The sequence below is a fragment of the Bacillus capparidis genome (assembly GCF_017832095.1).
In the GTDB taxonomy this organism is placed as follows: domain Bacteria; phylum Bacillota; class Bacilli; order Bacillales; family Bacillaceae; genus Bacillus; species Bacillus gobiensis.
The window spans coordinates 57453-115123 of the sequence record NZ_JAFDST010000002.1 but is presented as its reverse complement, the minus strand read 5'-3'; the positions used below and the strand labels follow the sequence as shown (position 1 = coordinate 115123).

At 39.3% G+C, this 57671-nt stretch carries 57 protein-coding genes and 1 pseudogene (2 of these 58 cut by a window edge); 36 read left to right on the top strand and 22 right to left on the bottom strand.

Features of this window, described 5'->3' with window-relative positions:
- Nucleotides 1–614, bottom strand: partial view of an alanine dehydrogenase gene (gene ald / locus JOC74_RS07635; RefSeq protein WP_053604015.1) — the 5' portion only. It extends 511 nt beyond the left edge of the window; only the first 614 of its 1125 coding nucleotides appear in the window; its start codon is at nucleotides 612–614; its stop codon lies beyond the left edge, outside the window.
- 129 nt (nucleotides 615–743) lie between these two features.
- Nucleotides 744–1973, bottom strand: coding sequence for a sporulation transcriptional activator AdeR (gene adeR / locus JOC74_RS07630; RefSeq protein WP_053604014.1), 1230 nt, complete (start codon nucleotides 1971–1973; stop codon nucleotides 744–746).
- Nucleotides 1974–2347: 374 nt separating this feature from the next.
- Here adeR and JOC74_RS07625 point away from each other — a divergent pair, with 374 nt between their 5' ends.
- The 23 genes and pseudogenes from JOC74_RS07625 (at nucleotide 2348) to JOC74_RS07520 (ending at nucleotide 27616) form a co-directional block, all read left to right on the top strand.
- The gene (locus tag JOC74_RS07625) at nucleotides 2348–2641 is read left to right on the top strand and encodes a WXG100 family type VII secretion target (RefSeq protein WP_053604013.1); all 294 of its coding nucleotides are present in this window, start codon (nucleotides 2348–2350) and stop codon (nucleotides 2639–2641) included.
- 85 nt (nucleotides 2642–2726) lie between these two features.
- Complete coding sequence (yukD, locus tag JOC74_RS07620) at nucleotides 2727–2966, top strand: ESX secretion system protein YukD (protein WP_053606097.1); 240 nt, start codon at nucleotides 2727–2729, stop codon at nucleotides 2964–2966.
- A 15-nt stretch (nucleotides 2967–2981) separates the two neighbouring features.
- Nucleotides 2982–4211: a type VII secretion protein EssB gene (gene essB / locus JOC74_RS07615; RefSeq protein ID WP_053604012.1), complete on the top strand. Its 1230-nt coding sequence runs from the start codon at nucleotides 2982–2984 to the stop codon at nucleotides 4209–4211.
- An 84-nt stretch (nucleotides 4212–4295) separates the two neighbouring features.
- The gene (gene essC / locus JOC74_RS07610) at nucleotides 4296–8786 is read left to right on the top strand and encodes a type VII secretion protein EssC (protein ID WP_053604011.1); all 4491 of its coding nucleotides are present in this window, start codon (nucleotides 4296–4298) and stop codon (nucleotides 8784–8786) included.
- Nucleotides 8783–11890, top strand: a complete 3108-nt coding sequence (gene esaA / locus JOC74_RS07605) for a type VII secretion protein EsaA (protein ID WP_053604010.1) — start codon at nucleotides 8783–8785, stop codon at nucleotides 11888–11890. Before essC ends, esaA begins: the two co-directional genes overlap by 4 nt.
- Nucleotides 11880–12350, top strand: a complete 471-nt coding sequence (gene essA, locus JOC74_RS07600) for a type VII secretion protein EssA (RefSeq protein ID WP_053604009.1) — start codon at nucleotides 11880–11882, stop codon at nucleotides 12348–12350. The genes esaA and essA overlap by 11 nt, the downstream gene beginning before the upstream one ends.
- A 23-nt stretch (nucleotides 12351–12373) precedes the next feature.
- A complete protein-coding gene (locus JOC74_RS07595; protein WP_053604008.1) occupies nucleotides 12374–13105 on the top strand; it encodes a (S)-benzoin forming benzil reductase in 732 nt (243 codons plus the stop codon).
- 222 nt (nucleotides 13106–13327) lie between these two features.
- Nucleotides 13328–13858 carry an HD domain-containing protein gene (locus tag JOC74_RS07590; RefSeq protein WP_053604007.1) on the top strand — a complete coding sequence of 177 codons (531 nt, stop codon included), beginning with the start codon at nucleotides 13328–13330 and terminating at the stop codon, nucleotides 13856–13858.
- A 272-nt stretch (nucleotides 13859–14130) separates the two neighbouring features.
- On the top strand, nucleotides 14131–14637 hold the full coding sequence (locus JOC74_RS07585) for a copper resistance protein CopC (RefSeq protein WP_053604006.1): 507 nt from the start codon (nucleotides 14131–14133) through the stop codon (nucleotides 14635–14637).
- A complete protein-coding gene (locus JOC74_RS07580; RefSeq protein ID WP_053604005.1) occupies nucleotides 14637–15716 on the top strand; it encodes a CopD family protein in 1080 nt (359 codons plus the stop codon). The genes JOC74_RS07585 and JOC74_RS07580 overlap by 1 nt, the downstream gene beginning before the upstream one ends.
- Nucleotides 15717–15796: 80 nt before the next feature.
- On the top strand, nucleotides 15797–16900 hold the full coding sequence (locus JOC74_RS07575; RefSeq protein WP_053604004.1) for an AI-2E family transporter: 1104 nt from the start codon (nucleotides 15797–15799) through the stop codon (nucleotides 16898–16900).
- A 68-nt stretch (nucleotides 16901–16968) separates the two neighbouring features.
- Nucleotides 16969–17190 (top strand): spore germination protein, encoded by a 222-nt coding sequence (locus JOC74_RS07570; protein WP_053606096.1) that lies wholly within the window; start codon nucleotides 16969–16971, stop codon nucleotides 17188–17190.
- An 84-nt stretch (nucleotides 17191–17274) separates the two neighbouring features.
- Nucleotides 17275–17523: a YueH family protein gene (locus JOC74_RS07565; protein ID WP_053604003.1), complete on the top strand. Its 249-nt coding sequence runs from the start codon at nucleotides 17275–17277 to the stop codon at nucleotides 17521–17523.
- Between the two features lie 113 nt (nucleotides 17524–17636).
- Complete coding sequence (locus tag JOC74_RS23900; protein ID WP_264080126.1) at nucleotides 17637–17759, top strand: hypothetical protein; 123 nt, start codon at nucleotides 17637–17639, stop codon at nucleotides 17757–17759.
- Between the two features lie 133 nt (nucleotides 17760–17892).
- Nucleotides 17893–18294 (top strand): YueI family protein, encoded by a 402-nt coding sequence (locus tag JOC74_RS07560; protein WP_053604002.1) that lies wholly within the window; start codon nucleotides 17893–17895, stop codon nucleotides 18292–18294.
- 100 nt (nucleotides 18295–18394) lie between these two features.
- Nucleotides 18395–18946, top strand: coding sequence for a cysteine hydrolase family protein (locus JOC74_RS07555; protein ID WP_053604001.1), 552 nt, complete (start codon nucleotides 18395–18397; stop codon nucleotides 18944–18946).
- A gap of 15 nt (nucleotides 18947–18961) precedes the next feature.
- Nucleotides 18962–20428, top strand: coding sequence for a nicotinate phosphoribosyltransferase (locus tag JOC74_RS07550; protein WP_053604000.1), 1467 nt, complete (start codon nucleotides 18962–18964; stop codon nucleotides 20426–20428).
- 529 nt (nucleotides 20429–20957) lie between these two features.
- Entirely contained in the window at nucleotides 20958–22556 is a 1599-nt protein-coding gene (gene nikA, locus JOC74_RS07545) for a nickel ABC transporter substrate-binding protein (RefSeq protein WP_082363980.1), read from the top strand.
- The gene (gene nikB, locus JOC74_RS07540; RefSeq protein WP_053603999.1) at nucleotides 22557–23501 is read left to right on the top strand and encodes a nickel ABC transporter permease; all 945 of its coding nucleotides are present in this window, start codon (nucleotides 22557–22559) and stop codon (nucleotides 23499–23501) included.
- 56 nt (nucleotides 23502–23557) lie between these two features.
- Nucleotides 23558–24349, top strand: coding sequence for a nickel transporter permease (nikC, locus tag JOC74_RS07535; protein WP_376773353.1), 792 nt, complete (start codon nucleotides 23558–23560; stop codon nucleotides 24347–24349).
- Nucleotides 24346–25140: an ABC transporter ATP-binding protein gene (locus JOC74_RS07530; RefSeq protein ID WP_053603997.1), complete on the top strand. Its 795-nt coding sequence runs from the start codon at nucleotides 24346–24348 to the stop codon at nucleotides 25138–25140. The genes nikC and JOC74_RS07530 overlap by 4 nt, the downstream gene beginning before the upstream one ends.
- A 3-nt stretch (nucleotides 25141–25143) precedes the next feature.
- Entirely contained in the window at nucleotides 25144–25905 is a 762-nt protein-coding gene (locus JOC74_RS07525) for an ABC transporter ATP-binding protein (RefSeq protein ID WP_053603996.1), read from the top strand.
- 489 nt (nucleotides 25906–26394) lie between these two features.
- Nucleotides 26395–27616, top strand: a pseudogene (locus JOC74_RS07520) (EAL and HDOD domain-containing protein).
- Between the two features lie 62 nt (nucleotides 27617–27678).
- Here JOC74_RS07520 and JOC74_RS07515 read toward each other — a convergent pair.
- Nucleotides 27679–28050 (bottom strand): YuzC family spore coat inner layer protein, encoded by a 372-nt coding sequence (locus tag JOC74_RS07515; protein ID WP_053603995.1) that lies wholly within the window; start codon nucleotides 28048–28050, stop codon nucleotides 27679–27681.
- 88 nt (nucleotides 28051–28138) lie between these two features.
- Here JOC74_RS07515 and JOC74_RS07510 point away from each other — a divergent pair, with 88 nt between their 5' ends.
- The 7 genes from JOC74_RS07510 to JOC74_RS07480 all read left to right on the top strand — a co-directional run bounded on the left by JOC74_RS07510 (nucleotide 28139) and on the right by JOC74_RS07480 (nucleotide 33590).
- Nucleotides 28139–28378 carry a hypothetical protein gene (locus tag JOC74_RS07510; protein WP_053603994.1) on the top strand — a complete coding sequence of 80 codons (240 nt, stop codon included), beginning with the start codon at nucleotides 28139–28141 and terminating at the stop codon, nucleotides 28376–28378.
- A 220-nt stretch (nucleotides 28379–28598) separates the two neighbouring features.
- Nucleotides 28599–28739, top strand: coding sequence for a degradation enzyme regulation protein DegQ (degQ, locus tag JOC74_RS07505; protein ID WP_053603993.1), 141 nt, complete (start codon nucleotides 28599–28601; stop codon nucleotides 28737–28739).
- Nucleotides 28740–28864: 125 nt separating this feature from the next.
- Entirely contained in the window at nucleotides 28865–29794 is a 930-nt protein-coding gene (locus JOC74_RS07500) for a polyprenyl synthetase family protein (RefSeq protein ID WP_225970217.1), read from the top strand.
- Nucleotides 29795–29814: 20 nt separating this feature from the next.
- Nucleotides 29815–29979 carry a competence pheromone ComX gene (gene comX, locus JOC74_RS23430; protein ID WP_082363977.1) on the top strand — a complete coding sequence of 55 codons (165 nt, stop codon included), beginning with the start codon at nucleotides 29815–29817 and terminating at the stop codon, nucleotides 29977–29979.
- Between the two features lie 145 nt (nucleotides 29980–30124).
- Nucleotides 30125–32425, top strand: a complete 2301-nt coding sequence (locus JOC74_RS07490) for a sensor histidine kinase (RefSeq protein ID WP_053603992.1) — start codon at nucleotides 30125–30127, stop codon at nucleotides 32423–32425.
- 121 nt (nucleotides 32426–32546) lie between these two features.
- The gene (comA, locus tag JOC74_RS07485) at nucleotides 32547–33191 is read left to right on the top strand and encodes a two-component system response regulator ComA (RefSeq protein ID WP_053603991.1); all 645 of its coding nucleotides are present in this window, start codon (nucleotides 32547–32549) and stop codon (nucleotides 33189–33191) included.
- Between the two features lie 15 nt (nucleotides 33192–33206).
- The gene (locus tag JOC74_RS07480; protein ID WP_053603990.1) at nucleotides 33207–33590 is read left to right on the top strand and encodes a hotdog fold thioesterase; all 384 of its coding nucleotides are present in this window, start codon (nucleotides 33207–33209) and stop codon (nucleotides 33588–33590) included.
- Nucleotides 33591–33662: 72 nt separating this feature from the next.
- On the opposite strand, the gene mnhG is transcribed toward JOC74_RS07480, so the two are convergent.
- Genes mnhG through JOC74_RS07445 form a run of 7 tightly spaced genes read right to left on the bottom strand, consistent with a single transcriptional unit; the run spans nucleotide 33663 to nucleotide 39435 of the window.
- A complete protein-coding gene (gene mnhG / locus JOC74_RS07475; RefSeq protein WP_053603989.1) occupies nucleotides 33663–34037 on the bottom strand; it encodes a monovalent cation/H(+) antiporter subunit G in 375 nt (124 codons plus the stop codon).
- Nucleotides 34021–34305, bottom strand: a complete 285-nt coding sequence (locus JOC74_RS07470) for a Na(+)/H(+) antiporter subunit F1 (protein ID WP_053603988.1) — start codon at nucleotides 34303–34305, stop codon at nucleotides 34021–34023. Before JOC74_RS07470 ends, mnhG begins: the two co-directional genes overlap by 17 nt.
- On the bottom strand, nucleotides 34305–34781 hold the full coding sequence (locus JOC74_RS07465) for a Na+/H+ antiporter subunit E (RefSeq protein WP_053603987.1): 477 nt from the start codon (nucleotides 34779–34781) through the stop codon (nucleotides 34305–34307). Before JOC74_RS07465 ends, JOC74_RS07470 begins: the two co-directional genes overlap by 1 nt.
- Nucleotides 34782–34786: 5 nt before the next feature.
- On the bottom strand, nucleotides 34787–36268 hold the full coding sequence (locus JOC74_RS07460; protein WP_053603986.1) for a Na+/H+ antiporter subunit D: 1482 nt from the start codon (nucleotides 36266–36268) through the stop codon (nucleotides 34787–34789).
- The gene (locus JOC74_RS07455; protein WP_053603985.1) at nucleotides 36261–36602 is read right to left on the bottom strand and encodes a Na(+)/H(+) antiporter subunit C; all 342 of its coding nucleotides are present in this window, start codon (nucleotides 36600–36602) and stop codon (nucleotides 36261–36263) included. The genes JOC74_RS07460 and JOC74_RS07455 overlap by 8 nt, the downstream gene beginning before the upstream one ends.
- Nucleotides 36602–37033 carry a Na(+)/H(+) antiporter subunit B gene (locus tag JOC74_RS07450; RefSeq protein WP_053603984.1) on the bottom strand — a complete coding sequence of 144 codons (432 nt, stop codon included), beginning with the start codon at nucleotides 37031–37033 and terminating at the stop codon, nucleotides 36602–36604. The genes JOC74_RS07455 and JOC74_RS07450 overlap by 1 nt, the downstream gene beginning before the upstream one ends.
- Nucleotides 37030–39435: a Na+/H+ antiporter subunit A gene (locus JOC74_RS07445; RefSeq protein WP_053603983.1), complete on the bottom strand. Its 2406-nt coding sequence runs from the start codon at nucleotides 39433–39435 to the stop codon at nucleotides 37030–37032. The genes JOC74_RS07450 and JOC74_RS07445 overlap by 4 nt, the downstream gene beginning before the upstream one ends.
- Nucleotides 39436–39601: 166 nt before the next feature.
- Between JOC74_RS07445 and JOC74_RS07440 the strand changes: the two genes are divergently transcribed.
- A complete protein-coding gene (locus tag JOC74_RS07440) occupies nucleotides 39602–39793 on the top strand; it encodes a hypothetical protein (RefSeq protein ID WP_053603982.1) in 192 nt (63 codons plus the stop codon).
- 145 nt (nucleotides 39794–39938) lie between these two features.
- Here the strand turns inward: JOC74_RS07440 and JOC74_RS07435 are convergent, their stop codons facing one another.
- The 7 genes from JOC74_RS07435 to malK form a co-directional block, all read right to left on the bottom strand.
- Nucleotides 39939–41243 (bottom strand): 2-hydroxycarboxylate transporter family protein, encoded by a 1305-nt coding sequence (locus JOC74_RS07435; RefSeq protein ID WP_376773384.1) that lies wholly within the window; start codon nucleotides 41241–41243, stop codon nucleotides 39939–39941.
- Nucleotides 41244–41450: 207 nt separating this feature from the next.
- Nucleotides 41451–42410 (bottom strand): ABC transporter permease, encoded by a 960-nt coding sequence (locus JOC74_RS07430; RefSeq protein ID WP_053603980.1) that lies wholly within the window; start codon nucleotides 42408–42410, stop codon nucleotides 41451–41453.
- Complete coding sequence (locus JOC74_RS07425) at nucleotides 42411–43457, bottom strand: ABC transporter permease (protein ID WP_053603979.1); 1047 nt, start codon at nucleotides 43455–43457, stop codon at nucleotides 42411–42413.
- Nucleotides 43450–44985: a guanosine ABC transporter ATP-binding protein NupO gene (locus tag JOC74_RS07420; RefSeq protein WP_053606093.1), complete on the bottom strand. Its 1536-nt coding sequence runs from the start codon at nucleotides 44983–44985 to the stop codon at nucleotides 43450–43452. Before JOC74_RS07420 ends, JOC74_RS07425 begins: the two co-directional genes overlap by 8 nt.
- A 155-nt stretch (nucleotides 44986–45140) precedes the next feature.
- Nucleotides 45141–46229 carry a BMP family lipoprotein gene (locus JOC74_RS07415; protein WP_053603978.1) on the bottom strand — a complete coding sequence of 363 codons (1089 nt, stop codon included), beginning with the start codon at nucleotides 46227–46229 and terminating at the stop codon, nucleotides 45141–45143.
- Between the two features lie 456 nt (nucleotides 46230–46685).
- Nucleotides 46686–47393 carry a response regulator gene (locus JOC74_RS07410; RefSeq protein WP_053603977.1) on the bottom strand — a complete coding sequence of 236 codons (708 nt, stop codon included), beginning with the start codon at nucleotides 47391–47393 and terminating at the stop codon, nucleotides 46686–46688.
- Nucleotides 47386–48984 (bottom strand): malate sensor histidine kinase MalK, encoded by a 1599-nt coding sequence (gene malK, locus JOC74_RS07405; protein ID WP_053603976.1) that lies wholly within the window; start codon nucleotides 48982–48984, stop codon nucleotides 47386–47388. Before malK ends, JOC74_RS07410 begins: the two co-directional genes overlap by 8 nt.
- Nucleotides 48985–49169: 185 nt before the next feature.
- Between malK and JOC74_RS07400 the strand changes: the two genes are divergently transcribed.
- On the top strand, nucleotides 49170–49727 hold the full coding sequence (locus tag JOC74_RS07400; RefSeq protein ID WP_053606092.1) for a DUF5366 family protein: 558 nt from the start codon (nucleotides 49170–49172) through the stop codon (nucleotides 49725–49727).
- 10 nt (nucleotides 49728–49737) lie between these two features.
- Here JOC74_RS07400 and JOC74_RS07395 read toward each other — a convergent pair whose 3' ends face one another.
- Together JOC74_RS07395 and JOC74_RS07390 are read right to left on the bottom strand one after the other, a co-directional pair.
- The gene (locus JOC74_RS07395; protein WP_098945307.1) at nucleotides 49738–50148 is read right to left on the bottom strand and encodes a thiol-disulfide oxidoreductase DCC family protein; all 411 of its coding nucleotides are present in this window, start codon (nucleotides 50146–50148) and stop codon (nucleotides 49738–49740) included.
- 13 nt (nucleotides 50149–50161) lie between these two features.
- Entirely contained in the window at nucleotides 50162–52057 is a 1896-nt protein-coding gene (locus JOC74_RS07390) for a transglycosylase domain-containing protein (RefSeq protein WP_225970216.1), read from the bottom strand.
- Between the two features lie 436 nt (nucleotides 52058–52493).
- On the opposite strand from JOC74_RS07390, the gene kapD reads away from it, so the two are divergent.
- Nucleotides 52494–53114, top strand: coding sequence for a 3'-5' exonuclease KapD (gene kapD, locus JOC74_RS07385; RefSeq protein WP_053603974.1), 621 nt, complete (start codon nucleotides 52494–52496; stop codon nucleotides 53112–53114).
- 21 nt (nucleotides 53115–53135) lie between these two features.
- Here the strand turns inward: kapD and kapB are convergent, their stop codons facing one another.
- Both kapB and JOC74_RS07375 read right to left on the bottom strand, forming a co-directional pair.
- On the bottom strand, nucleotides 53136–53522 hold the full coding sequence (kapB, locus tag JOC74_RS07380; protein WP_053603973.1) for a kinase-associated lipoprotein KapB: 387 nt from the start codon (nucleotides 53520–53522) through the stop codon (nucleotides 53136–53138).
- A 124-nt stretch (nucleotides 53523–53646) separates the two neighbouring features.
- Nucleotides 53647–54810, bottom strand: a complete 1164-nt coding sequence (locus JOC74_RS07375; RefSeq protein ID WP_053603972.1) for a MalY/PatB family protein — start codon at nucleotides 54808–54810, stop codon at nucleotides 53647–53649.
- A gap of 81 nt (nucleotides 54811–54891) precedes the next feature.
- Here JOC74_RS07375 and JOC74_RS07370 point away from each other — a divergent pair, with 81 nt between their 5' ends.
- Entirely contained in the window at nucleotides 54892–55146 is a 255-nt protein-coding gene (locus JOC74_RS07370; RefSeq protein ID WP_053603971.1) for a DUF1871 family protein, read from the top strand.
- A 71-nt stretch (nucleotides 55147–55217) separates the two neighbouring features.
- Here the strand turns inward: JOC74_RS07370 and JOC74_RS07365 are convergent, their stop codons facing one another.
- Complete coding sequence (locus tag JOC74_RS07365) at nucleotides 55218–56042, bottom strand: alpha/beta fold hydrolase (RefSeq protein ID WP_053603970.1); 825 nt, start codon at nucleotides 56040–56042, stop codon at nucleotides 55218–55220.
- A 152-nt stretch (nucleotides 56043–56194) separates the two neighbouring features.
- Here JOC74_RS07365 and JOC74_RS07360 point away from each other — a divergent pair, with 152 nt between their 5' ends.
- Together JOC74_RS07360 and JOC74_RS07355 are read left to right on the top strand one after the other, a co-directional pair.
- Nucleotides 56195–56695, top strand: coding sequence for an Lrp/AsnC family transcriptional regulator (locus tag JOC74_RS07360; protein WP_053603969.1), 501 nt, complete (start codon nucleotides 56195–56197; stop codon nucleotides 56693–56695).
- A protein-coding gene (locus JOC74_RS07355; protein WP_053603968.1) for an aminotransferase crosses the window boundary here: on the top strand, nucleotides 56695–57671 show its 5' portion. It continues 187 nt past the right edge of the window; 977 of the gene's 1164 nt are visible here — the first part of the coding sequence; it begins with the start codon at nucleotides 56695–56697; its stop codon lies beyond the right edge, outside the window. Before JOC74_RS07360 ends, JOC74_RS07355 begins: the two co-directional genes overlap by 1 nt.

Sequence of the window (57671 nt, the reverse complement as noted above, 5' to 3'; positions counted from 1 at the left end):
TGGCGGAGACGATCCGCATTAAGATCGATCATTGTAACGTCGGCACCGAGTCCAACGGCTGTTTTTGCTGCGTTTGTTCCAACGACACCACCGCCGATAATTGTCACTTTTCCTCTTGCTACCCCAGGGACTCCTCCAAGCAATATTCCGCGGCCGCCTTTTGGCTTTTCTAAAAATTGCGCACCGATTTGTGCTGCCATTCTTCCGGCCACCTCGGACATTGGCGTAAGCAGCGGCAGTGAACGGCCATCGCTGACAGTTTCATAAGCAATCGCAGTAACACCTTTTTCTTTTAACGCCTTCGCTAAGGATGGCTCTGCAGCCAGATGAAGGTAAGTAAATAAAATTAAATTCTCCCGAAAGTATACATACTCCTCTTGCAGAGGTTCTTTTACTTTCAAAATCATTTCAGAAGAATCCCAAACTGATTTTGCTTCTGTAATGATCTCAGCTCCTACAGACATGTAATCCGCATTATCAAATCCGCTTCCAAGGCCCGCGTCCTGCTCAACCAGTACACGATGACCTGATGCAATTAATTGTGAAGCACTTCCAGGTGTAAGCGCAACTCTGTTTTCGTTGTTTTTAATTTCTTTTGGAACGCCTATTATCATGCTATTGATCCTCCTTGTTATTATTTCCAGGTTAATTTTCTGAAACTTTAGTTATTTATAGTTTATCTCTTTTATATCGTAATTTCTTTGTTCGAAATAAAAAAATAAAAAACATGGATTTGTGAAATTTCACAAACCCATGTTTCGGATCTTAATCTCTAGTAAAATCGAAAATTTTTCATTTACATTTTTTAGGTCTAACCCTGTAATCTCTTGTATGCGTTTCAATCGGTAGTTCAGCGTATTGACATGAACATTAAGCTGTTTTGCTGCGGTTTTGACGTTACTGTCTGAATCAATAAAGGTTTCAAGGGTTTCAATTAGGTTTGAATGATGCTCATTATCATATTTCTCCAGCTGAGATAAGGGATAGTTCGGAGACCTGTTATGCTTTCGTTTTTCTGCAAGTACGTCAAGATATTGATAGATACCTAATTCAGAAAAGCTCATCAGGTGTTCTGCATCGGATAAATAGCGCTCCTTTACCTTTAATACAGCCAGTGCTTCCTTATAGGCGATATGAACAGATGAGATATCGCTGTAAATACCGCCAATGCTCATTGCAAAATGTTCTATATTGTACCTTTGCATCATTTGTTTTTCCATGACTCTTAAAAATTGCTTAATTTGATTCAAAGGCTGTTCTTCTTTTGGAGATACCAATAGTATTAGTTCATTATAATCGATCGTCACTAAACAAATGTGTACAAGCTGCGTCGTTTCTAGTAAATAGTTTAGCTGCTTCTCCATTTTTTCCGTAATTGGTTTTGTAAATCTGAACAAAACAACAGAATAGATCGGAGGCATCGTCTTGTTCAATTGATAAAAGCCATCTGCCATATCATCGTGCCGAAGGGTATTGCCGGTCAAGAGTTTCCAAAAAAACTCTTGCTCTCGTTCTTCCTTCTTCATCTTCCCTTTTTGTAAATAAAGCAATTTATTTTGAACGGCATTGGCTGCTTTTTTTAATAGGTCCAATTCATTGGAAGTAAGTGACTTATTAATTTCCTGTGCCCAAATAAATCCAAGCACCTCGTTGTTTTTCCAAATGGATATAGCGACCCGATTGCCCAGACCCACCTCTTTAATGTTTTTTACATGGATCGGTTCTTGGCTCTTAAGCAAGGCAGGAATGGTGCCATCCTTCCAAAGGCTGTGAATGACTTTCTCAGGAACTCTTCTTCCGATAATAGTTGAAATTCTTGCGGGATCTGTGGAGTCGCTATGGGTGCTGTATGCAAGCAATCTGTGATTGACGTCTTCGATTGTGATCGGACATTTGAGAACATCGCTGATCTGCTCAGCAACATCTTCAAGACTGTCTGAGCTGTATTTGAAGGGATCGTAGCTTTTGTCCATGACATTCACCGCTTATTAAAGATATTAAACATCAGGAAGTACCTGCAGAAGCTGATACATCTGATTTTATATATATTATGAAGAAAGTAAGAAGGTAAAACAATAAAAATAATAAATTAGACTAATAAATAGTAAGTTTATGAAAAATAGAAACAAAAAAAGTGGGAATTTCTTCGAAAATTACTTCGGTAAAACATATGCTATATTACCTATTATATGAAAATAATCACAAATATTTTCATAATTAACTAATCTAAAATACTTATTTTTAAGAAATAAAACATATTAGTTTGACTGGCTTTTCGACATGTTTTTATAATAAAGACGTATTGTTAATTATAACCATGCTACATATTAACAAAGGAGGATGAAATATGTCAGGAATCATTCGTGTCACTCCGGAACAATTAGAAGAAAAAGCGCAGAGGTATCAGGAAGAAAGCGGTAAAGTTGAGGAGCAAATCGGAGTTCTTAGAAACTTGATCGGCCAGCTCCAAGATGAATGGGAAGGTGAATCAAGCAGAGCGTTTGCTCAGCAATATGAAGAATTAGAGCCTTCTTTCAAACAAATGGCCCAGCTGCTTGCTGATGTATCCCGCCAGCTTGACAGCACTGCGAAAACACTTAGAGATACTGACCAAGGTATCGCGTCGCAAATTCGCGGCTAGTCATTTAGAATGAATTGAAGAATAAAAGGAGCGCCTAATTCATAACATGACGGCGCTCTTCTTTCGTTTCGGAGTGTGGAAAACTATGTATATTGAGATTACGATAGATTTGAAGAACTACAGCGGTGATCCATTCGATATCAGGCTGTCAAATTATCATTCGATTAAGAATGTCATTGATATTGTATGGCAGACAAAACAAATTTCGATTCCTCCGCGTGAAGGCTGCTGGGTAAGAATTATCAATAAAGAACAAGTGTTTCCGGGGGAAAGAACGATGTCTGAATGCGGTATTACGACAGGGGACCGAGTGGAAATTTTATGAGGGAGTCCGAATGGAATGGAAGATAAAAAAACATATCTCGAAGAACAAATAGATGCAGTTATGAACGAAAATGAAGGCTATACCTTCACCTTTCAACGCGAAAAAATCAAGCTTCTGGATGGTTTGGAAGCAACCATGATAAAGGAAGTAGACCCTGCTTTTGAGAAAAAAATAGAACTAACTGATGATGAGTTGCTTGTCACCATTCATCCCCCTTCTACATATCAAAATTACCGTATTCTTAAAAGGAAAGATCAAAAGAGCAAATGGCGATTTGCTTATCAGCTTGTTAAAAAAGTACAGGAGCATTCAATGGAAAGGCTCCATTTGATTATTGCACCGGAAAATATCGTGTTTGACCATAGTCTTACACCTGCTTTTTTGCATTATGGCGTGACAGAAAGCATTCCTCCCTATGAAACTGACCATGATCGCCTGATGAATGAGATGAAAGCGCTCATAGCACTTTCGGTGGATGAAAAATATCCCTTTCATGACTATTTAAAATACTATGAAACATTAAAACTTTCTGAAACAGCCAAAGAAATCCTATCCAAAAAAAACGAAACGGAACTTCTTGAGTATATTAAAGAAAAGATAGAAGAAATCGAAGCCGAAGAAAAATTGCTTTTGCACATCCCAAAAAAGAAATGGAGTATGCAAAAGTATATTGGAATTGGGCTTATTGTACTGCTTGTTCCTGCCATTATCTACTCCTTTTATTCTTTATTTTTTGCCATTCCGAGACAAGAGGCATATGTCGAAAGTAACAGGCTTTTCTTAAACAATCAGTACAGCGAAGTAATTAACGAACTATCAAAATATGATGAAAGAAGCATGCCGCAGGGCGTCCAATATCAGCTCGCCCGTTCGTATATTGTTACAGTATCTTTAACCGAAGAACAAAGGGGCAATATTGAAAACACCTTAACGCTCCAAGCTGACCCTCAATATTTTATGTACTGGATTAATATCGGCAGGGGGAAGAACAAGGAAGCAATTGATATTGCACGTATGCTGGAGGATAGAGATCTGATTGCATATGGACTTATTAACTATCAAAAGGAAATTATGGCAAGCAGCGAGCTGGATAGTCAAGAGAAGGAGCAGCAAGTGAAACAGATTGAAGGCGAACTGCAAGAGTATCGAAATGAATTGGAAGAGCAGCAAACTGAGGGAGAGCAGTCTGATGGATCCAATGATTCAGCAGCGGAAAATCAGCAGGATTCCGGCAACAACAACTAAATTACCATAAAAATATATAGAATCTATTTGATAAATAGGGAAAACCATCAACGACTAAAAGGGTTTTTTTCAGGAGGGAGACACATGGATCTGCTATGGGTTTTCAACGACCAAGGCTATCAATCTATAAAATTAACTCAGAAGCCTGCGCGAACTTACACCATAGGTCCTGATTTACAGCAGACAATCACAATCCGAAGCTTTCCGTTCGAAAAAGGAATCATTACTTTAGAACCAAATAATAGCAGTGACGGATATTATCTGTTTGAAGGAGAAGAATCTCTGGGGAGTATAACGGAGAACCAGCCTTTTTTGCTGAAAAATAAGAATAAACAAATGACCATCATTCTGACGGAAGACAAGGCTGAAACGTCTCTTTACTATTTAGGGGACAAGAAGGACATTCGTTTTTCGACAGATGATAAAGAAAAAGCCAGCTTTTATAAAGGGACGAGCCCGCTATTTTCTGCAGAAAAAGGGGGATTTTCCCTCCTGCATACGAACGGAAGATGGCACGTTCTTCCTGAGAATCAAGAGGTGTATGTAAACGGAATAAAGTGTACCGCACCTGCTCCAATTGAAAGCGGAGATGAGCTGTTCTGGGAATTTACAGTATTTAAATTAATTGAAAATGATTTGCTGGAAGTTGTCAGTTATGAACCTTATGAAACCACTTTGGAAAGATCGATGAAACCAAGCTCAGAGATGAAGAAGAAATACCCGCTTTTTCGAAGAACTCCACGTATGATATATGAACTTCCAAAGGAAAAAGTGACATTTACGTTTCCGTATCAAGAAAATGATTATGAAGGCAGAAGCTTTTGGATTATCATCATGCCTCCATTAGTCATGCTGATTGTCATTGGGATCGTTGCCCTTCTCCAGCCAAGAGGAATCTTTATAATTGTCTCGATCATGATGTTCATTACGACCTTAATTACGTCTTCAGCACAATATTTTAGAGAAAGAACGCAGAAAAAACAGCGGGAAGAAAAGCGGAAAAGAGTTTACAAGCTGTATTTGGAAAATAAGCGGAAAGAATTGCAGGAGCTGTCAGACAAACAAAAAAGTGTCCTTTCCTTCCATTTCCCCCGTTTTGAACGTATGAAATTTTTAACCAAGGAAATAGACAGCCGTATTTGGGAAAAATCATTGGAAAGTGCCGATTTTCTGCAAATTCGTCTCGGCACAGGAGATGTCGAAGCCAGCTATCAGATTTCTATGAATGGCGGAGATCTTGCTCATCGTGATACGGATGAGCTGTTAGAAAAAACACAAAAAATGGAAAAAGTCTATAAAAAAGTGAAAAACGTTCCCGTTACTGTCAATTTAGCAGAAGGGCCTATGGGAGTTGTAGGGAAAGAGTCAATTGTAAAAAATGAGCTTCACCAGCTGATCGGGCAACTTGCATTTTTTCACAGCTATCACGATCTCCGCTTGATCTTTATTTTTGATGAGAATGAATATAAAGATTGGGAGTGGATGAAGTGGCTGCCTCATTTTCAGCTGCCAAATTCCTATGCCAAGGGCTTTATTTATAATGAACAGACGAGAGACCAAATCCTGTCTTCCGTCTATGAAACGTTGAGAGAGCGTGATTTAGAGGATGATAAAGAGAAATTGCTATTTAAGCCGCATTTTGTATTTATCATTACAAATTATCAGCTGATTTCTGAGCACGTCATATTGGAATACCTTGAGGGGGAACCGAAAAATCTTGGCCTCTCCATGATTATGGCAGCTGATACGAAAGAAAGCCTGCCTGAGCATATTTATACACTCGTTCGTTATATTAATGATCGCGAAGGAGATATTTTAATCGAACAGAAAAAAGCGGTACAAATTCCGTTTGCTCTTGATCAACATAGCAAGAAAGGTAATGAAACATTTTCAAGAACGCTCAGAACGCTCAATCATTTAGTTGGAATGACAAATTCGATTCCAAACATGGTTTCTTTTTTAGAGCTCTTCCATACGAGAGACGTAAACGAAATTGGCATTAAGGAAAAATGGGCAAGCAGTGAATCGGCGAAGTCGCTTTCTGTTCCAATTGGATATAAAGGAAAAGATGATCTTGTATATTTAAACCTTCACGAAAAGGCACATGGCCCGCACGGATTGCTGGCGGGAACGACTGGTTCCGGAAAGAGTGAATTTTTGCAAACGTATCTTCTTTCTTTAGCTGTACATTTTCACCCCCATGAAGTTGCGTTTCTGCTAATTGACTATAAAGGCGGCGGAATGGCTCAGCCTTTTAAAAATATTCCGCATTTGCTTGGGACCATTACGAATATTGAAGGAAGCAAAAATTTCAGTATACGGGCGCTTGCCAGCATAAAAAGTGAATTGAAAAAAAGGCAGAGGCTCTTTGATCAATTCAAGGTGAACCATATTAACGACTATACGAAGCTTTACAAGGAAAAAATTGCGCAAGAAGCCATGCCGCACCTCTTTTTAATATCAGATGAATTTGCAGAATTAAAAAACGAGGAGCCGGAATTTATCCGTGAATTGGTCAGTGCGGCAAGGATTGGACGCAGTCTCGGTGTCCATTTGATTCTTGCCACGCAGAAGCCGGGAGGAATTATCGATAATCAAATTTGGAGCAATTCCAGATTTAAGATAGCCCTTAAGGTTCAAGACGCGCAGGATAGTAAAGAAATATTAAAAAACAGCGATGCAGCTTCTATTACAGTAACCGGCCGCGGATATTTGCAGGTCGGAAATAATGAGGTATATGAGCTCTTTCAATCGGCTTGGAGCGGCGCGCCCTATATGGAAGATAGAACAGGAACTGAAGATGAGATCGCGATTGTGACGGATACAGGATTAATTCCTTTATCTGGTGTCACTGCTGAATCTCAATCCCAAAAAAATTCACAGATCGAAATAGAAGCAGTGACAGAAGAGATCGAACGGGTTCAGTCAGAATTAGGTATTAAGAGGCTTCCGAGCCCATGGCTGCCTCCGTTGGAAGAAAGAATTTCTAAGATGCTCTACAAATCTAATAAAAAAGAAGTATTCCACATTGCATATGTAGATGAACCGGATCTGCAAAAGCAAGCGCCTTATCCATATCAGATAATGGAGGATGGGAATATCGGCATTTTCGGATCTTCCGGTTACGGAAAATCGATAACTGTAACGACGCTTTTAATGAGCTTTGCTGAAGAGTACTCTCCAGAAGAGCTGCATTACTATATTTTTGATTTTGGCAACGGATCCCTTTTGCCTCTTGCTCAGCTTCCGCATACCGCAGACTATTTCCTTTTGGACCAAAAGAGGAAAATGGAGAAGTTTATGCGGTTTGTTAAAGACGAAATAGAGCACAGAAAAAAATTGTTTCGCCAAAAGGAAATGAGCCATATTAAATTGTACAATGCTCTTGCTGAAGACGAGCTTCCGATTATTTTTCTAGTGTTGGATAACTTCGATGTTGTCAAAGAAGAAATGTATGATTACGAGCAGGAATTTATTAAATTTTCAAGGGACGGACAATCGTTAGGTATCTATTTGATCGTAAGCGCAACAAGGGTAAATGCCGTTCGCCAATCATTAATGAACAATTTGAAAACGAAAATTGTTCATTACTTAATGGATCAAACAGAAGCTTACGGAGTCATCGGAAAACCGAAATTCAGCCTAGAACCGATTCCGGGAAGGGTAATTATTAAAAAGGACGCATCCTATTTTGCCCAAGTCTTCCTGCCTGTTGAAGCGGATGATGACATCGAGTTATTCGATGAACTAAAGGCTCAGGTTCAGCAAATAAGAATGACATATGAAGACAGAGAAAAGCCAAAAGCTATTCCAATGCTCCCTTCCGAGTTATCAATGTATGACTTTGAAGAGAATTATGTCCCTAGTCGAAAAGAATACGGCTTTATTCCTTTGGGGCTGGATGAAGAGTCGGTTCAGCCAGTATATATGGCTCTTGCAAAAACCAAGCATTGTATTGTAATGGGACAGACCCAAAAAGGAAAAACGAATGTCATAAAGCTGATGCTAAGATATCTTCTGGACGGGGATACTCAGCAAATTGGCGTATTTGACAGCATTGACCGGGGATTGACTGAGTTTACACAGGAAGAAAAAATAAATAATATCGACACGAAAGAAGAAATGAAAGAATGGCTTACTCAAAATGAAGAAGTATTCAAAACGCGTGAAGCAATGTATTTGGAGGCAGTTCAGCAGAGAGAAGTGCAAAATCTTTCATTCGCTTCCATCGTTTTGGTCATCGACGGGTTTGGAAGGTTTCAACAGTCAATTGATGCTTCCATACAGGATAAAATTACATCTTTTATAAGATCATATGCCCATCTTGGCTTTCATCTGATTGTCTCAGGAAATGCAAGCGAATTTTCAAAGGGCTACGATTCTTTGACCACAGAAGTGAAGCAGGTAAGACAAGCAGTGCTGCTCATGAAGAAATCAGATCAAAACATGATCCCACTGCCATATGATCGCCAGGAAACCGAGATTCAGCCCGGATATGGCTATTTAATCGAAAATGGGAAAGAGAGAAAGATACAAATTCCTTTATGTTCAAAAGAGAGGAAGAAAGCCATATGACGGAACAAAGAAAAAGCATGATAAAAATCATTTGTACAATGGTCATTATCTTGCTTGTCCCTTCCCTGTTTTTCCAGTTTATTGGGGAAGATCCAATGAAGCAAACCAACCAGGCCACCCGCAGCATTGCCATAGTTAATGAGGATGCGGGCGTAGATGAGGAAAAGGAAACGATTCGATTTGGAGGGGAGGTTGCTCAAGTTCTTTCAGGCCGGCCGGACTACGATTGGGCAATGCTGGGTCGCAGTGCGGCCGAAAACGGACTCGCAAACAGAAATTACGATGCTGTCATATATATTCCGTCTGATTTCTCAAAGAATATCTTAAGCTATAATAAAGAACATCCACAAAAGGCAACAGTCGGATTCGCTATCCAAGAAAGGCTGGATGCAGTCAATAAAGAAAGAGTACAAAGAGAGCTGGAAGATGCCCAAAAGTCAATGAATCAGCAGATGTCCACTCTTTATTGGAGCTATGTATCACAAGAGATTGAAAATGTCAGAAATGAGTTTGATAAAATTGTCTCAAAAGAAGCCGAATTTCTGAATGCGATGACAGGCTTTTACAAACCGAGCTCTACTAATCTAGCCGGAGAAGTCGAACAGCAGCAGCAAATGATCAATACTTTGAAAGATACTATGGAAAGTGCGGATGCTTCAAAAGAAGAAAGGAAAAACAATACAGATCAAGCGAAGGAAGAGCTTTCTGAATTTGTTAAAAACGTGGACCAATACAAAGAATATCAGCAAAATCTGCGAGAGGTATTGCTAAGTTCACAGTCAGAGAACGAAGCGCAAATTAAGACAAGCCTGCAAGAGATTTCAGAGAAGCAGCAGCAAATGTCAAACCAATTTACGACTCAAATGAATTCACTCACCTCGAACGTGAGGGGGCTGCAGACACAATTAGGGCATACAACAGATGTGATGTCTAACTTCCGAAATGTTCGAGAAGCACAAATTCCCCGGCAGCAAAGCGGGATTAGAGATATTCAAAGCCAGCTCATTAACGATTATCAACACGCGTCAAATCAGTACATGCTCACAATGATTCAAAATACAATTCTGCCAATAAGGCAGGAGCTTCAATACCCGACAGAAGAACCAAAAAACAAATACCCGGAAGAGCCTGAGGAAAGTAATGGTGATGGAGCAGAGCTGGATCCCGCGAGTATTGAAGGAACAGAAGCTTCCGCAACAGGAGATTCTGGAAGCGGAAATGAAGAAACTGGACCACAAGATTCAGAAACCGGAAATAAAGATGAAAATAATCCTTCACCAGATCCCCCTGGATGGGAAGTGCCGGATGTAAGTGATCAGTTGGATCAATTGAGTCATGTTTCGCAAAGCATTCAGTCTATGGTTACAGAGCTTGAAGCGAAGAAAAATGGGCAAAACGATCAAGAAATAACTGATCTCCAAACCAAGCTTGTAGCTTTTAAAGGAAGCATCGATCAAGCTGTTACTGAGATAAACCAAAAGCTCGGCGATGACAGCGGCAATAACGAAGAGCTTAAAAAATATATCAACGACCTTTTAAAAACGATCGAAGTGATTGAAACGGACAAAAAGAATGCCCTTGAGAATGTTAACAAATTGCTTGCTGATAAAGGCGTATTGGAAGAAAACATAAATGAACAAAAAGAGACGATTACAAATTTGACAGAACAAATTGATGAGAAGAATAACGAAATCGTTCGTCTCAAAAAAGAAGTAAACGAGCAAATTGACATCAGAAACGATGATTATAAAGAAATTTATCAATTCATTAACAACAAAGAACGAGACATTTTGAATTCACCTTCACTTAGCGACAGCCGCAAGGAAGAGCTGAAAAAATATTTTGATATGCCATTGCACAGCAGAAATATTAACGATCTAATGTTGTACTCAGGCTATCTTTCCCAATATCATGATATATTGTTTGTCCCTAGATCGACGGAATCACAGAATAATAAAGTAATTGATGACCAGTCGGAAAAGGTGAAATCTGTTCTGTTTATCAATCAAGAAGAAGAGACAAGCTGGCAGGATTTAAAAAACAATATGCTTACTTCAAATGAAGAGATCGACAGCTTTATTAATGGAATGACCTCATTTGTTGATGGATATGAGAATTTCATTGGTGAAGAACAAACACAGATTTTGAACAGTCTTTCTGCGATTTCAGAGAGTGCCGGCCGTGTAGCCGAACAGCTGAGTAACCCCGCTCAAGCGACGGGTGCGGCAGAAACCGTGGTTCAAGGGGAAGGCTTAGGCGGAACAATCGTTGTACAGATGCAAGATTCGATTGGAGAAGAAGTGCTTGAATTATCAGATACGATCAGTTCATTATCTAAACGTCAAGAAGAAGTCATTGATTATACGAATAATCTTCAGCAAAGCGTCAATGATGTCCAGGAAAAATCGGATACATTGAATCGCAACTGGGCGCAAAACGTTTATTCAACAAAGCTTATCCGGCAAGATGTCTATGGGATTCTAGGCAATACGTTGGTTGATGGGCAAAATAACGGATATGTCTATGATTATTTGGCAAATCCATTGCAAATTAGCGGGGAGGTTCCTTCAGAGACCACCCAGAAAGTTCCTCCAGTCGTGATATTGATTATTTTGCTTATCAGCAGCCTGCTTATCGGATATTTCAGCCAGTATTATCGAAATGCCCCGCTGCTGGTGAGAGGAGCATTGTTTGGGTTATTAAATATCATTGTCGGCCTAATGATCAGCCTGTTTAGCTTAAATATCTACACACTTTCGGATGATCAAGCGATTCAATGGTCTGTTTTTACCATTTTGCTATTGGTTACATGCTCTGCACTTGTAAAAACGGCATTTACTTTAACTCCAATTGTCGGGTGGCTGGCAGCGGCAGGATTAATCCTGTTCTTTACGGCGCCGTTAATTGATCTTGTTATGCCAAACTTTGATTTTCATGATCCGGTTTCTGCTGTTTATATTTCAATACAATACGATACAGGCAATTTATTTGCATTGGGGACTACGCTATTGGCAGTTATCACAATGGTATTGCTTTTAATACCTTTCATTTCAGCCTATGTAGCGTCTAAAACCGAGGAGAGCGAAACCGGATATGAAGCGTAATTTTTCAAAAAGGGGAACAATGCTTTTTTTGCTCCCTTTTCTTTTCTCATTTCCCGTATATGCAAACGCGGATAGCAATGGCGTAAATGTCAAGCCGAATCAGTATCAAGAAAAGGAAATAAAACGTAACACGGATTATTTACATGAAGATTCCTTGTATCAGCAAAAAAATCAGCTCTCAGAAGATCAGCTGATGTTAAAATTTGAAGGGCAAAAACCAAATAAAAACACGCTGTTGGCCGATCACCTGTTTAAAGAGACCAAAGAGGAGACAAATACGATAACAGCTAAATCAAAGCAGCTCGATGTCTCGTTTCAGCGAAAATTGAAAGCGAGTGAAGAAGAAATCGATTCGAAAGGCGAAAGCAACCAATCATTTCTAATCACGGGCCTGTTTGTCGGTGTAATCCTATTAGGGATCGGCGCACTATTCTTTCTCATTCCTAAAACGACACAATAGCAGCATGAAATGGAGGAGATAAAATGAAGCTTGCCATCGTAACAGGCTCAACAAAAGGTCTTGGCAGAGCGATTACTGAACGTTTGCTTAATCAAGGCGTACACGTGAATGCCATTTCTCGAAGCAAAGAAACGAATCAACACGAAAGGCTAACAAGCTACCAGGGAGATCTTTCGGATTCGGAAGAAATGATTCGGCTCATGCAAGAAATAACAGAAAAATTACCATTGAGTCATTACACTTCTGTCACACTAATTAATAATGCCGGAACGGTTACACCGATAAAAAGGGTTGGCGAAGCTGAAGCAGGAGAAGTGATAAATCATTATTCATTGAATCTTATTGCCCCTGTCGTACTTAGTCAGGCATTTGTAAAATGGACTGCAAATTTTAAAGGCAAGAAAACAATTGTTAATATTTCCTCGGGGGCCGCACACAAACCAAGCAAGGGCTGGAGCGCTTACTGCAGCTCCAAGGCAGGTTTGGATATGTTTACAAAGGTGTTCGGTGTTGAACAAGAGGATCATGAAAACCCAGTAAAAGTAATCTCCTTCTCTCCAGGAATTATGAATACCGAGATGCAGGGACAGATTCGTTCTTCGAAGGCAGAGGATTTTCAGCAGGTGCAGCGATTTCAAGAATTTCACGAAAAAGGACAGCTTCGATCTCCTGATTTTGTTGCGGGAAAGCTTATGTCACTGCTTGAAACTGAGATGGAAAACGGACGCATATATGATATAAAAGAATTTCTCTAAACCCGCGGCATGAATGCGCGGGTTTTTAATTTTATAAATTAAAGAAACTGTCTATAACGTAGAAAGCAAGTGATCATATACTGCTTTAACTGTGTTTTTCACTGGCTGGAAAAGGGTACAGAATTACAATTCCGCGAAAAATGAGAATAAATGTAACAAATAAATTGAGAAAAGCTTAAAAATATGTTAGGATTCTACAAATGCTTTCAAGGAGGGATTTCTATGAGATCCGTTCTATTAGTGGACGTATTCACCCATCCAATTGCCCAAAAATACCTCAAGCGTTCAGGCATTGCCCATGCGATTGCTTGTGCCTATCATGCCTGCCACATGGCAGTTAAAGCTGGAGTCAATCCCGATCTTGCTGCAAAAGCGGCGCTCCTGCATGATATCGGGCATTATGAATGGTTTACAGACGGAGAATGGGATTATGAATTGTACAAAAGAAATGATATACATGCGATAAAAGGCGCTGAACGTGCGCATAAGCTGTTAATTCGCCTTGGCGAAGAACCCAAGGCTGCGAAGGAAATTGCTTTAGCCATACTTCTTCATACGGATTCTTATTTGCCGGAAGGAGATTTGGAAAAAAACAAACTTCAGCAAATTGTCAAAATGGCTGACGAAATGGATGAAGAGCCGGGAGGAAGACACCATTATCGCGTCATTGACCAAACAACAGCTTTACATCGTATTAAAAAGCTTGACCAAATGATCGACCAAGCAGGGTATCCTATAAAAAAACTTGTATAAGGTTACGTGAGTCTGCCTGCGGTTGTCGATCCTCTTTTTTCACCTGCTTCCCCTCAAACTCTTTCTGCATGAAATGTGCTGCTTACAACCTATCCAAATTCGCAAAAATGATCAAAATATACGATTATAAAACGAGAAACATTGAAAGAATGTAAAAGAGCAGACAACTGCTCTTTTTGTTATTCTTGAAAAAACGTCAATTTCTCATTCGATTATGAAGAATTTCTTATGCTAGAATGTAGAGAAGCAGTATAGAGAGGAAGGGAATCATCATGAAAAAAATATTAGCATTTACTCTCGTTCTTCTACTGGCAAATCCGAGCCTCATTTTTGCCCATTCAACACTGGAGAACTCGACGCCTGAAAATGGAGCAGTTATAGAAGAACCCTTAAAAGAGATCACATTGCACTTTAACACACCAATTGAAAACTTAAGCACGATGACTTTAAGTCGCGAAAGCGAAGAAATAGATCTTGAAAACCAAAAAGTAGAAGGCTCTACAATCACTGGTACTCTTAAAGAGCCTTTGCAAAGCGGAGAATATACAGTTTCATGGAAGATTGTCGGTGAAGACGGGCACACAGTTGAGGATAGCATCGGCTTTTCAGTAAATGTTTCAGAAAAAAATCAAGACGCAGAGGACCAAGATGATCAAACAAATGCTCTAACAGATAGCAATGATACTGGTGGCCAAGGCCAAAATGCTTATATGTGGATTGGCATTATTGCTCTTTTGTTTGCAGCAGGTATCTATCTGTTAACAAGGAAGAAAAAATAATGCCGGATTTGTTCGTCTCCCTAGTGGATTTTTTTGTTTACTTGCTTCTTTCTTTTTTGGTCGGCCATATTTTTCTGACATTTATTCCTGAGGCGAAAAAACCATTTGTCCAAGTGCCAGAAAAATTACTGCTAGCCAGTCCGCTGCTCATCGCGATCTTAACCATCGGGCCGATTTTAAAGCTTAGCCTATCTTATTCGAAGGACTTTGGCTTTTATCAAGCCTTCTTTACCGTATTAACTGATTTACGATCGGGTCAGGCGTGGATGATGACTGTCATCATATGCTTATGTGTATGGTTGTTCAGAATGATAAAGGCGCCAAATTTACTTCAGCTGCTTTTTTTATTTGCGCTTATCTTTGTTTTCGGTTACGGAGGCCATTCCGCGTCTATTTCTCCTGTATGGGGGATCGTCAATCATGTGTTGCATTTCACAGGTGCTGTATTATGGGTTGGAATTTTACTGAACGTCGGTTGGTTTGGGGAAAAGGAGCAAAACTGGTCAGCATTTTTAAATTGGTTCACCCCTTTAGCAGCAGGATGTCTTGTCCTGATGATCACAAGCGGTCTTTTTTTAATGAGTTTCGTTATGAATATATTTGATTATGCCAATGCATTTCCGCTTTCTTACGGTCAATATTTGTTTATCAAACATATTGGGGTACTTGCTGTCATTGCTTTTGCCATTGTGAATGGCGGATTGGCTTCCTATGCAAAGTCCAACCGATTTCGGGTACTGCATTGGATAAGAGCGGAAACGGTCATACTCGGGGTTGTCTTTTTCTTTACAAGCCTCCTGGGGACTCAATCACCGCCTCATAATATTGGTGAAACACTGTCGACAAACGGAGAGTCCTTTCTTTTTAGGAGCTTTAAAGGGACTGCAAACATCCCTGTCCATGCTGATTTTTCTGTAAGCATTGCCGGAGTCGTCTTTGCATTCATGTCCATTTCATTTCTCGCTCTTTTTTATATTAGTTTGTTTAGAAATGGCAGTGTAAAAGTCGGCCTGTTATTTTGCTTTCTTGTCATGATTTCGTTTTATTTGGCGGCGATGAACAGTTTCTCTTTTTCTTAATGGGAAAAACGTTTGACATATTTGGATTTGAATAGTAGTTTGAAAGTAATCATAACAAGGTATTCAGGAGGAGTAGCGGCTTGCTTAAATCAAAAGTACATTTTTGGACACTGCAAATATTGCTTGTTTTGCTCATTATTTTTGTTTCAACGAAGGTATCTTTTTTATTTGAACCGTTTATCTTATTCGTTACCACCTTGTTTTTCCCGATTTTGATAGCGGGGATTTTGTTCTTTATTTTCAATCCAGTTGTTAACTTGCTGCAAAAAAAATTGCCGAGAACGATATCGATTCTTTTGATTTATTTGGTATTTATCGTATTGGTAAGCATCCTCCTTGCTACAGTGGGTCCTATCGTGACTTCTCAGATAACTGATCTATTCAATAATATTCCTCGATATGCTGAGGAAATTCCACAATTAATAAATAATCTTTACGAATCGCAATGGTATAAATGGATGCTGAACCAAGATTATGTTTCTATTTCTCAGCTGCAAAATACACTTAGCTCGTATGCGACAAATCTTCCTCAGAATTTTTCTAAAGGAGTAAGTGCGATCGTTGGAGTGATGGCAAATATAACACTGGCTATAGTAACTGTTCCGTTTATTCTATTTTATATGTTGAAGGATGGATCGCATTTTCCGAATTTGGCGGTGAAAATTCTCCCAGTTAATTACCGAAAAGAAGGGTTGAAAATTTTTCACGATTTGTATTCAACCTTAGCGGCTTATATTCAAGGACAGCTGATTGTCAGCCTTTTTGTCGGAACCGGATGTTTTATCGGGTATTCGATTATTGGTCTGGATTATGCATTAATATTAGGAATTGTCGTGGCTGTTACCAATATTATTCCTTATCTTGGACCGTTTATTGGAGCTGCACCGGCTGTGATTATCGCTCTGATTGAATCACCGACTCAGGCACTCTTAGCAATCGTAGTCGTTGCTGTTGTCCAACAAATTGACGGAAATCTGATTTCTCCACTGGTTATCGGAAAACGAATCAATACTCATCCATTAACGATTATTCTGCTCTTAATTGGCGCAAGCAGCTTCGGCGGTGTACTCGGAATGATATTGGCTGTCCCGGTTTATGCCGTATTAAAAGCATTCACCCTAAATGTAGTTCGGCTTATTCGTTTACGGCAGCTTTCCGTATTGGATAAAGAGAAACAGGCTTGATACCGATAAACAGGCACAATCAGCCTACCCCTTTCATACTATGGGAAAAAAAGTAGGGGGAATAGATGGTGCCTGCTATTGTCGGACCTATACGGATTGAGAATTTGCTAGATAACGGAATCACAAGCTTTGGAGATGTATTTGCCATCTCACCGAAAAGTGCTTTCCAGTCATCGGGAGGATCCGGTGCATTTAATACGGGAGATTACAATTGGTTTATGAATCAAAAAAGCAGTACGAAACTTGATGATTCTGATGTTTTTGATCAATTCGATGCATTTAATGGATAGCATTCCTAATTTGGAATGCTTTTTTTGTATGAAATCAGTCCTATTTGTTGTATAATAAAACCAAATCATCAGGAGAGTAAAAAAATGAAAATTAGAAAAGCGAATCTTACAGCAAATCATATTCCGATCAACCAGGTTTACCTTCACGAGAACAGGAAAGAAAATCATACGCTGATTGCTGTCCCTGACTTGGAATGGAGTATTCTCGTTTCTTATGAGGATGAAAAAGAAGAACTGTTTTTAACAATTGACCAATCACTTCAAAATAGAACGACAAGAGAAGCGGCTCAAGAGCTTGCAATTAAAATGGTTCAATGGGTTACTGAGATGTAATGACATATTTTCTTATATTGAAGCATAAAAAAATATTACTATTAATTGAAAGCGTTTACAAAAAGATTGAAGCATTTTGTTTATGGCCATACTGAAACAAGGGAGGGCTAATAATGACTAATTATGATTTTTCATTTATCAGAGGTATGTGCTGGGCAACGGTTTTCAGCATACCGTTATGGATTTCGTTTTTTGGATGGTTAAAATTGGTTGGAATGGTTTGGGCGGTAATGTAGTATTTCTTATAAATTCGAAATATGGACAGTTGGAATCATATTGGGCGAATGATAGTTTGAATCCTTGCTATTTGAAGTTTTGCTTTATTTTGCTTTATACTGGATTCAAACACTTAAATGCAGGAGGATTCGCATGGATGATTCTTCAATGGACCAATATATCCAACAGGGCATATACGGTACTCTTGAAACAAAAAAGGACGAACGCCGGCTTTTTTTAGGCTCGATTCGCGAACGGGTAATTATTGCGTTAACAATTGGGCAAGTAAGGAGGAAGGCGGTTTATAAAGAAGTTGAACAAGCATTGAATTCTAATAAAGAAGCAAAATTGCTGTTGAACGGACAAATGAACTATGGCGATTTTTCTAAATATATTCAATTAGCAAACAAGTCGGGGAACGATTTTACGATTGTATCCGATTCATTTCATCCGCTCCTGGGATTAGTTTTGGCGGCGCCCACAGCTGTCGATAAAGATAAGATATATATAGAAGACGAGATATTTCGTAAATCTCAACTTTCAAATAAGAAATAATGAGCCGGGTGTTGCTATGCAATAGTCGGCAAATTTAATTCTTTCAAAGCTGCTGTGACTTGGCTATACTAATAAATATAAAAATCAGGGGGAGAGAAGAGTGAAAAAAGCGTTAATCTGCATTGATTATACTAACGATTTTGTTGCTGCTGACGGCAAGCTGACCTGTGGTGAACCAGGACAGCAAATAGAAGAGGCAGTTGTTCAAATAACAGATCGTTTTATTCTACAGGATGAATATGTCGTTTTCGCCGTCGATTCACATCTAGAGGATGACCCGTTTCACCCTGAGACAAAATTATTTCCCCCGCATAATATAAAAAATACAGAAGGAAAAGAACTTTATGGAGATTTGAAGAAGCTCCATCTTTTACACAAAAGCAAGAAGAATGTTTATTACATGGAAAAAACAAGATATTCCGCTTTTGCAGGAACAGATTTGGAGATTAAGCTGCGAGAGAGAGACATCAGCCAAATTCATTTGATTGGTGTATGTACTGATATTTGTGTATTGCATACGGCTGTTGATGCTTACAATAAAGGGTTTGACATTGTCATCCATAAACACGCGGTAGCAAGCTTTAATCAAACTGGACATGAGTGGGCACTCTCACATTTTCAAAACAGTATCGGAGCGGAAGTTGTCGAATAGAAAAGGGGAATAGAGTTGGAACACCGTTATAAAGATGACAGTTTATCCTTACACACAGATTTATACCAAATCAATATGGTTGAGACATACTGGAGAGACGGAATACATGAGAAAAAAGCAATTTTCGAGCTTTTTTTTCGAAAGCTTCCTTTTGAAAACGGATATGCTGTCTTTGCGGGGCTTGAAAAAGCGATCGAGTATTTAACAAAGTTTAAATTTACGAACAGTGATCTTGCCTATTTAGAAGAAGAGGTTGGTTACAAGCCTGACTTTATCAACTATTTAAAAGGACTGACCTTCAGCGGCTCCCTGTACAGCATGAAAGAGGGAGAGCTAGTATTCGGCAATGAACCGCTGATGAGGATTGAAGCACCATTGGCGGAAGCTCAGTTGATTGAGACTGCTTTGTTAAACATTGTGAACTACCAAACATTAATCGCTACAAAAGCCTCCAGAATCAAACAAGTGATTCCAGAAGAGGATGCCTTGGAATTTGGTACTAGACGGGCTCACGAAATGGATGCGGCGATGTGGGGAGCAAGAGCGGCTATTATTGGAGGCTTCCAATCGACAAGCAATGTACGTGCCGGAAAGCACTTTAACATCCCGGTTTCAGGGACTCATGCCCACGCTCTGGTCCAAGCTTATCGTGATGAATATAAAGCGTTTAAAAAATATGCGGAAACCCACAGAGATTGTGTGTTTCTTGTCGATACATATGATACGATTCGATCAGGCATTCCGAATGCGATTAAAGTTGCAAAAGAATTTGGAGATCGTATCAACTTTATCGGAGTTCGTCTGGACAGCGGAGACCTTGCGTATTTATCGAAAAAAGCGAGAAAAATGCTCGATGAAGCAGGCTTCAAAGAGGCAAAGGTCATCGCGTCCAGTGACTTGGATGAGTACACGATCTTAAATTTAAAGTCGCAAGGTGCAAAAATAGATGTATGGGGAATCGGAACAAAGCTGATCACAGCGTATGACCAACCGGCGCTGGGGGCAGTTTATAAGCTTGTTTCGATCGAAGAAGACGGAGAAATGGTCGATACGATAAAAATTTCTTCAAATCCTGAAAAAGTCACCACTCCCGGGAGAAAAAGAGTGTATCGCATCATCAATCGCTTGAACAACCATTCTGAGGGAGATTATATCGCACTTGAAAACGAACCAGTAAATGATCAAGAGAAGATTAAAATGTTTCACCCGGTCCATACGTTTATCAGTAAATTCGTTACAGACTTTGACGCGAAGGAGCTGCATGAAACGATAATTGAAGAGGGAGAGCTAATGTATGAAAAGCCCTCTATAAGTGAAATACAAAGCTATGCAAAGGAAAATCTTAACCTCCTCTGGGAAGAATATAAAAGGATCAGCAAACCCGAGGAATATCCGGTTGATTTAAGCGAAGCCTGCTGGACAAATAAAATGAATTTAATTCAAGAGGTAAAAGAGAAAGCGAAAAGCTTAAAAGAGGATTAGAGTGATACCATAAGAGGAAACCTTGGTAATCGAGCAATCAGAGGGGATGAGGATATCCCCTCTGTTTTTTATTTTTTGCAGTGTATAAAAGATAAAATGATTAACTCATTATAGGGACATTAAGAGAGAAGTAATTATTGCAAAGATTGCTGGATTCGGTTATTCCATTTAGTATTAAGATCTTCAATAAGTTCTACCGCTAAGCTCATGAGGATATTTTTCCAACACAGAATGAGGAAGCCCTACTTTATCAAGTAGTGCGGTTATTCACTCGGGATATTCGTGCTCTTCCCACTTCCGCGTTCACCGATTAATCCAACACATTCTCCTTCATTTATTAAAAGCTCAGCCCGTTCAAAACGTCTGCTTTTTCACGATTAAAGTATCATCCAGCTTTAAGGTAATCATGGAGGAAGAAACACAAGTAATCTAGTAAATAAACTAATTTATGAAAATATTGTCCTTGATAAATAAGAATCATTACGATATGATATAAATCGGAATGATTACGAAAAAAGAGGTAAATACTATGAAAATAATTAAAAATAATAATCGGCACGGCTGCGTCAGTTTTAAAAGTTCCCATAAATACATAAAAAATCACTTTCTTAAAATTAGTATCTTATTGGTATGTGTTAGCTTTTTAAGTGCTTGTACGCAGTACTCGCATAGTGCTGATGAAGAAAAAGCAGAAGACAAGCACATCGATTTTCTCTATAATTTCTCCACTAATTCACTAGATCCTCATGTTGATTCAAGTTATGTTCCGTTAAGAGCAGGGATAACTGAAACTCTAGTTCGACTAGATGAAGAAAATTTAACTATTGAACCATGGCTGGCAGAAAGCTGGGAAGGTGAGGATGGGCAACATTGGACAATTAAACTTCGTGAAGATGTCACGTTTCAAAATGGTAATAAAATGGATGCTGAAAACGTGAAAGCCTCTCTTGAACGAGCGCTGAAAGAAAGCGTTGCTATTCAAAATGCACTCAAAATCGATAAGATTGAAGCTGATGGCTATACATTAAAAATTACGACGACAGAACCTTTTCCGGAGTTTGTTTCTGAGCTTGTTAACCCAAACGTTTCGATCATTGACGTAACAGAAGAGGATATTGTCAACAAACCGGTCGGTACAGGACCTTTTATATTGAAGTCATTTACACCTGGAAGCAAGCTTGAGCTCGAGCGCTATGCTGATTATTGGGATGGGGCTTCAAATCTTAATTCAGTCACATTCGCTTTTAATGAGGATGCAAATGCTCGTTCGCTTGCACTGAAGTCTGGGCAAGTAGATATTGTTTATCGTCCAGAGGTAGAAAGCTTGGAATCGTTACGAGCACAAGATGGAATTGAAGTTGAATCGACTGCAACATTCCGTGTACATCAAATGACGATGAATATGGAACGCAAAAGTTTGCAGGATGTTAATGTGCGTCGCGCTGTTGATGCGTTGATTAACCGCAAGAAAATTGTTGATACGATTCTTTTAGGATATGCAGAACCTGCTGTTGGGCCATTTTTACAATCACTGCCGTTTTCCCCATCTTATAAACAGAGCGAAACGGGAACGGACATAGCTGTTAAGTACTTGGAGGAAGCTGGTTATTCACTTGAAAAAGGGAAAATGCAAAAAGACGGAGAGCCGCTTAAATTTACCCTATTAACCTACAGTGCAAGAGCAGACTTGCCATTAATTGCTCAAGTTTTTCAATCGGACGCAAAACGAATCGGTATTGATGTTGAAATTCGCCAAATTGATATTCCTGAGGAATATATGGCGTCAAACCGCGATTGGGATTTGGCTACGTATAGTAATTTAACAGCCCCGCGCGGAGATGCTGGATATTATTTAAATGCAACCTATCATCCAACCGGCGCTCTCAACTTTAGCGGTGCAGAAGAGCCTGAACTGACTAGAATTATTGACAAGCTCAATCAAACCGTCAGTCAAGAAGATCGAGCTGTTCTTGCTGAGCAGGCAGCTGATTATGTCCATGATCATGTGATCAATTCATTTGTCTTGCATCCTTCCACCATTGTTGCGTATAACGAAAACAAAGTGAAAAATTGGGTGACCACACGAAGTGAATATTACATGATTATAAACCAGTTGGATGTGAAGTAAATGGTTCAAATTCTTGCTCGGAAATTCTTTGAAGTTCTATTTTTTACGTTATTTATTACATTTGTCAGTTTTTTGTTTGTTCGGCTTGCCCCTGGCGATCCTGTTTTGACCATTTTGAATGTTGATGAGCTATCAGTTAGTCAGGAGCAAGTAGAAGCATTAAGGGAAGAGATGGGATTCAACAAGCCATTGCTCGTCCAGTACGGACTTTGGCTGCTTAAATTTATCCAGCTTGATTTCGGGAACTCTTATGTCACGGGTCAACCTGTAATGGATATGATTTTAATGGGGCTGCCTTCCACAATCGAATTAGCCGTTGGTTCGTTGATTGTCATGCTGGTCGTATCAATTCCACTCGGATCGCTATCTGCCCTTAATCGGAATAGCTGGATTGATCATATGAGTAGAATCCTATCAATTATTGGTGCGGCCATCCCAAGTTTTTGGCTTGGCCTTATTTTTATTGATTTATTTGGTGTACGTTTCAACTTGCTTCCAACCATGGGAAGAGACGGATTTGTCTCATTGATCTTACCGTCATTGACACTTGGGTTGGCCATTTCAAGTGTATATGTGCGTTTGCTTCGTTCCAGCTTACTTGATTCGCTTAGTCAGGAATTTATCCGTGCAGCGAGAGCGCGTGGGTTGTCAGAACGGCGAATTTTTGTAGTGCATGCATTTCGACACAGCCTGCCTCCAGTTATTACTGTATTCGGAGTCAGTTTAGGAAGCTTGATTGGTGGTGTAGTGGTGATTGAAGTATTATTTGCGTATCCGGGGATAGGAAAGCTTGTCGTTGATGCGATACGTCAACGAGATTATCCCCTTATACAAGGATATATTTTAATCATGGCGATCATTATTTTCATTGTAAATACATGTGTGGATTTATCTTACCGGTATTTAAATCCCGAAATGAAACTAAAAGAGAAGGGGACCAACTGATGAAAGGATTGTCTATACGTTTGCAAAAGGTAAAAAAGCACAGTTGGCAAGGGATGATGGCACTGATATGTGTACTTCTTATTTTAGCAGCCATCCTATATGCTTTTTTTTATTTGCAGCATGATCCAACATTAACAATTCTCGATGGACGCCTCCAGGGGATGAGTTTTCAGCATCCGCTTGGAACAGATCAACTTGGCCGGGACGTACTGACCAGGCTTTTACTAGGCGGTCAGCAGACTATCGGTTATAGCTTGCTGGCGCTGATAGTTGCTCTCATCATTGGAATCCCCTTTGGTCTTATCTCGGGATATAAACGCGGTTTAGTTGATCGGGTATTTATGCGAATTGCCGATGGATTTTTAGCCTTTCCAGATACGATTGTCGCAATTGTTCTAAGTGGATTACTTGGACCGGGCATCGGCAACCTTGTGCTTGCGATTGTGATTGTCAAGTGGGTTAGTTATGCTCGTCTAGTTCGCAGCACGGTTTTATCAGAATCTCAAAAGGATTATATACTGATTGCTAGGATTAACGGACTATCTTCAAGTAAAATCATGCGTAAGCATCTATTACCACATATTGTTGGACATGTTCTGGTTCTGGCAAGTCTTGATTTAGGCAAAATTATCTTGCTTATTTCTTCCTTGTCATATATTGGTCTTGGTACACAACCCCCAATCCCTGAATGGGGAGCGATGCTAAACGACTCACGTCCGTATTTTCAGTCAAAACCTGAATTAATGATATACCCTGGTTTAGCTATTGTGGTTGTTGTGCTGCTAACGAATATGCTGGGTGATTATTTACGTGACCATTTTGATGTAAAAAAAGAGGTGCGGCAATGATTTTATCAATTGAGCAAGTATCGATTAGCAGCAGAGAAAAGAAAATTGTTGATAACGTGTCACTCTCTATTCGTGAAGGAGAGTGGTATGCACTGGTTGGTCAAAGCGGGAGCGGAAAAAGCATACTCTCACAAGCAATTGGACGAATGCTTTCACCTAATTTGCAGGCTGAGGGAAAGATTATTTTTAAGGAAGAAGATTTGCTATCGTTATCACCTAAACAGATGAGGACAATTCTTGGAAAAAAGCTTTCCTATATTTTTCAAGATTATCAGGGTTCTTTTACACCGTTTAGAACAATTGGCCAGCATCTTGAAGAATACCAGAAAGCACACGGTATTCTAGATGCTAAAAATAGGAAGGTAAATTCATTGGATGCAATTCACTCAGTTGGATTAGATGAATCTTTGTACAGTCGATACCCGTTTCAGTTAAGCGGCGGACAACTTCAGCGAATTTCGATAGCTATGGCGCTTTTGCTGTCACCTGATTTATTAATTGCAGATGAAATAACCACGGCACTTGACAGTGTCTCAGGGCACAGGATTTTAGAATTACTTGCAAAGCGGCAAAAAGAAACAGGCTGTGCAATTTTATTCATTACCCATGATTGGCGCCATGTCAGACGATATGCGACACGTCTAGCTGTCATGAAGGAAGGGGAAATCGTTGAATCAGGCGGGAAGCATCGTATACTTGACCATCCGCAGCATGAATATACAAAGCGGTTGATCCAGGCCGCACCTACACTAGGACGTGGCCTCCCATCAGGGTTACAGGAGGTATATTAACGTATGAGTCTTCTTGCTGTTAAACAACTGACGAAATCATATCAAGCTGGAAAAACAGCTGTGAACAACCTCTCATTTGAACTGAAAAAGGGTGAATGTCTTGGCATTGTCGGTGAAAGTGGCTGTGGTAAAAGCACACTGGCTCGTTGCTTGCTGCGGATTGAACCAATTGACAGCGGCTCGATCTATTTTAAGAATGAAGCAATTGAACAGCTTAATGAGCATCAGTTACATCCTTATAGAAAAAACATTCAAATCGTGCTTCAAAATCCAGCAGCTGCCTTAAATCCAAAGCTTAAAATAAAGGATTCATTGATTGACCCTTATGCCCAATACAGTAGGAAACTTAACCTTAGTCATTTCTCCTATTCCTCCAGGGACGCATTTGTAAAGCAACTCCTTGAAGCCGTTGAGCTGCCGTCAGGTATAGCAAATCAATATCCTCATGAATTAAGCGGCGGACAAAGGCAACGTGTAACGATTGCTCGTGCGATCAGCATTGAACCTGAGCTCATTGTTCTAGATGAGCCAACCGCAAGCCTTGATGTCATCTCGCAAGGGGCAGTACTTACTTTATTGACAGAGCTTCGCGAAACTTTAAATCTCTCTTACTTATTTATTTCACATGATCTTGCTGCTGTCAGCCAAATGAGCCAGCGGATTATGGTTATGAAAGAGGGGAAAATTGTCGATCAATTTATCCGCGATCATTTATTTGGTGAGGAACGCCATCCTTATACAAAAGAGCTCATTTCAATTTTTTAAATAGAACGATAGTGAATAACAGCACCAATATTAATCTTAATACTGCTCATGTATTAACTAATAAAAACATATTCAATCATTTGCAAAACTATTTCAACCGAAAAATCACTATCTTCAGCAATCTTGGCGCTTTAATGGTGTAACGAAAAAGAACCCAATTTCTCTATTTTAATACAGAGGAATTGGGTTTTTAATATTGAAATTTAAATGACGCTGCCACTTCGAGTGTTGAATAATATGGATGCTTCAAAGTTAACTGGAACGTATGCTCATCTCAGGGGCTTTAGGTCACCTTAAGGAAGACTAGTAGAAAAGGGCTGCTCCACTGATCTAAAGATCCCATAGATTGAAAGTTACTAGAAAATACCGAGACATGAAAAACTAACTTCCTTTGCGAAGTTCAAAATAAATTGTCGTCCAGCCGATAAAAAGATGGATGTGGTTTAGTTGGTGAATGTTTAAAAAAATGGCGTCGAGGAGGGTGTGGAAATGAAAGTTTTTGTGGCCAGACAACCTATTTTCAACAGAAAGGAGCAAGTAGTCGCATACGAGCTTCTTTATCGAACGAATGAAGTTAATAATTATTCTGTCAAAAATGGGGATGAAGCTACTACAGACGTTATGATCAACAGCTTTTTCAACATCGGGATGGACCGTCTGACTGAAGGAAGAAAGTGCTTCATTAATTTTACATATGGCTTACTAAAGTCTGATTTTCTGACATATTTTGACCCTAATAAACTAGTTATTGAAATCCTTGAAGATATACCGATTACGAAAGAACTTATTGCCAGGTGCAAGCAATTGAAAGGGTTAGGGTATACGATTGCTTTAGATGATTTTTCAATTTCCAGATCAGCTGAAGAAAAACTATTGCCCGTCTTATTTCAATCCATTGATATTTTAAAAGTGGACTTTTTACAGACCACGCAAGCGGACCGAAAACGACTCGTCGATCTTTATCAAAAGTACAACATAAAATTTCTGGCGGAAAAAGTAGAATCACGCAAGGATTATCATCAAGCGATGGCGCATGGATTTCAGCTGTTTCAAGGATATTTTTTCAGCGAACCGCAAGTTGTATCGGGACAAGATCCGTCTTTGCACTTTCACTCGTATTATCAGCTGTTGGATGAATTAATCAAAGAACAACCGAGCATTCACAGGGTGACCCATTTTATTGAAAGGGATTTAAGTCTTTCCTATCAATTATTAAAGTTATTGAATTCTCCTGCCTTTTATCGAAAGAAAAAAATCACCAGCATCAGGCACGCCATTGTAATGCTCGGATTTACCGAAATCAGGCGCTGGATTTATATTCTTTCTTTTAAAAATCTTCATTTTAAAGGAACACTCAAGCAAAAGGGAAGTCATCAAGTTGTCGCTAATCAGAGGAAAGTTATGTGAACTTCTTGCCAAAAAAACATACAGGGACCATCCTGCCTCATACATGCTTATCGGCATGTTTTCATTTATAGATACACTTTTACACGGTAAAGTGGGTGATATAGTTAACGAATTGCCTTTGCTTGATGAGGTCAAAGGTGCACTTCATGGAAATGACAACGACTATAGATATGTATTACATATGGCAAAATGCATTGAGCGTAATAAGTGGGATGAAATCAATATTGCCGATATTTCGAAAAAAGAGGCATACCAATGTTATTTAAAAGCTGTTGAATGGAGCGGAAACCTGCTGATTATTTAGAATGACATGTTGATTTATATTCCCTGCGGACTATGCATGTATAGTCCGCAAGTTATCCCCACTCAGATATTTCCTTCAAGTGACCACCGCAAAAAAAGAGTGACTTTTTCGTTCGATTGAGAAAGCTCAATATGGATCCCATCAGGATTAAACATGACACGCAGGTCACTTGTAACCCCAGTTTGTTTTAAGAGCTGAAGAACTATTTTTTCCTTGGATTCTTGAGCTGCAGCCATTATATTTTTTGACAAATCAGGAGAACTGGAAAGCTTTAATACTAAAATTTCTGCTTGTTTAAGGAGAAGCGTGCTTTGCTTGGCAGATTTCATAAAAATCTGCGGGTTTACCGGCGGCAGTGCAGGATGGCGATAATATTGCGGCTTATTGTATATAACTCGGTAATAAGGGTGATAATAAGGAAAATAATGAAACATTAATCCACCTCTTTCGATAATAAAGGGATTTAAGTATTGTTTGTTGAAGAAGGGAAACAAGTCAAAAATAAGGAGGATATTTATCAATATGTCTGGGCATTCGCAGATTTTTGTGTTGGACGACAAACTTGTTGCGGTTTTTTCGGTCACCATGAATCATTGCGTCGGAGAGTTTGAATGTTTGCTGTCGAAAAACGGGATAGAAGATTTCACGGTCCAGTACATCGGAACGAATTCAGATCGAAAGACGTTGATAGAACTGGGTAAAATAGAGGCAACACGCTTAATTGATGAATATTGGAACACTCCTTTAGACTCTGCTAAATAGAGTCTTTTTTTATGCCTGAGAACAAAGTCTTGCCGAATCGTGAAGTAAATTTATGAAATATGACCTATTGAATTTTGCGGTGTCACGCATGAATGTTTTCGCCTAATTTTCGGTGAAAATATACCCGATACCATTTAAACTATAGTTAGCAGATCAAAACTAGTTCTTTCGGACAAATACAAATGCATTGATCTTCCAAAAAGGAGTGTGGAATCCGATTATGAATCAGTATAATATTGAAGAATTGAAGCAATTGCTGAGCAAACTGGAAACGGATATTAAAGAAACGAATAACTCTCTCCGAATGATCAATAAGAGCATTGACAAATATGACAAATACGCTTACGTAAAAATCTCGTAAGGACTTGCATCTTCTGCAGGTCTTTTTTTATTTGCAAGAAAATACATATTTCTTCATAAAACTGCAATTCATATAAAAATACTCTATCTTTCTCTCTCTCGATTTAGTAAAATAGTTTTGAGGGAGTGAGTATCATTTCTAAGCAAATTTATCTAGAGCCTGGCAGCATTAAAAACAAAATGAGGCGTACGATAGAGGAACATTTACATAAAGGTGAACTGCAAGAGCATTTAACAATGTTTCTTGAAGAAAAAGACCAGTTTCCTTTTGCAAATATGGCCTCCTGTCATTATCAAGCGTTTGGTGGGCAAGATGAGTCATCTATTCAAACTCTTTCTGCAGGAATAGAACTTTTGATACTTTCTTTTGACATTTTTGATGATTTGGAAGATGAAGACAATTTCGATGCTCCTTGGATGAAGCTCAGTCCCCCAATTGCTTTAAACGCTGCGACTTCTATTTATACAATTGGTATTCATACAATATGCGCAGCCGGCTCAAACGTTCATTTACTGTCAGCAGCCTCACGCTATGCATTGCAATCAATGCAGGGCCAGCATTTGGATTTGAAAAATGAAATGGCAACCGAAGATGAGTGCTTGGAAATGATGAAGCTAAAAGCTGGATCTTTATTTGCTTTATCGTGTATCCTCGGAACCTTGCTCGCGAACGGAAAAGCTTATCCTTGTATAGAAGCCTACGCTTATCAGCTGGGAATTGCTGCTCAAATTGAAAATGACTATAAAGGGCTCTTTCAGGAACATAATAATGATATAAAACAACAAAAGCGTTCGCTAGCTTACCTATATCTTTCCCGGGAATTTACCACGCACTCCTCAGAAATCCTCAGCATGATCGATCACGGCAGATTCTTTCAGCAAGAATTCAAGGATATAATAGAATACAAAGAAAAACTCCATGTCGCAGGAGTCACACAATACATGAACGTCATGAAAAACCTTGCCATTCATCACGCGAAAAAAGAAATGGAAAAGCTTACACTGCCAAAAGATCAGCTCATGACTATTCAATCAGTCATGTTTGATAAATTTTAACAAAAAGGGGAGAAAGGTAAGTGCAAGATATCGTAAATTTTTTAATTCAAAATCCTGATGTTGTCGAAAAGGTATTAGAGGGTAAAGCGAGTTTATTAGGTGTGAATTTAGACGAATTGAATGTAATTACTGAAGGTTTGAAGCAGCTTAGTGTGAAAAGTGATGGAGGCTTCTGGGGAGGGTGAGTTTCCCCAGATTCTTTATTCTTTTTAAAATTAAATTCATAGTAGAAAGTAAAACTTGTAAAAATTATTATATAATAGTTAATTGATATCTGTTTAATTTAATACGTTCTTTCTTAGAGGAGCCTGCTTTGTTAGGATGGTTTTTATGAGAGTAAATTTAAATAAAGTTGCTTATATTGCTATATTTTTGAGCATCGCTTTTATGATTTATATGATTACTGTTCATATAAATCCAATTCAATCAGGAATGAAAGTAACAGAAACAAATGAAGGTTATCTAAAAGTAATTGATATCGAACCTAGATCTCTTGCTGCGGGTCTACATGTAAAAATAGGAGATATAATTACTGAGGTTAATGAAGAACATCCAAATGGAAAATTATCTATAGTTGATGAAAATTTACAATCATTTATGATAAAAAGAGGAAATGAAACTATTCATTTTCAACTAGGTTATAGCTTAATTAGTTCTGAGAATCTATTTATGCTAGTTATCCCATTTTTATTCTATTTTTTATGTCTTTACTGTATTTATTTTATTTTGAAATCAAATAAAAATTTAAATTTGCCATCTGCATTTATATTAATTCTTTTTTTATTGGTTACCTCTGTCTCATATATGGGTGGAGTTGCAACCGCCAGAGGAGATATTTTTAGTAAGAGCCTTACATTTTTAACTTTTTTAGAAGTACCTGTGTTATATTTTCATTTTATATATCAATATTTCAAAGAAACTGGAAAGAAATTTTTTAATAGTAAAATATTGTTTTTGTTGTACCCTATTGGTTTAATAGTTTCTTTAATTGACTATTTCAGAGAATTTTTTCATATATCTTATGATCTTTCCAAAAATATAATACTGATTTCATTTTTAGTTATCTTGATTATCTCGTTTTCTTTTATCTTATATGGGTTAATAAAGTATAAATTTTCAGAGCAAGCGTATCTATTGAGAATTTTATTTCTTAATAATTGTATTGCTTTTACTCCATTTATTTTGCTTTATGTTCTGCCTTTTGTTTTCTATGGTGATTTTATTTTTTCTGCTGTGTATCTTGTTCCTTTTTTGTTGCTTATTCCTTTTTCGCTTGTCTATCAATTTGTGGCGACAAAAATATACAATATCGAGTTTTTGTTGGGGAGATTTAAGTATTATGGGTTTTTAAGTATTTTGCCTACGATTCTTTTAGCAATAGTTTTTACATTTTTAAGCGGAGAGGCTTCGACTGGATTTACTACGATTAAATATATCGTATTTACGTATTTAATAATTCTTGCGGTTTTTTATTTAAAAGAAATTCTCGATTTCCGTTTCCGATTAAAGCGTTTTTCAGAGAAGTTTAATTATCAGGACAGCATTTATAAGTTTACGCAGCTGATTCGGAGTGCAACATCTTTGAATCAGGTATTGACTGAGCTGAAAAATACGATTTTAGACGTGTTGATTGTCAGTAAAGCGCTTGTTTTAGAAGTGAAGACCGATGGTTCCATTAAAAGATTAAGCGAAGAGAAGGATCAGAAACGTGAATGGGAACCATATACTGCGGAAATAATTAATGTGACTGAGGGAATTGGGAAGATTGTCGAAATTGACAAGGGTTTCGTATTAAAAATCGGCGAACGAGGAGAGCGGTCTTTTGTCATTTTGTGCCTTTCCGTCTTAAATACCCCTAAGCTTACCAGAGATGAAATTTCATGGCTGGAGACGCTCTCTTTTTATACTAGTGTTTCGTTAGAGAATTTCATTAAAATAGAAGAATTGATGGATCATTTGGAGGAAGTGAAAAAAGAAGGCTCCAATCCTGCATGGCTTAAAAATCTTATGTTTGCAATAGAAGAAAAGCAAAGATCACATTTAGCCAGAGACCTTCATGATTCTGTATTGCAGGATTTAATTTCGTTGAAACGGCAATGTGAGGTTCTCCTTGACGGGAATAAAGAAGATCGTGATCGTGTAAATAGCCAGATTCAAAATATTGACAAAAAAATGACGGATGTTATTCAGACGACGAGAGAGACGCTGCAGGAGCTTCGGCCGCAGCTACTATATGATCTTGGTTTGGTGAAGGGATTAAAAAAGCTGATATCCCAATATAAGGAGTCGACTTCCATTGATGTACGCTTGAATTCGGAAAGGTTTAATGCTTCATTGGACCTGGACTCTCAACTGAATATTTATCGAATTATTCAAGAGCTTCTTACAAATACGGCAAAGCATTCTCAAGCTACGTATGTCTTAATTATGCTCGTTTGCATAAAGGATAAAATTGTTTTGCATTATGAAGATAATGGCGTCGGCTATGATAAGAAGAATTTGAATGCACAGGAATCGGGCAGCATGGGACTTTCGGGTATTCAAGAAAGAGTTCGGGCATTGAATGGAGATCTTCAAATTGAAACGGATGTTGGCAGAGGATTTAAAGCTGTTATGAATTTATATTTATAGTACAAATAAACTTGGTTGTTCCCCAAGTTTATTTGTTATTCTTCCATTTTTCTTGATCATGCTTGCCAATACGCTCTCTTTCTATATAAAATAAGTATGAGTGATGATGAGGGAGGAAACTATGAAAAAATTACTGGTTATTGATGATCATCCGGCTGTTATGGAAGGGACAAAAGCAATACTTGAGACGAATCAGGAATATGTAGTTGACTGTCTTAATCCCCATTCCAGTGAAGATGAATTCGTGAAAAATAATGATTTTTCATTATATGATGTCATTTTAATGGATCTGAATCTCGGAAATGTGAATGGAATCGATCTGACAAAAAAGATATTGGAAGCGTATCCTTCATGTAAGATCGTCGTTTATACTGGATATGAGGTTGATGATTATTTTGATGAGGCGATTAAAGCCGGAATGTATGGAGCCATCAGCAAAGCGGAATCGAAGGAGAAAATTATTAAATACATATCTCATGTCATAGATAATGAGATTTTAGTTCCGTTTCCCTATTTAAAACAGCTAATTACTCATAAAAAATCGAAATCACAGAATAATAATGAGCACGAGCTATTAACGGAAAGAGAATGCCTGATTCTTCAGGAGGTTGAACAGGGATTGACGAATCAAGAAATTGCGGATGTTCTTCATTTAAGCAAGAGATCGATTGAATATAGCCTTACGTCAATTTTTAACAAGCTAAATGTGGGATCACGAACAGAAGCCGTCTTAATTGCTAAATCTGAAGGCGTACTCGATTCGTAACAAGGAGAAATGGAGATGGATTTTCAAAATACAATGATGGAAGCGCTCGGGATTGAGATGGAGGAATGCTCTCCAGAGCGCTGTGTAGCTACTATGCCTGTTGATCACAGGACGCGGCAGCCTTTTGGACAGCTGCATGGCGGGGCTTCTGTCGCGCTGGCGGAAACTGTGGCAAGCTTCGGAGCATCCCAGCTCATTGATCAGGAAAAACAAGCTTGCGTTGGGCTCGAAATCAATGCCAACCATATAAAATCCGTTCAGTCTGGCATTGTGCGGGCTGAAGCAACCCCATTACATATAGGAAGAAGCACTATCGTTTATCAAATTGAAATCAAGGACGAGAATCATCGGCTGATTTGTATTTCGAGATGTACGATGGCGATTATCACCAAACGCTAAGACCGAATTAATACATACGATAAGTAAAGCCGCCCTGCTTATGAAGCAGGGCGGCTAAATATTTTTCAAAATTTAAAGATAAGAATCATCCTTATGTTTGATGACAAAATTTCGATGGCCTTTGTAATCATCTTGAACACTTCGTTTATCGAGCTTAACGCCGACACTGTAGGCAGCTCTTCCCAGCAGATGGGAGCCAACCGGCACTGTTAAAAATATAAAAACAATGCCCAGCAGGACTTTTCCGGAGAAGACGCCATTTATGAACCAATAATAAAAGAATACGCCGAGCAGTACGCTGGCTACTCCAAGCGTAGCCCCCTTCGAGGAAGCATGCATTCTCGTATAAACATCAGGCAGCCTTAATGTTCCTACAGCAGCGATTAAACAAAGCAAAGCACCTTGAATGATGAGATAAGCAATTAATATTTTAGCGGCGACGATCATTCTCGATGATTTCTCCTTTCTCAAGAAATTTTGAAAAAGCTACGGTCCCAATAAACGCCAGTATTCCAAACAATAGAATGATATCTAAAAAGACACTCGTATTGAGTAATATACATAACAGGCCGGTAATGGCGATTAAATTGATTCCGATCGAATCCAAGGCGACGACGCGATCTGGAACAGTTGGCCCTTTAATTACACGTATCACATATAAAAACGTAGACAATGCTAATATTCCCAATGCTGTGTAAATGATTAGCTCAAACATTAGCGGCTCACCTCCATGATGCCTAGTTCAAAAGATACACGAATGTCGTGGATCGCTTTTTCCGCATCATCGATATCCATGGCATGAATATAAAGAATTGAGCGATCATCAGAGATGTCAATGACAAGCGTACCTGGAGTAAGAGTAATCATTGATGAAAGAACCGTGATTTCCCATTCGTTTCTCAATTCTGTACGAAAGGCAAAAATTCCGGGCTTGTAGTTTGATTTTGGTGACAGAATCGTTTTTAATACACTAATATTTGCTATAATCACTTCTTTAATAAAGATAATAAGCAGCTTCACGATTGCCCAGGCTTTCATCAAGTATAATCGTTCAGAAAAAAATCTGCGCATAATCAGCAAGCAAAGTATACCTAAAACGTAACCAATAAAGAAGCTGGTCCCTGAGTAAGTATCAATTAAAAACATCCAGCAACAGGCGAGAAGAACATTTAATAAAATTTGATATGCCATTTTATCTACTCCTTCAAAACAGCTTCAATGTATTTTTGCGGGTATTGAAGTGTATCCGCTGCCTGATGAATATAAGGCGCTGCAAACTCTGTTCCGACACCAATTGCGAGTGAAAGGAGCAAAACAAGAACAACAGGATAAACCATTTTTTTAATATCAGGTTTCTCCTCCTTGTCCATGTCTTTTTCCTCTCCCCAAAAGGCGAATATAAATATTTTTACGATCGAATAAAGGACGAGAAGACTCGATAGCAAGACAAGCAACGCCATTCCAAATCGACCGGCTGTAAACGTACCCTCGGCAATTTTCAGCTTACCGACAAATCCGCTGAAAGGGGGGATTCCGGCGAGTGAAACTGCTGAGATAAGAAAAAGCCAGCCAGCCAATGGATATCTTTTGATCAAACCTCCCATTTTCTTCAGATTGTTCGTTCCGGCAATAACAAACAAAATACCTCCGAGCATAAACAGAGCCGCTTTAATAATCATGTCATGCAGCAAATAATAGATGGATCCTTGCAGGGCAGCAGGTGTGTTTGCCGCTACACCGATAAGAATGACACCTACTGCCGTAATAATATTATAAATAATAATTTTTTGTACATCCCAGTATGCGAGAGAGCCAATGACGCCAAATAGAATGGTGAGTGCAGACATCCACATTAGAACTTCATGGGTAAATCCGGTATCCTGTGTGAAAATTAGCGTAAATACTCTCGTAATTGCATAGACTCCTACCTTTGTGAGCAGTGCGCCAAAAAGGACAGCAACTGGTGCCGGCGGAGCGTAATATGAGCCGGGTAACCAGAAGTACAGAGGGAAGATGGCTCCTTTTAATCCGAAAACAATTAAGAACAAAATAGAAATGACAGTTATGATACCTGTGTCTTGCATTTCCGAAATTCTTACACTTAAATCGGCCATATTCAACGTACCCGTTACGGCATACAAATAAGCGACTGCTATGACAAAGAGAGCGGAAGAAATGATATTCACAACGATATATTTCAGAGATTCCCGAAGCTGAATCTTCGTACCGCCCAGCACGATTAAAACATAGGAAGCCATAAGCAAAACTTCAAAAAATACAAATAGGTTAAAAATATCTCCGGTTAAAAATGCTCCGCTTACACCGACCAATAAAAACTGAACGGCAGGATAGTAAAAATATTTTTCTCTCCCTTTTCCGATTGTACGAAAGGAATATAGGATAGTGAGAAACCCAATAATGGCAGTAGTCAGAACCAGTAGGCTTGCAAACTGATCAGCGACCAGTGTGATTCCAAAAGGGGCTTCCCAGCCTCCCACATATAAAGTCTGTATCCCGTCTGTAAAGACAGATTGTACAAGTAGTCCTGCAACAATAACAGCTGCAAAGGATGCAAGCGCACTGAACCATCTCTGTAGCAAAATATTTTTGTTCATAAATATTAATAGCACAGCTGCTAAAAGCGGTAGTAATATTGGCAGTATCACGAAATTATTCATTCTGATCATTTCCCCTCATTACATCCATGTCGTCTGTCTTTAACTCTTGATAGCCGCGAAAAGCCATGACCAGCAGCAAAGAAGTGACTCCAAACGAAATGACAATGGCTGTTAATATTAAAGCTTGAGGGAGCGGATCGACGTAAGAAGATGTTCCTTTATCAAGGATAGGTGCCGCTCCTCTTTTTAAGCCGCCCATGGTTAAGAGCAGCAAATGTACTCCGTGGCTGAGAAGAGCTGTACCCACAATGACTCGCAGCAAGCTCTTACTCAGCATAAGGTAGGTTGCTGTCATAAAAATAATTCCAATAACAATTGACATTAAAATTTCCACTATTCTTTCTCTCCAATCGTTTGAATAATGGTCATTGTGATGCCTACAACGACAAGATAAACCCCGATATCAAAAAGCACCGCTGTTGCAAGCTCCGTTTTACCGAGAATAGGCAGCTGAAAATACCCAAATGAATGGGACAAAAACGGAACATTAAACAGAAATGATCCGACCCCTGTTAAAATCGCAATTAATAAACCGGCAGCAGCCACGTAAATAAAATTAATTGGCAGAGCTTGTCTAACGGTTTTCAGATCATAAGCGAGCAATAGCAGAACGATAGCTGATGATGTCATTAACCCTCCAATGAATCCGCCGCCGGGGTTATTATGGCCTGCTAAAAACAAATGAAAAGAAAAAAGAAGGATGATGAAACTAGTTACCTTTGTGATGGTTTGCAGTATCAAATCGTTTGTATCGTGTCCGTTCATCTCTCTTCTCCCTCCTTGTTTACTTGCAGGTTAAGCAGTCCGTAAATTCCAAGAGCGGCGATAACGAGCACAGTTATCTCAAATAACGTATCAAATCCTCTAAAATCGACGAGAATGACGTTTACGATATTCTTGCCGCCAGCCAGCTTGTAGCTGTTTTCTATAAAAAAATCTGCAATGCTTTCTGAAGATCTTTGGCTTTGCGCTGCAATAGCAATTAAAGTGACAACGAGACCAACACCCGCTGATATGATCAAATTCGTCAGTTTAAACCTTACTGTTTTCGGTTTGAACCTTAGCTTTGGCAAATGGTAAAAGCACAGCAAGAACAAGGCGACTGAAATGGTCTCGATAATCAGCTGAGTAAGCGCCAAGTCAGGTGCTCGAAAGATAACAAAGAATAACGCGAGTGAATACCCCACGACTCCCAAGGCGATAATGGCCGCTAAGCGGGACCTGGCTAAGATAGTCGTCAAAGCTGATATAACCATGACTAGAGACAAGATCATTTCGTAAACCCCGATATTTGCCAAACCTTTCGTTTGAAAAGCAAAGCTTCCGGTAAAAATGAGCGTTCCGCCAAGCATAAGAATAAAGAAAACAAAAATATAATTTAAATAATCTCTTAAAAATCCCGTCATATACGTTTTTGTAATCTTACTTGATGTTTTCTGCAGTCCCGCCAACAGATGGTCGTACGCATTGTTTAATGAGAGCCTGTCAGGAAATGCACGGTAGATCCTTTTCCACTTAGGCAATGTTGCGTAAGCGATTATTCCAATTACAACAATTGCGATTGTCATAAGAAGTTCAGGCGAGAATAATCCGTGCCACCAGGTAATATGAACATCGAAATATTCTCCTTCCTTCAGAAGCCCCGGCAAAATTGCTGATACAGCAGGTTGAATCAGAGTATAGGCAATCAAACTTGGAAAGAAAAAAATAACAATCGCAAGTGATGCCAAAATAACCGGTGAGATCAGCATCCCAAGAGGAGCTTCATGGGCCGCTTTTTCTAATTTTTCTGGCTGATGCTTCCCTAAAAATGTTTTAAACAATAGTCGAATACTGTATATGAAAGTGAATACACTGCCAATCCAAGCAAGCACTGGGAAAAGCATTCCGTACGTATCAAAATTGAAAATATCAACTTCGGACAGGTGAAGCATACTTGTAAAAAACATTTCTTTACTTAAAAATCCATTAAAAGGGGGGAGCCCGGCCATTGAAAATGTTCCAATTAATGCAATTGTAAAGGTAATGGGCATGAGGGTCATAAGACCGCCAAGCTTGCGAATATCTCTTGTTCCTGTTTCATGATCAATGATTCCCGCCGCCATAAAGAGACTTCCTTTAAAGGTTGAGTGATTAATTAAATGAAAAATAGCAGCCACAATTGCAACTGAGTAATATTCAAAATGGTCATAATGGTAAGCTGCAGAACCGGCGCCGAGCATACTCATTATCATTCCGAGCTGGCTGACAGTTGAAAAGGCGAGAATCCCTTTCAGATCCGTTTGTTTCACAGCATGAAACGACCCCCAGAATAGCGTAAATATACCTGTCAGCGTAACAATCCACATCCATTCTGAGGTTAAAGCAAAGATAGGAGTGAATCTGGCAACAATATAAAGACCTGCCTTAACCATCGTCGCAGAGTGCAGGTAAGCACTGACTGGTGTCGGGGCTTCCATTGCGTCCGGCAGCCAGATGTAAAAAGGAAATTGTGCAGATTTTGTAAAAGCACCTAATAGGATCAGAATCAATGCCGGCAGTGCGTAAGGATGTGCGGCTATGATGTCTGCCTGCATCATCATTTCGTGAATGCTGAAGGTTTCTGTCATTATGTACAACAAAATGAATCCGCCAAGCATTGACAATCCGCCAAATACAGTAATTAATAATGATTTTGCTGCGCCATATCGGGAACGACTGCGTTGATTCCAAAAACCGATTAACAGGAAGGACGACAAGCTAGTGAGCTCCCAAAATAAATACAATACGAGAAGGTCATCGATTAGTACTACCCCGAGCATTGCTCCCATGAACATTAGGAAATAAACATAAAATGACCCTAAATCTTCTTTTTTCTTAGACATGTAATAGATACTATAAAGTGTCACTAATGCTCCTATCCCCGTAATCAAAAGAGCAAACAGCAGACTCAGTCCGTCTACTCTCGCTGTAAAATAAATCCCGAGTGACGGAATCCAATCGAAGGTTCTCGAAATTTCAATTCCGCTCATTGTTAACTTGATCATTTGAATAAAATAAACAAATAACAGCACAGGAAGGACAAGGACAAACCAACCAGTATGTATTTTACGTAAATATTTCGATAAGAAGGGGATAAAAAAAGCAAACAGAAGCGGTGACAAAATGGCGAGATGCAGCATTGACATGGTAAACCTCCTTCTTTAGCTAGTATTTGTTCAAATGCTGTAAAAAAATTACTTTGTATAGAAAAAGAATATTAAAGATCTTTTGACCTTGAAATTATTTTAACAAATGAAATGGAATTTGCATACTTTTAGAATTTTTCGCTCAAGCTGGAATAAGAGGTGGCATATGAAGATAAAAGCAATGATCAGTATCGGAATTTTCACTGTGATCTTAGGAGCGGCAGCATTATCAGAGTACAGGAATAAACTAAAAGAAATCGAAGAAACTGATATCCTTTTCCCGTTATACGTGGCAGATTTTGAGAATCAAGAGGTTCCTTTTGAAGCAAGAGAATATATCAGAGTTGTGAAAAGATAAGGCGAACCTTAGACCAGTGGGGGAATGCATTAGGAAATGCTAGTGGAGGCGTTGAAACAGGTAATTACCCGATTGTTACTACCCGAACTCTGGAACATTGAAATGCGGGATTAAAAAAGAACGGCGATTGCCGCTCTTTTCTTTTTCAGTTGAAAAATCTCAATAAAATCGTTGCGATAATGACAGTGGCTGCACCTCCCAGACGGGTAGAAATCTGTGCGAAGGGCATAAGTTCCATGCGGTTTGATGCAGAAAGGATCGCTACGTCTCCTGTGCCGCCAAGTCCGCTATGGCAGCCAGTCACAATCGCTGCATCGACAGGGAACATTTTCATCAGCTTTCCAACGAACCAGCCTGCACTAAACATCGATATTACGACAGTAGCGCAGATCAGCACGTAGGACAAGTCAATTACTTTTACTACATCATCTAATGGAATATAAAGCATTCCAAGTCCCACCATTAACGGATAGGTAAAGCTGGAAGACATTAGCTTGTAAAATTGCTGCGCTCCACTTTCGAGTTTCCCAGGAAGGAGCATCATATATTTCACAAGTGTTGCAAGAATAATCATTAAGATCGGTCCAGGAATGTGGACGAATTTTTCAAGCAGTCCGCCAACGACAAAGAATGAACACGCCAGAAGTACTCCCGCACCTATTAGCTTTAAATCAATTTTTAATGGAGCTTCTTTTTGATTGAAAATTGCGTCATCTTTATTTGATTTTACGAGACGGCCATTACCTGTTAGTTCAGGCTTTTTTTCGCCAAGCGATTTAAGCAGGCCTGCGGCGATAACTGCACAAATGTTGCCAATGACAGCTGCCGGAATAAGCTGAGAAACGAGCTGTTCGTTTGCCACGTTTAAGGTTCCGGCGTAGCCGATCGACAGCGGAAGTATCCCTTCTCCGATGCCTCCTGCGATAATCGGGACGATAATAAAGAAAAATGTCTCATAAACACTTCTGCCAAAAAGTACACCAACCAACAGTCCCGCACTAATTGCGGCAAACGTACCGGCGATTAGAGGGATAAACATACGAATGAAACCTTGCACTAAGACAATTCGGTTCATTCCTAGTATACTTCCAACGACTAAAGCGGCAATATAAAAATACAAAAAGTTAGCTGTTTTCATTAATGTTTCTGAGGCAGCTAACGCCGCGGGATTAATTACCTCATAAAACACCAGCAGTGACGGAACAAATAAGGACAAGATCGCAGGTCCGCCGATATTTTTTAGTATGGGGATTTTTTGGCCGATATCGCCAAGAAGCATCCCGATAATTATGATCACCGCAAACCCGCCCAGCATATTATTTGGAAGCTGGTGAAAATATGCCGCCAAAAAAATGATGATTGCTAAAATGACATATACCGGGAAGGAGATAACTCCGCCAATTTCCCATTTTAATAATTTTTGAAACACATTTAGGTTTTCATCGATCATTGTATTTTTTGTAACCGATTTCATTTCTTTTGATGTCAACATGTCTGTAACCCCCTTGTTTCGTTATTGTAAAAGAGAGGGGACATCTTTTGTATTTAATTAAATAAAAAAAGTTTTAATTAATTAAAATAATCGGAAAAGTCATTTATTTTTTTATTGTTAAAAATAACCGGCCGATAACAGCCGGTTACCTTAGGAGTTATTTATTTATCTTCTGCCTTTAATATAAGGGATGCCATTCGCTTTTGGAGCATCAGCACGTCCGATAAATCCTGTCAACGCCAATATTGTCAATACATATGGAGCAATTAACATGTAGACATTTGGTATTCCGCTGAAGAATGGCAATAATGATCCAATAATGCTTAAGCTTTGGGCAAATCCAAAAAACAATGCAGCACCAAGAGCGCCGAGCGGATTCCATTTCCCGAATACGAGAGCTGCCAATGCGATAAAACCCTGGCCCGTTATTGTTGAATGGCTAAAATCAAGAGAAATGGTAGTCGCGTATACCGCTCCACCAAGCCCGCCAAACATCCCGCTGATGAAAACAGCAAAATATCTTGTTTTAAAAACATTGATTCCCATTGTATCAGCGGCCATTGGATGCTCGCCTACCGAGCGTATTCTAAGCCCAAAGGGAGTCTTATAAATGATATACCAAGCAATAATGGCTAGGACAATGGCTAATACAGACGTATAGTACACATCAGAAAAAAGAATCTTCCCGATAAATGGTATTTCGCTTAAATAGGGGATGTTCACTTTATAAAAAGGTACAGGAATTTTATCTGTTTGTCCTTTATCAAAAAGTAATCTCACAAAGTAAAGAGTGGTCCCAAGTGCAAGCATATTCAACGCAACTCCGGTTACTGTCTGGTCTGAACGAAGGGTAACAGCGGCAACTGCAAGGATGAGGGAGAATATTCCGCCGGCTGCCATTGCAACGAGCAAGCCTACCCATGGTGTTGCCGAACCGAATATTTCTGCAAAAAAGATGTTGAATACGATGCCTGAAAAAGCTCCGATAATCATTAGCCCCTCAAGACCGATATTGATGACACCTGATCTTTCGGAAAAAACTCCGCCTAAGGCTGTCAAAATAAGCGGTGCAGAATAAACAAGGGTAGCAGGAACAATAATTGATAATATTTGCATCAAATCCACTTATTTATCCCCCTTTTTCGTTATTCTCGCACTAACGAGGCGGATTAAGTAGTTTGCCGCCACGAAAAGAATAATAATAGAGATAATAATGTCAACAACTTCAGTAGGTACTCCGGCTTCAAGCGGCATATTTAATGCCCCTACCTTTAAGGCGCCGAGAAGAGCTGCAGCAAGAACGACACCTACAGCAGTATTTCCGCCGAGTAAGGCAACAGCAATTCCATCAAAGCCGACTCCGGTAAACGCTCCTTTAACAGAGGCGTATTCAAACGTGCCCAGTCCTTCCATTGCACCGGCAAGACCTGCGAATGCTCCGGAAATTACCATTGCAGTGATGATATTTTTCTTAACACTCATGCCGGCATATGCAGAAGCGTGTTTATTTAATCCAACAGCTTTTAACTCAAAACCTTTTGTTGTTTTCTCTAAAATAAACCACATAATGATGGCGCCAATAATGGCTACTACAATTCCCCAATGCATTCTTGAATTAAAAGTTGCCTCTTCAAAAATAGAAGAGCGGAGCGACGCTGTTTCTGCAATTCTGCCTGTCTTGTCCTTATGATCAGTTAGTACATTTGAGATTATGTAGTTTGTCACATGAAGGGCTACATAGTTCATCATGATCGTTACGATAACCTCATGGACATAAAAACGAGCTTTTAAAAATCCCGGTATGAATCCCCATAAACCACCTGCGAGTGCTGCAATAAGCAGGGAAAGAGGGAGGTGAATGTATGCTGGTGCATGAATAGTCGTACCTGCCCATACTGCAGCCGTCCAGCCAACGAGGACCTGGCCTTCAACGCCAATATTGAACAGCCCTGCGCGAAAGGCAAAGGCAACCGCCAGTCCTGACAGGATATAAGGTGTAATTTGCCTTACTGTTTCACCCATTGTCCAAGTATCTGCAAAAATTCCGTTCCAAAGAGCCGAGTACCCGTTAGCCAAGTTGTATCCGCTCATCATCATAATTACCGCCCCAACAATTAATCCAAGTGCAATTGCTGTAATAGGGACGAGGATGTTGTTTAATCGTTTAAACATTAGCTTCGTTCCCCGCTTCCTTTTTCGTACTGCCGGCCATAAGCAGACCTAATTCCTGTTCTGATGTATCTTTCGGATCTACAATTGCGATAATGCTCCCTTCAAACAAAACGGCGATTCGGTCGCTGACATTTAAAATTTCATCTAATTCAAAAGACAAGAGAAGGACAGCTTTGCCATTGTTTCTTTGATCGATCAACCGTTTGTGAATAAATTCAATCGCACCGACATCCAGTCCGCGTGTCGGCTGGGCTGCGATTAACAAATCGGGGTCACGGTCAACTTCTCTGCCGATAATCGCTTTTTGCTGGTTTCCGCCGGATAGAGCTCTGGCTTCAGTATATTCATTCGGAGTTCTCACATCGAATTCACTGATTAACTGTTTTGCCTTTTCATAGATTTTTTTGTAATTCAAAATGCCGTTTTTTGAATAAGGCGGGAGATAATAGTTTTGTAGTATCATATTTATTCCGATTGGAAAGTCGAGAACAAGTCCGTGCTTGTGCCTGTCTTGCGGGATATGGCCGACTCCCTGCTGGGTAATCTTTCTAGGCGGCGTATTTTGAATCTCTTTCCCGTTTAACGAAATCGTTCCTGAATCGGATTTCCGCAAGCCTGTGATCGCTTCAATTAATTCTGATTGTCCGTTTCCGTCTACCCCGGCCAGTCCGACAATTTCTCCGGCTCTGATTGATAGATTTAAGTTTTTGACAGCATCAACGCCACGAATATCCTTAACTGAAAGGTTTTTGATGGATAACACTTCTTCAGCAGGGATTGCTTCATCCTTTACCGTTTTAAATGAAACATCGCGGCCAACCATTAAACTAGCAAGTTCATCCTGATTCGTATTGCTTACATTCAGTGTTTTGATGCCTTTTCCTTTTCGAATAACTGTGACTCTTTCACAAACAGCCAGAATTTCTTTTAATTTATGAGTGATAAGGATAATCGATTTTCCTTCATTAATCAGATTTTTCATAATCTGCATAAGCTCAGTTATTTCTTGCGGAGTCAGTACCGCAGTAGGCTCATCAAAGATAAGAATATCTGCTCCACGGTACAGTGTCTTTAAGATTTCAACCCTCTGCTGCATGCCTACGGAAATATCCGAAATCTTTGCATCGGGATCGATTTGCAGCCCGTATTGATCTGATAATTTTTTAATCTCTCTGGACGCGCTTTTCACGTCCATTTTCCCCATCTTGCTGGGTTCTTTTCCAAGAATGATATTTTCTGTGACTGTAAAGGTATCGACGAGCATAAAATGCTGATGGACCATACCGATTCCAAGGTCATTTGCTATATTAGGATTCGTGATTTTGACAGGCTTCCCATCGACCCGTATTTCGCCTTTTTCCGGCTGGTATAATCCGAAAAGAACATTCATCAGTGTCGATTTTCCAGCTCCGTTTTCTCCTAATAGTGCATGGATTTCACCTTTTTTCACCTGCAGGGTGATATCATCATTGGCGACAATCCCGGGAAATTCTTTACGTATATTCAACATTTCAATAACGTAATCCACCGCTAAATCGCTCCCTCTATGAAATTGAGATATCAACAAAAGAAAAGCTGCAGGTATGAATTGCAACTTTTCCTTTACCTTCTCCAATTTAGATTTTCGTATGTCTTTCACTCGAAAAAAGGGGGATAAGGTAAAGCCTTATCCCGGTTTGTATCCTATTTTTTCATAAATTCTTTTAATTCTTCATCTGTAGAAGGAGCGGTTACGTCACCGCTAAGTAGTTTTTGCTTCCACTCATCCACTGATTTTACTGTATCCTCAGAAAGATTTTCAGTATGCTCGGAAATTCCGATGCCGTCTTCTTTCAGGCCGTATTGCAGGATTTCACCGCCAGGGAAGTTTCCTTCGTTCGATTTTTTCGCAACGTCTTCAACAGCTAAATCGACACGCTTAACCATGGAAGTTAATGTTACGTTTGAATCGGTTCCCGGTACGTTGCCTTCTTCATACTGGTCTCTATCAACACCGATAACCCATACTTTTCGGTTTTTATCTTGCTTTTTCAGGTTGATGGCTTCTGTAAATACACCGTTGCCAGTTCCGCCTGCTGCTTGGTAAATAACGTCAACTCCTGATTTGTACATGCTTTCCGCGATTGACTTTCCAAGCTCTGGCTTACCGAAGTCACCGGCATATTTCGCTTGTACTACTGCATCTGGATTTACTGAATGAACACCAGCTTTGAATCCTGCTTCAAACTTTTTAATCAATTCGGAATCCATACCGCCGACAAAACCGATTTTATTGGATTCGGTAGACAAGCCCGCTGCTACTCCGACAAGGAACGATCCTTCATTCTCTTTAAAGGTGATGCTAGCCACGTTATCCTTCTTCACTACTGAATCGATAATGGCAAAGTTTGTATCTTTTTGCTGGTCAGCAACATCTGATAGCGGTTCAGCAAGAAGATAGCCAACACCATAGATCAATTGGAATTTTTGTCGGACCATTTGGTTTAAGTTCGTTGTATAGTCCGCATCACTTTCAGACTGGACATAATCGTAGCCTTTCTTACCTTTTTCAAGGCCGGTATCCTTACCAAACTTTTGAATGCCTTCCCAAGCAGATTGGTTAAACGATTTATCGTCAACTCCGCCAGTATCAGTTACCATACCAACTGTGAAATCCGATTTTCCTCCTGTACTATCACCGGAAGAACTTTCATTATTGCTGCCGCATGCAGTAAGGAAAGTTCCAGCAGCTAAGACTAAAGAAAGGGCAAGTCCTACTTTTCGCTTTTTCAAATTAAAAAACCCCCTGTAATTAAATTATCAGCGATTAAGACGGTTCAGTGACTCAGCAGATGTTATAAAGAAGGCGATCTAAGGTGGATTTCAAGAAGAGAAGGGAGAAAAGACCTGTTTCTTCAAGGGGAATATGTCACTTTCTCTTTTTTTATGTGACAATATTACTATTATGTATGCTGCCCATCTTTGTTTTTTCTTCGGCTCAGACCTCTGACGCAGGATCATAATCACCTAATCATTCATAATTTATCACTTTAAGATAAATAAATAAATAGGTAATTGTGCAAATTGAAAAAATTTTTTCGGAAAATGAATTTTATAGGAAGGATTTCATTTTTCATTGATAAAAAAGCTTCTATACTATATTCTTCTATAACAAATAAAATGAAATTGCTATTAATTTGTAATAAAATATAACATTAATTTTTACAATTACTGTGATAGTATAAAAAACTAAAGATAATGAATCATGTTATTTATTTCCTTATAATTGATTTTGTATTGAAAAACAGGTCTTCCTACGGTACCGTATGCCATTTCGACGTGAACAACTTGAATATCTTCTAAAAATTTCAAATACTTTCTGGTGGAAACCTGAGAAATTTCTGTTTGCTTCGCCACGTCTTCTGTCGTAAAGTTTTCACTGTGAAACGAAAGAATGCTGTTCCAAATCAGCTTTAACGTACTTTTTGTCAGACCTTTTGGAAGCTGTGTTTTGTCTGGGGACCCTTTTTTCAGCAGCAATTCTTGATCCAAATCTTTTTGGTTGAAGCCGCTTTTGTTCAAGAAAATCTCCTGTTTTCTTTTGTACTCGTTCAAAGCTGAGTGAAATCGTTCATTTTCAAAAGGCTTGATCAAATAATCAACCGCACCAAGCCTCATCGCTTTACGGATGATATCGCCTTCACTTGCGGCTGATATGATGAGGACATCCACTGATTCATCCTGTGTTCGAATTTCCTGCAAAAGCTCAATGCCATTTTTACCCGGCATATAAATGTCGAGTAGCACCAAATCCACTTGATGCGATTTAATAAATTGAAGGGCATGCTGATAGGACGAAGCAATTCCTATAATATTAAAGCCTTCGAGCTGTTGTATATACCGTTTGTTTAACTCACCTACCATTGGATCATCTTCTACGATTAGAACGTCAATCATTTTTTTCCTCCTTCTGGATGTATGGAATTCTGATGCTGAAGGCTGATCCCTCGCCTTTTTCACTAATGAGGACGATATGTCCGTTCAATCTCTCAACGCTTTGCTCCACCAAATACAGGCCGTAGCCTCTGTTTTTTCCCTTTGTAGAGTATCCCTGCTCAAACATTTTTGATTGTTCTTCTTTTGATATTCCTGTTCCTGAATCAATCACCTCGATAAAAAGCTGATCGTTTTTATACTTAAGAGATAATGATATTTCTTTTATTTCTGATGCTGAGACAGCGTCCAGCGCATTATTTAATAAATTACCGATCGCAGTGATTAAATCATGGATGACAGAAGAGACAGAGGTATTCGGAATGACAGATTCACACACGATTTGTAAAGAAGCCCCTTGTTCTCTTATATAGCTTTGTTTACCAAGCAAGAACCCCGCAAGAACAGGGTTTTTGATTCGGTTGATCACCTCGGTTGTTACTGTTTGCTGATTTATCGCAATATCCTTTATATACTCGCCGAGCTCGTCGTAATCTTTTAAGCGGACGAGACCAAGAATGACATGAAGCTTGTTCATAAATTCATGGGATTGGGCTCTTAAAGCATTGGCATACATTTTAATCCCCGTTAATTGTTCCATCAGATGCTTGACCTCAGTTTTATCCCGGAAGGTAGCAATGGCTCCGACAATTTCTCCTTTTAATTGGATGGGGACTTCATTAAAAACAAGCTCCAAGCCGTTCATTCGAATGATCCTGTCGTTTTGCGGTTTTTTTGATTCAATTACCTGCAAGAGCTTGCTGTTTGGCAGAAGTTTTTTCAGTTCTTGATTTAACGGATTTTTGCTGATCCCCATTTTTGAAAACAGACGCTTTGCCTCTGCGTTTACGAGCGTAATTTTTCCTGTTTTATCAATGGCCAGGATGCCTTCTTTTGTAGATTCAAGCATGGCGCTTCGTTGTTTTAATATGGTAGCTATTTCATCCGGCTCCATGCCGAACATCAAGTTCTTAACCTTTCGTGCGACAAAAACAGCCCCAATTACACCTACACCTAAGCTAATAAAGATAGCAAAATATAAGGGCAATAAATGAGCAGTAATAATATCGTTAATTTCATCCATGGTAATTCCCACTGCTACAGCTCCAACTTGATCTCCTTCATTATTATAGATAGGAATAAAAGCCCTAAGCGAGTCTCCAAGTGTGCCCGAAGCAGTTGAGATATGTTCTTTTCCTGAGAGTACCGGTTTTTCGTCTCCTCCGGAAAATCGTTTGCCGATTTTCGATGGATCCGGATGGGTTAGTCTTATCCCGTTCATATTCATGACGACAATAAATTTTGTCTCGGTGATTTTCTGTATGTGGTTCGTATAATCCTCCAATTCATCGAAATCCTTGGTTTCAAAGGCTTCCTTAACCATATTGGATTCAGCAACCATTTTTGCTGTATGTACTGCAACCATTTTTTCTTGGTCATGGATATTCCGTTCGGTGTCTATGCTGATGAAAACCAAGGTGATTAATAGGGATATCAGAACTACAATACAAACAAATAGTGTTAAACGGGTTTGGAGTCGCAATGTTTTTCTCAAAAAGAACTCTCCTTATGAAAGAGTATAGATAGAAAATCTATAAAGTATACTTTACAGAGAAAAGGTTGATTTGTGAAGAAAGAAGAGGTATTGAAAAGCGGACTCTGATCAGGGGGAACTTCTTCTTGTCAATCCTTGTCATGTCGTCCATAATAAGTGAGGAATGCTACAGAAAGGGTAATACTATGAAAAACACTTATTTTACTAGCTATTTTCCACTTATTTCGATTTTGTTATTCAGCGCCTCGTGTTCACTGGCAGCGACTGCGTATGTTACCGAGCTGTTACAAACATATAGTATTTACAATGGCATGCTTGAGTTTCTTTCAGCTAATGAAATCCGGATCGGTTTATTTATCGTGTTCGCTCTTATATTTTTTATGTTGTTTTCAGCTCTTAAATTGATCGCTGATACGATAACGGAGCTGGCGCTGCTCTTTTTTTCCAAAGATCCTGAAGGGGAGAATTTGAAAAAAATCCGGATTGGATCCGTGTTTTATTTAGGATCAAGCCTAGTGTCTCTCGCATTCATCCAGCAGCCGCTTTTCATCTTGGCTGTAATATTGATAGCGACGCTGTCTTATTTTATTTTCATTGTTTACAAGATTCAAGCGACGCTTTCGCTTGTTTCTTTGATCGGGTTTATCTTATTTGAATTAATTTTTTGGTTTGCTTTTGTTATGGCAATTTTTTATGTCGTTATTAAGCTCTATAACAGTATTATGGCCAGCTTACCTGTGTAAGCCGGCCATTTTATTCGTGTAAAAATCGTTTCTTCGTGTCCTTGGTTGGTATCATGCAATGTTCTTGTTTTCCAAACCATTTATAACGATTTTTTGCAATATAGCTGTAGATGGCATCTCTGAACGGTTTTGGAATAACAATAAGCAGGTAAGCCCATTTCCACGCTCTGTTTAAATATCGGAGGGTTTTTAGAGCCGCGGTCGATTTTGTCCGGATTTTACCATTTTCAATCATGATAAAGGTATCAAAATCACTTTTGGGCAGCTCATGCCGTTCCAGAAGCTTCTGACCGATTGAAGACTGTAACGAAGCAAAGGAGATCCGGGCTTGCGGATCTCTTTTAATAATAAATTGGACAGCTCCGTTGCATAGGTTGCAAACCCCGTCGAACAATATAATCGGTTGTTGTTCATCCATCAGAAACATCCCCCCTTTAATAGGAAATATTCATAGTCTGTCTCCAAATAGATAAATGCGGTCCTGATTTGTAGATAGATTCCACGTTTCCGAGCTGATCTTTTCCGACCCAGACCCCCATGGAGTATTGATCGGTTAGGCCTATAAACCAAATGTCATGGTAGTCGTTTGACGTGCCTGTTTTGCCGCCGATGTAAGGGGAGGAGAAGTTTGCTTTTCTCCCGGTCCCTTCCTTAACAACGGCAGTCAGAAGCTTTCTCATTTGATCGTTGGTTCTTTTGCTGAAAATCTGCTGCGGCTTATCCTTCCATTCGTATAATACTTTACCTTTTAAATCAGTCACTTTTTTTATCGCATGGCTTTTCGTATAGCTTCCGTCATTGGCAAAGGTCGTATACGCATCTGTCATTTCTAAAGGAGAGACACCAACGGTCAATCCGCCAAGAGCGGACGGCAGCCGGTAGTCTTCCTTATGCAATTCCTGGAAATGATAGGGTTCAAGATAGCTAAAGCCTGTTTTCACACCAATTCTGTCGAGTATTCTGACAGCGGGTGTGTTGTACGAATATTTAAAGGCAGTTCTTAACGAAACGGTTCCGTACGTTTTTTCATTATAATTGTTTGGGCAATACTCGTTACTGCAAAATTTTCTTGCATCGATTAAGCTATTTGTGGTTGCACCCGTTTCTTCAATGTATGGTCCATAGTCAAGCAAAGGCTTAATAGAAGAGCCGGGTTGTCGAAAGGCTTGATACGCGCGGTTGAAATCAAATTTTTGATAGTCTTTACCGCCGGAAAGTGCTGTGATTTGATGGGTTTGATGATTGATAACGACGGCAGCACCTTGGATGTCCTGATAGGGCAGCATAGAATTTACCCGTTCAGTCACGCGTTTTTGCATATAAGGATCCATTGCGGTATATATCTTCACGCCGCTTTTTAGAACGGTACTTATCCGTTTGTTCAGCTCTTCTTCAATGGCTTTTTTTTCTTCTGGCTTTGCCTTATTAATTCTCTTATTGTAGCCTTCGTTCTCGGCTACCAATTCTTTAAATTCGTCATTGACGTAGGTTACATAGTCGGGAAAAACATTTTTCTTCTCTTTTATGCTTAGCTTTATGTCTTCTGCTGCAGCGCTTTTTAATTCTTTATCTGAAATTTTTCCCGCTTTTTTTAAGCCGTCCAATAATCGGATTTGCCGGTCTTTCGTGTGATCAAAATGCTTTAACGGATCATATAATGAAGGATTATTAGGAATTGCACAAATAAATGCCATCTCTGCCAGAGTTAGAGATTTCAGCGGTTTGTTAAAGTAATACTCTGCTGCTGAGCCGATTCCATAAACACCATGATTAAAGAAAATGGTGTTTAGATAATAATAGAGAATTTCATCCTTTGAAAGCTCTTTTTCCAATTGGTAGGAATACAATAGCTCAGTTAGCTTTCTGTTATACGTTCGTTCGTGATTTAAGTATAGATTTCTTGAAAGCTGTTGGGTAATCGTGCTTCCGCCTTGGTCAATTTCACCCTTTTTCAGGTTAGCCAGTGCCGCCCTGGCAATGCCATTAAAGTCAATGCCTCTGTGTTCATAAAAATTCTGGTCTTCAGAGGTTAGAAAGATATTCTTTACAGCATCGGGGATATCTTCAAAGGGGACAATCATTCGATTCTCATCGTTCACCACTTCAGAAATCAAGTCTTCATCTCGGTCGTAGATGTAGCTGTTTTGAACGAGATCTATTTTTGATAGCTCTACTTTCTCATCTAAAACCTGTCCCAAAGATTTCATTTGACCAACTTCTTCTCCGGAACGGATTAAAGCTAACACAAATAATGGAATCAGGCATGCTAGCATGATCCATCCTAAGGCTGCTCGCAATATCGTCACTCTCTTTCTACTTAATCTAGCCATATCGTACCATTATTTCCAGGTAGCGAGAAGAAAAAAGTTATTGAATCAAAGATTTGTAGTCAGCTTGTTTTCGAGAGTAACTAGTTTTTGCTCACTTTTTGCTTTCATAGCAAGCATCCTCCTTAAAAAGAAAAATACGTTTTTTTAGTAACAGGTTTCACTCCAAATAGGGCTAGTTGAACAGGATAATGAACGAAGGCAAAAGCACAAGAGGAAGCTTTCACTATCACAATCCTGTACGCCGGAAAATCCCCACAGAATGAAGGTTCACTTTACTTCGGGTTCCTTAATAATTATAAGAGAAAAAATTCGTCCAAGTACAATATTTATGGGAGTATTCATTATTTTCAGAAAAAATACAGTTAAAATAAGGAAATACTGATATAATATATTGAATAATAATGGCAGCAAAGCGCATGAGAGGCAGGTGTGACTATTGGAACAAAGCGCTATATTGATCATTGATTTTGAATTTACAATGCCAGAGGGCAAGTACCAACCGCAAAATTTTTTCCCTGAAATTATTGAAGCTGGGGTTGTTAAAGTTGAAGATGGTAAGATTGCAGAGACATTTTCAAATTATATCAAGCCAAAAAAATTCGGGAAATTAACAGAGCGCTGCAAAAAATTTTTAAAGATTAAACAAGAGGACATTGACAGCGGTATGAAGTTTGAAGACTTTATCAATAAATTAAAAGAATTTGATTCTGAAAAGAACAGTGTCATTATCACTTGGGGGAGTATGGATATGAAGGTGTTAAAGCATAATTGCATGATCAATCATATTCCTTTTCCATTCAAGGGAGAGCTTCGGGACTTATCTTTGGAATACAAAAATTTCTTTGGTGACAAAACACTGACTGGATTATGGAAAGCTGCAGAGGAATATGGGGATAAAGGCACCGGAAAACATCATAAGGCCTTGGATGATGCACTCACTACCTTTCACTTGTTTCAAAAAGTCGAAAATGACAAAAAATATTTAATGAATCCAAAGCCTACGAAAATTGGTGATGTTATTGATTTAACGGGGGTGCTTCGTAAAAACGCAACGTAAATAACCCAATCATCCATTGGGTTATTTTGTTTGGAAATATTCTTCGGCAAGAGTACTTAGATTCTCCAGTGATTTTTTTGCCCAAAGAGAATCGTCCTCTTTAAGCCGAGTTTTTAGTTTTTCTATCGCTGTCCGCAGAGATTCTTCATAGTCCGAATGGCTGCCGTCAAATTTTTTCACCATTTGGAAAGGTATATTTACTTGTTCACGAAAGGCAAGAGCTCTTCTTTCATGAAAAAGCGGTACATCTACTCGTTTAGGATTGTGCAAGTCTCCTTGGTCGGGATGTTTATCCACGGATTGGACTCTGACAAGATAATGGGCGGGTTTTATATCCGTTATGACTCCTGTGTATGCCCCCGTTTTATAAAAAACTTTTACATCGTCGCCGATTTGAAATTCATTCATTAAAACCACCTCTTTTTCATATTGTACAAAAAAATAATCAAATAGAAAATCTAATCGTAATAAATCGTTTATCACGTTAAAAGAACACCCGTATCTAAAAATAGAATAGGGTGTTCTGGGAGGATTATTGAAAAGTTGAAATGAAACGGCTGATACCGTCTTTAACCGTTTGAAGAGGGCAGCCTATATTCATTCGAACGAAGCCCTCACCGCCGGCTCCGTACTTATCGCCGGGTTCGAGAATCAGCTTGCCTTTATGAATAAGCTGATGTGCCAACTCTTTGTCTGTAAGACCTAAATTCCTGCAGTCGATCCAGAGAAGATAAGAAGCATCTGGAATCATTACTTTAACTTCCGGAAGAGACTCCTGAAGGCTGGTTTTTACTAAATCTACGTTTTTTTCGAGGTAAGGAATGAGCTCCTCTAGCCAATTCTCCCCATATGAATAAGCTGCTTCTATGGCGGTGATAGCAAAAGAATTTAATGCGTTTAACCCATTTCTATTCATCGTTTCTGTGAAGAGCTTTCTTTTTTTTCCATTAGGAATGATGATAGCGGAGGCTTGCAAGCCAGCCAAATTAAATGTCTTACTTGGCGCGACGCATGTGATCGTTTGATCCGCTAACTCGGGAGAAAGAGATGCTAATGGCACATGGCGCTTATTGTAAAGCATTAAATCGGAATGGATTTCATCAGAAATGACCATCACTTGATGTTTCAAGCAAAGATCTCCTATTTTGGCAAGCTCCTCTTTTGTCCAAGCTCTCCCTGAAGGATTATGAGGATGGCAGAAAATAAACAATTTTGTTTCAGGCTGCTTCAGCATTTCCTCAAGTTCGTCAAAGTTTATTTCATACCTTCCGTTCTTTTCCATTAAAGAGCTTGTTATCAGCTTGCGATGATTATCTTTCACGACATTATGAAAAGGAGTATAAACGGGAACCAGTATTCCCACTTGATCACCTGGCTCTGTGTAGGCTTGTACCGCCATGCTCAAAGCGGTAACGATTCCTGGGGAAAATACCAGGCTGTCTTGCTGTATCTCCCAATTATGGCGACTTAAAAGCCAGTTGACCACTGATTTTTTGGTATCAAGAGTAGGAGAAGAATATCCGAAAATTCCATGCTCAAGACGTTTTTGCAACTCGCCAATAACGGCATCAGGCGCTTTGAAATCCATATCGGCTACCCACATTGGCAGGGCATCATCCGCTCCGAAAAGCTCTTTTGTTAAATCCCATTTTACTGATTGTGAACCGTATCTCTTTTCTAATTGATCAAAAATCATTTTTTCACCTCGAACTATTATTTGATTTCCTTTAACTATGATAAAATAAGAGAGCAAATTTTTCGAGTAGTGGTGATGAAAATGGAAGAAAGCCGTGCAGTACAGCACATGATCGATATCGTCAAAAAGTGGGATCCTTTTGCACAAGGAGAAGGCTTTTATGAGACGGAACCAGTTGACGTCGTCCGTGCCGTTTATCTGTTTGATGATTCTTTAATTTTAGGTAAAGAGATTCAGGCTATTTATGAAATTTCATTTGATCAAAATTTGGATTTATCCGAATGTGTGAAACTTGCGGAAGAACTGCTGGCCATAAAAGAACAAAGCACTTGCTAAATTGGACAGTCGGCTCGGGTAGCCGCTTGTCCAATTAACAAGCCTTCAATTTCAATACACATGACATGCATCTAAATCATGCAAAAATTGGCGATTTTTTCTGAAACGTAATTTGGATTTTCTTCCGGCACCAGATGCCCTGTTTTTTTAAGGGAATAGAATCGGGAATCCTGCAAATCCCCATGAAGGCGCTGCCCGATTTGAATTGGAACTACTTTGTCCTCTTCCCCCCAGATCAATAATGAAGGGGTTTCGATGCTTTTTAAATCGGTAGTTGATAAGTCGCCTTCCCGGTGGCGGATGAGCCTGGTCATTGCTATAAAAATTTGATCATCCAAAAAAGGTTTCATATAGCCTTCGATCATCTCTTGGTCAATAAGTGAACGATCATGAACGACATTCGAAAGGTTTTTCAGAACTCCCTGCTTGCTTATCCAACGCTTAATATATAAATAAAAATAGGGCACGTGCGTTCCGAAAATGAGAGAAGGGTGAGATTTTTTTAAATACCCGGAGCTGCACAGCAAGACAACCTTCTTAATTAAATCAGGTCTCTGTTTGGCAGCGTATAACGAGATCTGGCCTCCCATGGAATGCCCGACAAGAATTGGATTTTTTATGTTCATTAATTGAATGAGCTCAAGGACAAGCTCAGCCATATTTTTATATGAGTAGATAAATTTCTTCGATTTTTCAGATCTGCCAAAAGGAGGAAGATCGACTGCGATCAGGTTAAAGTCCTTTTTCAGCAGCGGAATTAATCTTCGAAAGCTGAATGTCGAAGAAAGAAACCCGTGAATGAGCACTAGTGATTGTTTGCCTGCGTTTTCATAATGCTCGTAATAGATATTGACGCCTTTTATTGTTTTTATATGTGTACAATTAAGTGTTTGCATGGTTACTCACTCCAATTTTTTATCTCTTATTGGTTGTTAAGCATGTATGTATTATGGTACCCGTTTATTTATTTTTCAAGCGAAAAAAGCATTAGTTCATAATTCATGTTATAATATTGTGAAAATTTCTGACAACAAAGGTGTGTTAATTAGTGAAGCTGACAGAAACAGAAAAAGAAATACTGGAAATAGTTGAAGAAAACAGCCGCATTGATATTGATACAATAGCCAAAATGGCAAAAGTGAAGGTAGAAGAAGCAAGAAAGATTATCGAAAAGCTTGAAAAAGAAAAAGTGATAATTGACTATTCGGCAATGATCGACTGGCGAAAAGTGGATGGCCATGAAGGAGTTACAGCAATGATTGACGTAAAGGTGACACCAAAAAGAGGTGTAGGATTTGATGATATCGCTGAACGGATTTACAGGTTTCAAGAGGTCGAATCCGTTTACCTTATGTCCGGAGTGTATGATTTATCTGTTGTCATCCGAGGGAAAACGATGTCGGACATTGCAAGCTTTGTATCTGAAAAATTGTCGACACTTGAATCTGTTGTTTCGACGACTACTCACTTTATTTTAAAAAAATATAAGCACGATGGAAAGGTTTTTGACTCAGGTGATGATGATAAAAGGATCGTGGTGTCTCCGTAATGGCTTCTTCCCGATATTTATCACAAACCGTTCAACAGATTAAACCATCAGGTATCCGAAAATTTTTTGATCTAGCCCAAACGATGGAAGGTGTCATATCACTTGGTGTAGGGGAACCGGATTTTGTAACATCTTGGAATGTAAGAGAAGCAAGCATCTTGTCTTTGGAACAAGGATTTACATCGTATACGGCAAATGCGGGGCTGTATTCATTGAGATGTGAAATATCGAAGTATCTGTCGAAGCGCTTTGGCATCTCCTACTCTCCTGACAGTGAAATCATTGTCACAGTTGGAGCGAGCCAGGCGCTTGATATTTCGCTGCGCTCGATTTTGAATCCCGGAGATGAGGTCATTATCCCTGAGCCTTGCTTTGTCTCTTATGGGGCACTCGTCACATTAAGCGGGGGTGTTCCGGTGCCTGTATATACGTTGCAGGAAAACGGATTTAAAGCTTCCAAGAAGGAGATGGAATCGGCATATACGGATAAAACGAAGGCGATCATACTCTGCAGTCCTTCTAATCCGACCGGATCTGTTTACTCAAAGGAAGAACTGGAGCAAATTGCTGAATTTGCTGAAGAAAATGATTTGATTGTTATCTCCGACGAAATCTACGCAGAATTAACGTATGATGAAGATTTTACAAGCTTTTCAGCGATTGGAAACATGAGAGAGCGAACCATCCTTGTATCCGGATTTTCAAAAGGATTTGCGATGACAGGCTGGAGGCTTGGCTATGTGGCAGCACCGACTTTTTTAAAAGATGCCATGCTAAAAATCCATCAATATTCAATGATGTGTGCGCCGACAATGGCTCAATTTGCAGCGGAAGAAGCACTGAAAAACGGAATGAAGGACGTAGAAAAGATGAAAAAAAGCTATCGCCGGAGACGGAATATTTTTGTGGAGTCTCTCAATGAAGCGGGACTTAATTGCCACAATCCAGGCGGCGCCTTTTATGCGTTTCCCTCGAT

Coding starts and splice junctions, on each gene's coding strand:
- nikA (WP_082363980.1), top strand. CDS start 20,958: ATGAAAATAATTAAAAATAATAATCGGCACGGCTGCGTCAGTTTTAAA.
- JOC74_RS07525 (WP_053603996.1), top strand. CDS start 25,144: ATGAGTCTTCTTGCTGTTAAACAACTGACGAAATCATATCAAGCTGGA.
- essB (WP_053604012.1), top strand. CDS start 2,982: ATGGAAGATAAAAAAACATATCTCGAAGAACAAATAGATGCAGTTATG.
- essA (WP_053604009.1), top strand. CDS start 11,880: ATGAAGCGTAATTTTTCAAAAAGGGGAACAATGCTTTTTTTGCTCCCT.
- JOC74_RS07375 (WP_053603972.1), bottom strand. CDS start 54,810: ATGATTTTTGATCAATTAGAAAAGAGATACGGTTCACAATCAGTAAAA.
- JOC74_RS07425 (WP_053603979.1), bottom strand. CDS start 43,457: ATGTTTAAACGATTAAACAACATCCTCGTCCCTATTACAGCAATTGCA.
- JOC74_RS07400 (WP_053606092.1), top strand. CDS start 49,170: ATGAAAAACACTTATTTTACTAGCTATTTTCCACTTATTTCGATTTTG.
- degQ (WP_053603993.1), top strand. CDS start 28,599: ATGAATCAGTATAATATTGAAGAATTGAAGCAATTGCTGAGCAAACTG.
- nikC (WP_376773353.1), top strand. CDS start 23,558: ATGGCACTGATATGTGTACTTCTTATTTTAGCAGCCATCCTATATGCT.
- JOC74_RS07565 (WP_053604003.1), top strand. CDS start 17,275: ATGAAAATTAGAAAAGCGAATCTTACAGCAAATCATATTCCGATCAAC.
- JOC74_RS07590 (WP_053604007.1), top strand. CDS start 13,328: ATGAGATCCGTTCTATTAGTGGACGTATTCACCCATCCAATTGCCCAA.
- JOC74_RS07460 (WP_053603986.1), bottom strand. CDS start 36,268: ATGAATAATTTCGTGATACTGCCAATATTACTACCGCTTTTAGCAGCT.
- nikB (WP_053603999.1), top strand. CDS start 22,557: ATGGTTCAAATTCTTGCTCGGAAATTCTTTGAAGTTCTATTTTTTACG.
- JOC74_RS07435 (WP_376773384.1), bottom strand. CDS start 41,243: ATGATCGATGAAAACCTAAATGTGTTTCAAAAATTATTAAAATGGGAA.
- JOC74_RS07480 (WP_053603990.1), top strand. CDS start 33,207: ATGGATTTTCAAAATACAATGATGGAAGCGCTCGGGATTGAGATGGAG.
- adeR (WP_053604014.1), bottom strand. CDS start 1,973: ATGGACAAAAGCTACGATCCCTTCAAATACAGCTCAGACAGTCTTGAA.
- kapB (WP_053603973.1), bottom strand. CDS start 53,522: ATGAATGAATTTCAAATCGGCGACGATGTAAAAGTTTTTTATAAAACG.
- JOC74_RS07580 (WP_053604005.1), top strand. CDS start 14,637: ATGCCGGATTTGTTCGTCTCCCTAGTGGATTTTTTTGTTTACTTGCTT.
- JOC74_RS07465 (WP_053603987.1), bottom strand. CDS start 34,781: ATGGCATATCAAATTTTATTAAATGTTCTTCTCGCCTGTTGCTGGATG.
- JOC74_RS07510 (WP_053603994.1), top strand. CDS start 28,139: ATGTCTGGGCATTCGCAGATTTTTGTGTTGGACGACAAACTTGTTGCG.
- JOC74_RS07530 (WP_053603997.1), top strand. CDS start 24,346: ATGATTTTATCAATTGAGCAAGTATCGATTAGCAGCAGAGAAAAGAAA.
- JOC74_RS07560 (WP_053604002.1), top strand. CDS start 17,893: ATGGATGATTCTTCAATGGACCAATATATCCAACAGGGCATATACGGT.
- JOC74_RS07390 (WP_225970216.1), bottom strand. CDS start 52,057: ATGGCTAGATTAAGTAGAAAGAGAGTGACGATATTGCGAGCAGCCTTA.
- JOC74_RS07490 (WP_053603992.1), top strand. CDS start 30,125: ATGAGAGTAAATTTAAATAAAGTTGCTTATATTGCTATATTTTTGAGC.
- JOC74_RS07625 (WP_053604013.1), top strand. CDS start 2,348: ATGTCAGGAATCATTCGTGTCACTCCGGAACAATTAGAAGAAAAAGCG.
- JOC74_RS07515 (WP_053603995.1), bottom strand. CDS start 28,050: ATGTTTCATTATTTTCCTTATTATCACCCTTATTACCGAGTTATATAC.
- yukD (WP_053606097.1), top strand. CDS start 2,727: ATGTATATTGAGATTACGATAGATTTGAAGAACTACAGCGGTGATCCA.
- JOC74_RS07470 (WP_053603988.1), bottom strand. CDS start 34,305: ATGTTTGAGCTAATCATTTACACAGCATTGGGAATATTAGCATTGTCT.
- mnhG (WP_053603989.1), bottom strand. CDS start 34,037: ATGATCGTCGCCGCTAAAATATTAATTGCTTATCTCATCATTCAAGGT.
- JOC74_RS07370 (WP_053603971.1), top strand. CDS start 54,892: ATGGAAGAAAGCCGTGCAGTACAGCACATGATCGATATCGTCAAAAAG.
- JOC74_RS23900 (WP_264080126.1), top strand. CDS start 17,637: ATGACTAATTATGATTTTTCATTTATCAGAGGTATGTGCTGGGCAACG.
- comA (WP_053603991.1), top strand. CDS start 32,547: ATGAAAAAATTACTGGTTATTGATGATCATCCGGCTGTTATGGAAGGG.
- JOC74_RS07450 (WP_053603984.1), bottom strand. CDS start 37,033: ATGAACGGACACGATACAAACGATTTGATACTGCAAACCATCACAAAG.
- esaA (WP_053604010.1), top strand. CDS start 8,783: ATGACGGAACAAAGAAAAAGCATGATAAAAATCATTTGTACAATGGTC.
- JOC74_RS07585 (WP_053604006.1), top strand. CDS start 14,131: ATGAAAAAAATATTAGCATTTACTCTCGTTCTTCTACTGGCAAATCCG.
- JOC74_RS07440 (WP_053603982.1), top strand. CDS start 39,602: ATGAAGATAAAAGCAATGATCAGTATCGGAATTTTCACTGTGATCTTA.
- JOC74_RS07595 (WP_053604008.1), top strand. CDS start 12,374: ATGAAGCTTGCCATCGTAACAGGCTCAACAAAAGGTCTTGGCAGAGCG.
- JOC74_RS07365 (WP_053603970.1), bottom strand. CDS start 56,042: ATGCAAACACTTAATTGTACACATATAAAAACAATAAAAGGCGTCAAT.
- JOC74_RS07410 (WP_053603977.1), bottom strand. CDS start 47,393: ATGATTGACGTTCTAATCGTAGAAGATGATCCAATGGTAGGTGAGTTA.
- JOC74_RS07445 (WP_053603983.1), bottom strand. CDS start 39,435: ATGTCAATGCTGCATCTCGCCATTTTGTCACCGCTTCTGTTTGCTTTT.
- essC (WP_053604011.1), top strand. CDS start 4,296: ATGGATCTGCTATGGGTTTTCAACGACCAAGGCTATCAATCTATAAAA.